This window comes from Rhodococcus wratislaviensis, from assembly GCF_041228765.1.
In the GTDB taxonomy this organism is placed as follows: domain Bacteria; phylum Actinomycetota; class Actinomycetes; order Mycobacteriales; family Mycobacteriaceae; genus Rhodococcus_F; species Rhodococcus_F wratislaviensis.
Genome location: NZ_CP150488.1, coordinates 7,650,462 through 7,708,132, shown reverse-complemented (window position 1 = coordinate 7,708,132; position 57,671 = coordinate 7,650,462). Strand labels below are relative to the sequence as shown.

Here is a 57,671-nt window from a genome sequence, read left to right as displayed (position 1 = left end):
CCTTCTCCAGTGCGATGCCCATGTGGGCGCACTTGTGCTTGACGCCCTGGAACTGGCCGATCGGGCGCCCGAACTGCACCCGTGTCTTCGCGTATTCGGATGCGGTGGACACGCACCACGACATCACGCCGATCGCCTCGGCACCGAGGACGACGGTGGCGAGGGACCGGACACGCTGCTCGCCGAGCCCGTCGAGGATCCGGTCGGAGCCCACCTGAACGGCGTCGGCGGTGATCCGTGCCGAACCGCGGAGCACGTCGATGCTGTCCTGCACCGTGACGGTGACATCCGCGGAATCGACGACGGCCCAGCGGACGTCGTCGCCGGTGGTGATCGGGAGAAGCAGGAGGTCGGCGTGTTCGCCGCCGAGGACGGCGTCGGCGACCCCGGTGACACGGTATCCGCCCTCGTGCGCCGACGCGTCGAGTGGGCGGCCCAACGCGACTGCGGCGGTGTGTGATCCGTCGAGGAGTCCCGGCATCAGCTCGATGCCGACCTTGGAATCCGCGGCCGCCACGAGCGCGGCGGACAGCGCTGTCGGGACGAACGGGCCAGGAGCGGCCGTCCGCCCCAGGGCTTCGAGAGCCACCGCCACCGTGAGGAGCCCGGCGCCGTGACCGCCCTTGTCCTCGGGGATGTGCAGTCCCAGCAGGTCCTGACCGACGAGTGCATCCCAGAACGGCGGGAACTTGTCCTCGCTCGTGGACTCGACCGCGGACCGGACGCGATCCGCGGTGATGGTGCGTTCGGCGAATGCGCGGACCGAGTCGGCGAGGGCCCGGTGTTCCTCGGTGAGCCCGAGCCCGAGCTCGTACGTGTTCTTGGCCATGTCGGGGCCCTTCAGCCGAGCCGGTCGGCGAGGTCGGCGACGGTCCATGGGCCGTCGCTCTCGATGGTCGTGACGTCGTGCCAGCCGGCGAGCTCGGAGATGGCCCCGCCCTGCACGGCGAACACCTTGCCGGTGATCTTGCAGTTCGCGTCGGCGAGACGCGCGACGAGCGGAGAGATGTTGGCGGGGCTGAACGCGTCGAACTCGCCCTCCGGCACCTCCTCGGCGAACAGCGCGCCCATGCCCGGGGTGGCCAGCGTGAGCCGGGTGCGGGCGATCGGGGCGATCGCGTTGACCCGGACGCCATAGCGTTCGAGTTCGTCCGCGGCGACCAGGGTGAGTGCGGCGATGCCCGCCTTCGCGGCGCCGTAGTTGCCCTGGCCCGCGTTGGGCATGAACGTGCCCGACGCGGACGCGGTGTTGATCACGGACGCGTTCACGGTCGCGCCCGCTTTGGTCTGCGCCTTCCAGTACGCCGCCGCGTGGTGCAGGGTGGCGGCGTGTCCCTTGAGATGCACGGCGATGACGGCGTCCCACTGGCTTTCGGTCATGCCCGCGATGAAGGCGTCCCGCAGGATGCCCGCGTTGTTGACGAGGACGTCGAGTCGGCCGAACTCGCGCACCGCTTGGTCGACGAGTCCTTCGGCGCCGTCCCAGGATGCGACGTTGTCGGTGTTCGCGACTGCCCTGCCGCCCGCGGCGACGATCTCGTCGACGACCTGCTGCGCTGGGCCCGCGTCCTCGCCGGTGCCGTCGTTCGCGCCGCCGAGGTCGTTGACGACCACGGCAGCGCCCTCGCGGGCGAAGAGCAGTGCGTGCTCCCGGCCGATTCCGCGTCCGGCGCCGGTGACGATGGCCACCCGTCCGTCGAGTGTTCCCATGTGCGTGCTCCTAGGTTTCGGTGTCCGCGATGACGGCGAGGCCGTCCTTGATGACGAGTGCGTCGCCGACGGTGGTCTCGTAGGCGTACGGCGTTGCCGCGCCCGTGGGCTCGGCGACCTGCCGGAACTGCGTGCCGATGTCCTGGCCGGGCAGCACGGGTTTCGCGAACCGCACGGCGAGCCGGCGGAGCCGTTCGACCCTGCCGTCGGCGAGTTCGGTGAGCGCCGCCCACGAGGTGAACGCCATGGTGCACAGGCCGTGGTTGATGATTCCGGGAAGTCCGGACATCCGGGCGATCTCGTCGTCCAGGTGGATCGGCATCGGATCACCGGAGGCGGGGGAGTACCGGAACGTCTGGTCCTCGTCGATGTGCTGGGTGATCGACGCGACCGGGGCCTGTCCCCGTAGGGACTCGTCGAACCGGTGCGCGGGTGCCTGCTCGCCGAGTCCGGCTCCCGCGTCGACCTTGCGGAAGAACGCGGTCATCCACTGCTCGTTGACCAGTTCACCGGTGTCCGTGGTGGTTTCGACGTAGACGACGACGGTGGAGCCGTTCTCCCGGCCCTCGAATCCGATCGGCTTCGCGCGGACCACGAGGGTGTCGCCGGGGCGGATCGGACGGTGGAAGTGGAAATCCTGCTCCCCGTGCACGAGCTTCATGAGCAGTTCGACCGGGGCGACGGACAGTGCCGCCGGTGCCATCGACGTGAACGCGGGGACCACGGCGAACACCGGGGGCGCGACCTCGCCGGCGAGATGGCGTTCGATGGGATCGTTGGTGGCCGCGGCGTAGTCGGCGATGCGCTCGGCGGTGACCTCGAACCGCTGCGGATCCGTCCACTGGCCGACGCCGCTCGTATCGAATTCGACTGTGGGGGTGGTCATGCGGATCAGCCCACCATGTCGGCGAACCCGGCCAGGGAGGCCTCCAGATCCGCCTTGGCGTTCTTGGCGACGGCCTTGCCGATGGGGCCGACGATCATCGTGCCGGTGAAACTCGCATCGATGATCGCCGTGGATCCGGCGCCGTCCGGCTCGACCTTCAGCGTGAATTCGACGGTGACCCCGGCCATGCCGGTGCCGGAGATCTTCACCATCTCGGGGACCTGCACCTCGGTGACGGTCCACTCGATCTTGTTGGCCATACCCATCACGGAGACGACCTCGGTGAACTTCGATCCGAGTGCCACCTGGGCGGGGATCTCGCTCTTCCAGGACTGGTGGATGGTGAGCCACTCTTCCCAGCGGGACAGGTCGGAGAGCGCGTCCCACGCCTTGTCGGGGGAGGCGGGCAGGGACGCTGCGACGGAAACGGAAGCCATGGTGTACTCCTGGTGTTTCGAGGTGAAAAGAATGGTGAGAAAGGAGGATCAGAGCGCGCGGTAGGCGGTGACGACGACGGCGCCACCGAGGCCGATGTTGTGCTGGAGGGCGACCGCGGCGCCGTCGACCTGCCGCTTGTCGGCCGTGCCGCGTAGTTGCCAGGTGAGTTCGCTGCACTGGGCGAGTCCGGTGGCGCCGAGCGGGTGGCCCTTGGAGATGAGACCACCGGACGGGTTGACCACCCAGCGGCCGCCGTACGTGGTGTCGTCGTTGTCGACGAGTTTGCCGCCCTCGCCCTCGCCGCACAGCCCGAGCGCCTCGTAGGTCAGCAGTTCGTTGGTGGAGAAGCAGTCGTGGAGCTCGATGACGTCGATGTCGTCCGGTCCGATGCCCGCCTGTTCGTACACGCGGGCCGCGGCCGTGCGGGTCATGTCCGCGCCGACCAGGCTGATCGCGCTCCGGTCCTCGAACGTGCTCGGGAGGTCGGTGACCATGGACTGGCCGACGATCTCCACGGCCTGCCCGGCGAGGTCGTGCTTGTCGACGAACTCCTCGCTCACGACGACGACGGCACCGGAGCCGTCCGAGGTGGGGGAGCACTGCAGTTTGGTGAGGGGCCCGTAGATCGGCTTCGAGCCGAGGATCTCGTCGAGCGTGTACTCGTCCTGGAACTGGGCGTACGGGTTGTTCTGTGAGTGGCGGTGGTTCTTCACGCCGATCTTGGCGAACTGTTCCGCCGTGGTCCCGAAGCGTTCCATGTGTTCCTTGCCTGCGGCGCCGAACATGTACGGGGCAGGCGGCATCGCGAACTCCTGGAGTTCGGCGAGCGCGAGGAGATGGCGCATCATCGGCTGTTCCCGGTCGTCGTACGTGGACCCGAGCGAACCGGCCTGCATCTTCTCGAAGCCCAGCGCGAGTGCGCAGTCCACCTGACCGCTCCGGACCGCCTGCGTGGCGAGGAAGAGCGCGGTCGACCCCGTCGAACAGTTGTTGTTGACGTTCACGATGGGAATGCCGGTGAGGCCGAGTTCGTACACCGCCCGCTGTCCCGACGTGGACTCGCCGTACACGTATCCGACGTACGCCTGCTCCACGAGCGCGTACTCGATCCCGGCGTCCTCGAGTGCCCTGCCGCCTGCCTCGCGCGCCATGTCGGGGTAGTCCCACTCGCGTGCACCCGGCTTCTCGAACTTCGTCATCCCGACGCCGACGACGAACACCCTGTTACCCATTGCGGCTCCCTGAGTCCGGAGAAATATGTGTGTGACACCCTGTCTCACCAAAGTATGTGAGACAGACTGTCCAGTCAACAGTCGGATGGGTAACGTGTGCGTGATGCCGGACAAAGTGGAAACCGCCGCGTCGCCCCAGGGCGACGGCCGCGCCACGCGCTGGGAGGACCACAAGGCGGAACGCCGAAGCCGGATTCTCGAAGCCGCGATGGACGCCATCAACGAGGGCGGTCCCGACGTGGGCGTCCAGCAGATCGCGAACCGCGCCGACGTGCCGCGGTCGGTGGTCTACCGGATCTTCACCGATCGCGGCGACCTCGACGAGCAGTTGCGCGGTCGCATCATCGAACGGCTGATGGCGGACCTCGCCCCCACGTTGACACCGGAGGGGACCGTGGGCGAGGCGATCGCGCGCGCGGTCGAGACATACCTGAGGTGGATCGTGGAATATCCACGGCTCCACCAATTCCTCGGCACCGGATCGCCGAGCAGGCGCACCACCGGCTCGCGTGTGGTGACGGGAACGAAGACCGCGATCGCACTCCAGCTGTCGGGGTTGATCGCGACGGTCCTCGACACGGTGGCCGGCAATTCGGATCTGGCCGAGTCGCTGGCCTTCGGTTTGGTGGGGCTCGTGGATGCCAGCGTCAACCGGTGGCTGAGCAACCCGCAGCCGGCGCTCGGCAGCGACGAGCTGGCCGAGTTCCTCGAGGTGTCGATCTGGCAAGTGCTGCACGGCAATCTGGCGCGGATCGGCGTCACCATCGACCCGTCGACCCCGGTGTCGGAACTGCAGTAGTCCGCCGGGCGTGGCCAGCTACCATGGCTTTCATGCCCTCCCGGCGAGGTTCACCGGCCGCTTCCGAGCAGGCCTGGGTGTCGGACACAGCGGTCGGCGACGCCGTCGCGCGCTTCGCCAGTGCCTGGGAGTCCTCGTCGTCCGCGCCCGATCTGGTCGCGTATCTGCCCACCTCACCCGCGCTCCGCCGCGTCACGCTCGTCGAACTGGTCAAGGTCGACCTGGAGAACCGCTGGCTGCGCGGCGACCACCCGAAGCGGCTCGCCCAATACTGTGAGGAGCTGCCCGAACTGCGGCGGTGGCCGTTGCCGCCGGACCTGCTGTACGAGGAATTCCACATCCGGCGGCGCAGCGGGGAATCGGTCGAGGCGAGCGAATACACCCAGAACTTTCCGGGCCAGGCCGGTCAGCTCGACGAACTACTCGGCACCGGCGAGTACCAGAGCACCTCGCTCCACCACGGCGAGAAGACCCCGACGGTGTATGCGGGGAGCGTAGCCACCCTCGACGATCTCGAGGTGGGCCAGCGGATCGACGACTTCGACCTCATGACCGGTCTCGGCCGGGGCGCGTTCGCGCGGGTGTTCCTCGCCCGGCAGCGGTCGCTGCAGAGACTGGTCGCGGTGAAGATCTCACAGGACCGCGGCACCGAGCCGCAGACCCTGGCCCAGTTCGACCACGACTACATCGTCCGGGTCTTCGATCAACGACTCCTCGCGGGCCGCGACCTGCGACTGCTGTACATGCAGTACGTGCCGGGGGGAACCCTGCTCGACGTGGTCGGCCGGGTACGTGAGACGCCGCCGGACTCGCGCAGCGGCGCCGTGCTGCTGGATGCGATCGACCGGGCCCTGGTGGGCAGGGGCGAGATCCGGCCCAGCGAATCCGCCGTTCGTCAGGAGATCGCGACGCTGACCTGGCCCGAGACGGTGGCCTGGCTCGGCCGCCGGCTGGCGCAGGCGCTCGATTACGCCGGCAGGCACGGCGTGCTCCACCGCGACGTCAAACCGGCGAACGTGCTGCTGACGGCCGAGGGCGTCCCGAAGCTCGCCGACTTCAACATCAGTTTCAGCGGGAACATCGCGGGTGCCAGCCCGGTGGCGTACTTCGGCGGCTCGCTGGCCTACATGTCGCCGGAACAGCTCGAGGCGATCCACCCGGACCGGCCGGGCGCACCCGGCGATCTCGACACCCGCAGCGATCTGTATTCGCTCGCGGTCGTCCTGTGGGAGTTGCTGACCGGCAGAAGACCTTTCGACGACAGCGACGCCGAACTGCACTCCCACCCGCCCGGCGACCGCACCACACTCGACGCCATGCTCGCGCGGCGGCGCGGACCGGACGAACCGGCAGCCGACTCGCTGCCCGCCGACTGCCCGAACGCGCTGCGGCGAGTGCTGCTCACATCGCTGGCGCCGGCACCGAAGGATCGGTTCTCCTCCGGTGCCGAACTCGCCCAGCAACTCGACGTCTGCCTCGACGCGCACGCCCGCGATCTGGTCGATCCGCCGCCGGGAAGCTGGCGGCTGCGGATGCGGCGGTGGACGCACCCGATCATGTTCCTGGCCATCGCAGTTCCCAATCTGCTGGCGATCCTCTACAGCTACCAGCACAACAGCACCCTGATCATCAGCAAGCTGCCGCCCGCCGCGCAGGAGAACTTCGAGCGGATCACCCGGATCGACTACACGGTCGCGTTCCTCATCGGAGCCGTGGGCACGCTGTCGATGGTGCTCTACCTGACGATGGTGGCCGGCGGGCTGCGCCGAAGGCGGGTCTACACCGGCGCCCAGCTCGCCCGGGCGCGCCGGGACACCCTGCTGCTCGGCCAGCGGTGTGCACTGCTCTGCCTCGGTCTCTGGGTGGTCAGCGGCCTCGTCGTGCCGATCACGCTGGAGGTGAGCGGCAGTGAGGTTCCGTGGAACACGGTCGTCCACTTCACTGCATCACAGCTCGTGTGCGGAGCGATCGCGGTGGTCTACCCGTTCTTCTTCGTGAACTTCTACGCCGTCCGCTGCCTCTACCCGGTGTTTCTGCGGCACGGCGAGATCAGTGCCTCGGACGCCCGGATGCTGCGACGGCTCGGGCGGCGCAGCACGCTCTTCCTCGCCGCGGCGGCCGCCGTGCCACTGCTCGGGATCGCGGGGGCCACGTTCATTCCCCCGGAAGACCTGCCCCGGGTGATCGTCGCGCTCCGCGTCCTGTGCGTCGGCAGCGTCGTCGCGTTCGTCGGGGCCTACTGGATGTTCCGGATGCTGTCCGAGGACCTGCAGGCGCTGCACCGCGTCGTGTCCGGTGCGCCGCGGCACGAGTGATCAGGCCGACCCCGTGAACGTCAGCCACAGCAGCGACACGTTGAGCACGACGATCAGCGACGCCGCCACCCAGGCGGCGACCGTGGTGGCCGTCGCGTTGCGGTGGACGCCCATCAGGTCGCGACTCGACGTCATCCGCACGAGTGGGATCACCGCGAACGGGATGCACAGGCTGAGAACCACCTGACTGAGGACGAGCGCGAACGTGGGATCCACCCCGACCGCCAGCACGACCAGCGCCGGGATCAGGGTGACCACCCGGCGCAGCAGCAGCGGGATGCGCATCGACAGCAGGCCGTACATGATCTCGGAGCCGGCGGCGCAGCCGATCGACGTGGACGCCAGGCCGGAAGCCAGCAGTCCGACGGCGAAGATGACGGCGACGGTGGGGCCGAGCGAACTCTGGATGGCGGCGTGCGCCCCGTCGATCGAATCGGTGCCGGGGATGCCGCGCAGGGCCGAGGCGGCGAGCAGCAACATGCCGATGTTCACCGCGCCCGCCACGATCAGCGCACCGACCACGTCCCACTTCGTCACCCGTAGCAGTCGCGCGAGGCGGGGTCCTTCCAGGTCGTTCCCGTGCCGGTCGCGGGCGAGGGCGGAGTGCAGGTAGATCGCGTGCGGCATCACGGTGGCGCCGAGCATGCTCGCGGCGAGCAGCACCGTCTCGGTGCCCTCGAAACGCGGCACGAGTCCGGCGAGCGCGTCCGTGCCCGACACGTCGGTGAACGCGAGTCCGGTGAGGAACCCGACGGTGATGATCGTCAGGAGTCCCATCACGACGAACTCGAACGTCCGCTGACCGCGGCGGCTCTGGATCGACAGGATGCCCATCGACACGACGCCCGTGATCAGGCCTCCGACGAAGAGTGGAACGCCGAACAGGAGATTGAGTGCGATCGCGCCGCCGATCACCTCGGCGAGGTCGGTGGCGATCGCCATCGCCTCCGCCTGCAGCCAGAACGCGCGGCGGTTCCCGGTCCGCAGGCGGGTCCCCAGCATCTCGGGCAGTGATTTGCCGGTGACCAGCCCGAGTTTCGCGGACAGGTACTGCACCAGCACGGCCATGGCATTGGCGAGCACAAGGACCCAGACGAGCAGGTACCCGTACTTCGCGCCCGCGGTGAGGTTGGCGGCCACGTTTCCGGGGTCGACGTACGCGATGGCCGCCACGAAAGCGGGCCCGAGGAGCGCGACCGTTCGAAGGCTGCCCTTGCGGGGTGTGCGGCGCGGGAGGAGAGGGCGGGGTGCCTCGATGCTCACGGAGCTCCTGGTCGTGGTCTGTCGATCTACCTGCTGATTCGTATCTCCGCACTATAGATTTAGGTATGGCGAACTTTCAAGCGTGAGGTGCGGATCGGCTCGGAATTGCCACCCCGGCGCTATATTGACTAGAACGTGTTCTACTCGCGGAGGAAGGGAGTCCCGATGGGTCAGGTTCTCGACAGAATCGAAGGCGTCGCCGAGGAGATTCGCGGGCAGGCCGTCCGGTCGGAGGCGGACTGCCGGCTCACCGACACCGCCGCAGGCCTCCTGCGCGACTCCGGGGCGATCCGATTGCTGCAGCCCAAGCTCTACGGCGGCTACGAGGTCCACCCCCGCGAGTTCGCCGAGACCGTCATGGGAGTCGCCGCACTCGACGGTGCGAGCGGATGGGTCACCGGGATCGTCGGCGTGCACCCGTGGGAACTGGCGTTCGCCGACCCACAGGTGCAGGAGGAGATCTGGGGCGAGGACAACGACACGTGGATGGCGTCCCCGTATGCGCCCATGGGTGTCGCGACACCGGTCGACGGCGGGTACGTCCTGAAGGGGCGGTGGTCGTTCTCGTCCGGAACCGACCACTGTCAGTGGGCCTTCCTCGGGGCGATGGTCGGTGACGGCGAGGGTGGCATCGCGATGCCACCCTCGTCTCTGCACGTGATTCTGCCGCGCACCGACTATGAGATCGTCGAGGACACGTGGGACGTCATCGGACTACGCGGAACCGGAAGCAAGGACCTGATCGTCGACGGTGCGTTCGTCCCGGGCTACCGGACGTTGAGCGCGGCGAAGGTGATGGACGGGCGTGCGCAGAAGGAGGCGGGCAGGCCGGAGCCGTTGTTCAACATGCCGTATTCGTGCATGTTCCCGCTCGGCATCACCGCCGCCGTCATCGGCATCACCGAGGGCGCGCTGGCCTGTCACATCGCGGTGCAGAAGGACCGCGTCGCCATCACGGGGCAGAAGATCAAGGAGGATCCCTACGTGCTCAGCGCGATCGGGGAGTCCGCCGCCGAGATCAATGCGTCGCGGGTCTCCCTCATCGAGACCGCAGACCGGTTCTACGACAAGGTCGACGCGGGCAAGGAGATCACGTTCGAGGAGCGTGCGATCGGACGCCGCACCCAGATCGCCGCGGCCTGGCGCGCGGTGCGTGCCGTGGACGAGATCTTCGCGCGCGCCGGCGGCGGCGCGTTGCACTACAAGACTCCGATGCAGCGCTTCTGGCGGGACGCGCACGCCGGTCTGGCCCACGCGGTCCACGTGCCCGGACCGACCAATCATGCGAGCGCGCTCACCCAACTCGGCGGTGAACCGCAGGGGATGATGCGCGCCATGATCTGAAAGCGCCGGGAGGCCGAGGCGCGCGCCTCGGCCTCCCGGCATCGGATCAGAGTGCGGCTGCGGCGAATCCGGTCTCGAGGTCGGCGAGGATGTCGTCGATACCCTCGATGCCGACGGCGAGCCGGACCAGTCCGGGAGTCACACCGGCGGCGAGCTGCTCCTCCGGGGTGAGCTGCGAGTGCGTCGTCGACGCCGGGTGGATCACCAGCGAGCGCACGTCGCCGATGTTCGCGACGTGGCTGTGCAGGGTGAGCGCGTTGACGAACTTCTTGCCGGCATCGACACCGCCGGCCAGTTCGAACGTCACGATCGCACCCGGACCCTTCGGGGTGAGCTGCTGTGCGCGCTCGTGCCACTGCGAGGACGGCAGACCCGCGTACGCCACGGACGTCACCTCCGGGCGCGCCTCGAGGAACTCGGCCACCTTCTGGGCGTTGGCGACGTGCCGCTCCACGCGCAGGCTGAGGGTCTCGATGCCCTGCGCGATGAGGAACGCGTTGAAGGGGGCGACCGCGGAACCGAGGTCGCGCAGCAACTGCACGCGCGCCTTCAGCGCGTAGGCCGGAGCGCCGAGGTCCGCGAAGACGACACCGTGGTAGCTCGGGTCCGGGGTGGTGAAATTGCTGTGGCGCCCCTGGGTCCAGTCGAACGTGCCGCCGTCGACGATGACCCCGGCGATTGCCGTGCCGTGACCGCCGAGGTACTTGGTGGCCGAGTGCACCACGATGTCCGCGCCGTGCTTCAACGGCTGCAGCAGGTACGGTGTGGCCACCGTGTTGTCGACGATCAGCGGGATCCCGTTGTCGTGGCCGACCTTCGAGATTCCGGGGATGTCCAGGATGTGATTCTTCGGGTTGGCGATCGTCTCACCGTAGAACGCCTTCGTGTTCGGGCGGACGGCGCTGCGCCACTGCTCGAGGTCGTCGGGGTCCTCGACGAACGAGACCTCGATGCCGAGCTTGGGCAGCGTGTAGTGGAAAAGGTTGTAGGTGCCGCCGTACAGGTACGGGCTGGAGACGATGTGGTCGCCCACCTCCGCGAGGTTCAGCACCGCAAAGGTTTCCGCCGCCTGCCCGGACGACAGCAGCAGCGCGGCGACGCCGCCTTCGAGGGCGGCGATGCGCTGCTCGACCGCGTCCTGTGTGGGGTTCATGATGCGGGTGTAGATGTTGCCCGGCTCGGCCAGACCGAACAGCGCGGCAGCGTGATCGGTGCTGTCGAACGTGTACGAGGTGGTCTGGTAGATCGGCAGCGCCCGCGCCTTGGTGGTTGCGTCGGACGTCTGCCCGGCGTGGATCTGCTTGGTCTCGAACGACCAGTTGACGGTGGGATCGATGTTCTCGGTCACGAGTGGTGTGCTCCAGATTCGGTGAGGTGGATGTGGTGAATCAGTTGTCGCCGGTGCGTGTTTCGACCACGGTGTGGACCGGGGTCTGATTGCGGGTCAGGTCGAGGACGGGGCAGTGCGCATCCACTGCTTCCTGCAGTTCGAGGTAGCGCTCCCGCGGTTCCGGGCCGGTCAGCGTCACGACGACGCGCACTTCACCGAACCCGGCACGGACAGCGTCGTCGAAGCCGAAGAACCCGCGCACGTCGAGGTCGCCCTCGGCGCTCGCCGAGATGTCGTCGACACGGACACCGAGCTTCTCGGCCCAGAAGCGGTACGTGACCACCTGGCAGGAGAGCAGTGAGGCGAGGTAGTACTCCACGGGATTGGCGGCCGAGTTGTCTCCGCCGAGCGCCGGCGGCTCGTCCACCTCGACGCTGTACTTGCCGAGCGTGACGGTGCTCGCGACGGCGTCGTGCGCCTGCGCGGAGGCACGGAAGACGACGTGAGCGTTCGCGGAATCCTGGGAAACGGCGTCGCGGGTGGCGCCGATGACGGACGTGAGGTGCGACACGGATGCAGTGGTCATGACAGTGCGAATCCTTCGAAAACGAGGGTGTGCGGGAAGAACCCGGCGTGGAGAACGTCACGCCGGGACGGGTCCGATCAGGAGATCGGACACCTCGAGGTACACACCAGTGCGAAATCGACATGGCGACGCCGCGTCAGCAGCTCACCTGAGTCGATCACGCCGGATTCGGTCACGGATCAGACTGTAACCGCACGACACGCATTCCGACCAGTCCCATAGGAAATTCCGCTCACGGAGTGGGCAGCGCTCGGCACAGGGCGTCGAGCGTGGCCGGGAAACGCGCGGACGACGGTGTGCTGTAGCCGACGACGAGTCCGTCGGGCCGGTCGGCGGGAGCGCCCGGATGACGGAACGTGCGCAGACCCGCCACTGCGAGACCGAGTGCCGCGGCGCGGTCGACGGTGGCCGCCTCGGTCCCGTCGGGAAGTTCGAGCACGGCGTGCAAACCGGCCGCGATGCCGGTGACGTGCACGTGTGGTGCGCGGGCGGCGAGGGTGTCGACGAGGGTGTCGCGGCGGCGGCGGTAGAGGGTGCGCATCCTGCGGACGTGCCGGTCGAATGAGCCCCGCTCGATGAAGTCTGCCAGGGTGAGCTGGTCCGTCGCGCTGACCCATCTCTCGTATCCGCCCTTGACTGCCAGGACACCGTCGATCAGGCGTTCCGGCAGCACCATCCATCCCACGCGGATCGCGGGGGAGAGGGTCTTGCTCACCGTGCCCAGATACGCCACCTCGTCCGGGGCCAGACCCTGCAGGGCGCCGACGGGTTGGCGATCGTACCGGAACTCCCCGTCGTAATCGTCCTCGATCACGGTCGCCCCCGTCGCGCGTGCCCATTCCACGAAAGCCGTTCTCCTGCTGGGATGGAGCGGCCCGCCGGTGGGGAATTGATGAGCCGGGGTCAATAGCGCCGCCGACAGCGGCCTGACTGTCGTATCCGGGGGCTGCGCTCCGTGGGCGTCGAGCTGCAGGGGGATGGTGGAGACCCCGGCGTCGCCGAGAAGTTCGCGATGCAGATGCAGCCCGTAGCCCTCGACGGCGATCGGCCCCCTCCCGGCGCGGGCGAGCAACCACAGTCCGTGCCCCGAGCTCGCACTCACCACGATGTGGTCGGGATCGGTGCGCACTCCACGTGCGCGAGAAAGGTATTCGGCGAGGGCGTGTCGGAGTTCGGGGCGTCCCCGCGGATCACCCGGTCCGAAGGCGTCGTTGGGTGCCGCGGTGAGCGCCCGGCGGGCCGACGCCATCCAGGCGGCCCGCGGAAATTCCCCGACATCGGGCGAACCGGGCATCAGGCTCAACGGCGGTCGGGGTGCGGCCGCGGAGCGGGTGCGCGGACGCCGGGCGGGCTCGCCTGCCCGCTCGGCGACCCGGGTCCCCGATCCCTGCCGGGCGGTGAGCCAGCCCTCGGCCACCAGTTCGGAGTACGCCTCGGCGACGGTGTTGCGGGCGATACCGAGGTCGAGGGCCAGCGTGCGGGACGGCGGGAGTGTGGTGCCTGAGACGAGCCGGCCCGATCGAATCGACTCGCGCAGCGCGGAAACCAGGTTCGCGCGCACCCTCGGTGCCCGCCCGCCGCCGGACGCGGTCAGGTCGAGGTGGAGGTCACGGCCCAGACCTGAATTGGCCCACGTTTCCATGTACGAATTGAACCATGCAGATGGGCTACTCCGCGCCTACGGTTCTCGTATGACCACAACAGAGCGCAAGACCCGAGTCGATCTCGCACGCAAGGCCCCCGCCGTCTACAAGGCGATGATCGCCCTCGACGCCGCGGCACGGCAGGGCCTCGATCCGGAGCTGGTCGAACTCGTGCTCACCCGTTGCTCCCAGATCAACCACTGTGCCTGGTGCATCGACATGCACACCGCCGATGCCCGCACGATCGGCATCAGCGAACAGAAGCTGTACCTACTGGGCGCGTGGGAGGAGGCGCACGGGCTGTACACCGACAAGGAGCGTGCGGCGTTCGCGCTCGCCGAGGCAATCACCGTGCTGACCGACGGCTTCGTCCCCGACTCGGTGTACGAGGAGGCGGAGGAGCACTTCGAGGAGACGGAACTGGCGCAGCTCATCTCGCTGGTGCTCACGATCAACGCGTGGAATCGCATCGCCGTGACCACGCGGAAGACCCCGCGGGTGCGCTGATCCCGGGTACCGACCTGCCACATCGCGCCCGCTGCACTGCCGCCCGCTCAGAAGTTTCCGCGGGCGGCCTGTTCGCGTTCGATGGCTTCGAAGAGGGCTTTGAAGTTGCCGATGCCGAAGCCGAGGGAGCCGTGGCGTTCGATGAGTTCGAAGAACACGGTGGGGCGGTCGACGAGGGGTTTGGTGAAGATCTGCAGCAGGTAGCCGTCCTCGTCGCGGTCGACGAGGATGCCGCGTTTCTGCAGTTCGGCGATGGGGGCGCGGACGTTGCCGATCCGGGCCCGCAGTTCGGGGTCCTCGTAGTAGGAGTCGGGGGTGGCCAGGAATTCGACGCCCTCGGCGGTGAGCTGGTCGACGGCGGTGAGGATGTCGTTGGTGGCCAGGGCCAGGTGCTGGGCGCCGGGGCCCTGGTAGAAGTCGAGGTATTCGTCGATCTGCGACCGCTTCTTCGCGATGGCGGGTTCGTTGAGGGGGAACTTGACCCGGTGGTTGCCGTTGGAGACGACCTTGCTCATGAGCGCGGAGTAGTCGGTGGCGATGTCCTCGCCGACGAACTCGGCCATGTTCGTAAAGCCCATGACCCGGTTGTAGAAGTCGACCCAGTGGTCCATCTTGCCGAGTTCGACGTTGCCGACGACGTGGTCGAGGGCCTGGAACAGGCGCTTGGGGGCCCCGTCGCGTTTGGTGTGGCCGGAGGTGCGGGCGGTGTAGCCGGGCAGGTAGGGGCCGGTGTAGTTGGTGCGGTCGACGAGGGTGTGGCGGGTGTCGCCGTAGGTGGCGATCGCGGCGAGGCGGACGGTGCCGTGCTCGTCGGTCACCTCGTGCGGTTCGTCGAGGACGGTGGCGCCCTGGGCGCGGGCGTGGGCGATGCACTTGTCGACGTCGGGGACGGCGAGGGCGATGTCGACGACGCCGTCGCCGTGGGTGCGGTGGTGCTCGATCAGCGGGCTGGCCGGGTCGACGGCACCCTGGATGACGAAGCGGACGGCCCCGGATTCGAGGACGAAACTGTGGTGGTCGCGGTTGCCGGTGGTGGGTCCGGAGTAGGCGACGAGGGTCATTCCGAACGCGGACTGGAAGTAGTGGGCGGTCTGGGTGGCGTTGCCGACCACCCAGACGACGGCGTCCCAGCCGCTGACCGGGAACGGGTCGCGGGTGCCGTCGTATTCGACCAGCCCGACCAGCTGCTCGAGCTGGCCGAGGTCGAGACCTGCCAGGCGTTCCTTGTCGGTGAGAGTCTGCTCGATCGTCATGATGGTGCCTTTCCTTGCAAGGGTTTTCGGATACCGGGAATGGGAGTGCGACTGTGCACCGGGGGAGTGGCGAATGCCTGACACAGAGGTAACCGGGCCCCGATCCGGTCGTCAACCGACACCCGGACAACTAGCCGCATCGACGGATGCGGGCGGGCACGCACCGGCTTTCCTATACAATCTGAATACTTCAATGGGGCAATAGAAATGGACTGCGATGGTTGCGCGGAGTGAGATCGGCGTCGGAGTGCTCGCCCGCGCGGTGGCGATCCTCGATGTCGTCGAGTCGAGCCCGATGGGCGCGAGCGACCTCGCCCGTGAACTCGACCTGTCCCTCTCGACCACGTACCGGCTGGCAACCGACATGGTCAAGCACGGCCTCCTGCGCAAGGATCAGGAAGGCCGTTTCTATCTGGGTCAGCGATTCGTCACCACGGCGTTGAGCGACCTCGCGATTCCCGCGCTACGCGAATTGAGTGAAAAGACAGGGGAATCCGCGCAGTTGTGGGTTCGCCGAGGCGAATCCCGTCTCTGCGCCGCGAGCGTCGATTCCCAGCACGAACTGCGGGTGGCACTGCCCGTCGGAACGTTGGTCCCGCTACCGCAGGGGTCGAGCGGCCACGTGTTGTCCGGAGACTGGGAGGCCGACCCCGAAGCCGTGAAATCAGGTTGGTGGGTGTCGGTTTCGGAACGGACACCGGGGTCCGCGTCCATCAGTGCGCCGGTCCGCCGGCACGGCGAGATCGTGGCCGCCGTGTGCGTGTCGGGTCCCGAAGGGCGGATGGGGAAGAACCTGGGTGCGTCGATGGGCCGCGCAGTCGTCGCTGCCGCGCGGCAGATCGAGAAATCCGTTCCGGGCGACTGAGTCGCTCAGGCGATGTCGAACGTGGTGACGTCCGCCGACCGATGTTGCTGCGCCAGTTGACGGTAGACCGCGGCGTTGGCGGCGTTGTGGGCCACCTCGTCGTCGGTCAGTTCGCGACGCACCTTCGCGGGCACGCCTGCGACGAGTGAGCGCGGCGGAATTCGCGTGCCCTCGAGGACCAGCGCGCCCGCCGCGACCAGCGACTGCTCGCCGATCACCGCACCGTTGAGGACGGTGGCCCCCATGCCCACGAGGGCGCCGTCGCCCACGGTGCAGCCGTGGAGGACGGCGTTGTGCCCCACACTGACGTCCCTGCCCACGACGACGGGGAATCCCGGGTCGACGTGAACGGCCACCCCGTCCTGGATGTTGCTGCCCTCGCCGAGGGTGATGGAATCGCAATCGGCACGCAGCACCGCGCCGTACCAGACGCTGGTTTCCGCGCCGAGAGTCGCGGCGCCGATCACCGCGGCCGTCGGCGCGACCCAGGTGCTCTTCTCCGCGCGCGGCGAACGTCCATCGATCGCAACGACGTGTGGTTCTCTCACCGTGTTCTCCTCCTGTCGAGCAGTGAATTCCTGCTGCATTGCGCAGCGTCCCGTCGTCCATTGTCGTGTGGCGCGGACTCCGGGCATTGCCAATTGTGACTGCTGCCACTACCGTCATTCTTATCAAACGGGAATCTAACTGCCAAATAATGAGAATTTGCAGGTTAGGAGCCCAGTCGTCATCCGGTTCAGATCGACGAGGGAGAACTCTCACATGCAGGTCCCAGAGAACGGCCCACTGCACGGCATCCGTGTGCTGGAACTCGGCAACTTCATCGCAGCCCCCATGGCGAGCCGCATCTTCGCCGACTTCGGCGCCGAGGTGGTCAAGATCGAGCGACCGGGCGTCGGCGACGAACTGCGGGGCTGGCGTCGCCGCCGTGGCGCGACATCGATGATGTTCCGCACCATCGCGCGCAACAAGCGGTCCGTCACCCTCGACCTCCGGACCGACGAGGGCCGCGCGATCATTCTCGACCTCGCCGCGAAGTCGGATGTCGTCATCGAGAACTTCCGTCCCGGAACGCTCGAGCGGTGGGGAATCGGGCCCGACCAGCTGACGGCCGCCAACCCCGACATCGTGCTGGTCCGGATCTCCGGCTACGGGCAGACGGGCCCGTACCGGGAGCGCACCGGATTCGGCGGCGTCGCCGAGGCCTTCGGCGGACTGCGGCACGTCACCGGCTATCCGGACCGTCAATCGGTCCGGGCGGCCGCCCCCATCGCCGACACGCTCGCCGGACTGCACGGCGCGATCGGCGCCCTGATGATGTTGCTGGCCAAGGCAAGGCAGGGTGATCACTCGACCCCGCGCGTCGCGGACGTGGCCCTGTACGAATCGGTGTTCATGGCGATGGAATCCCTCGTCCCCGACTACGACGCGTACGGCATGGTCCGCGAACGGACCGCGGGCAACCTGCCCGGCGTGGTACCCAGCGGCGTCTATCCGTGCGACGGCGGATCCGTCATGATCGCCGGCAACTCGAGTGGCGTGTTCGGCCGGTTGATGCAGGCCGTGGGGCGTGGCGATCTGGCCGACGATCCCGAACTCGCCGACGGGGATCAGCGATTCCGGCGGGAAGCCGAACTCGACGAGGCCATCTCGTCGTGGACGTCGGTGCGTCGCCCCCGCGACGTCGTCGCCGAACTCGGCGCCGCCGGTGTGCCCGTGGGCGAGGTGTACGACGCGGTGCAGATCGCCGCCGACGAGCACTACAACGCCCGCGGCATGCTGCAGAGCCTGAAGGTGTCCGTCGACGGGGAGCCCGAAGAGGTGCGCTTCCCCGGAGTGGTCCCGCAGCTCGACGGCGAACCCACGCAGATCCGCTGGGCCGGCCCCGAGCTGGGTGAGCACACCGACGAGATCCTCGGCGGATTGCTGAATCTGTCGGGTGATCAGCTCGACGACTACCGCGCCCGCAACGTCATCTGAATCGGAGGAAAGTGAAATGTCAGTCACCATAACGGATGTCGTGCTGCGAGACGGACTGCAGGACGAGGATGTGGTCGTCTCGACCGACCACAAGATCGCCGTCGCGGACGCACTCGTCGCCGCCGGTATGAAGCACATCGAAGCGGCATCGTTCGTCTCGCCCACGCGTGTGCCGCAGATGGCGGACGCCGACGACGTCATCGCCCGGCTGCCCCGCACCGACCCGTCGGTCACGTACAGCGCTCTGGCACTCAACCCGCGTGGAGTGCACCGTGCGATCGCGACCGGTATCGACGAGATCCAGGTCGTGACGTCGGCCAGTGCCGGGCACAGCACGGCGAACACGGGCCGGAACCCGGACGAGGCGCTGCACGGACTTGCCGAGGCATTGCAGAAATACCCCGGCCGGAGTTTCCTCGGAGGTGTGTCGACCGCGTTCGTCTGTCCGTTCGAGGGCATCATCGCCCCCGCCGCGCTGGTGAGGGTGGCGAGCGCGATGGCCGCGATGGGTGTGCGCCGGCTCGGGCTGGCCGACACGCTCGGGACGGCCACCACCGAGCAGGTGCTCGCTTCGGCCGGGGCGGTACGCGACGCCCTGCCCGACATCGAATTGAGCCTGCACCTCCACAATGCGCACGGTCAGGCCCTCGGCACCGTGATCGCCGCGCACCGGCAACTCGGGATCACACACTTCGACAGCGCCATCGGCGGGTACGGTGGCTGCCCGTTCGCGCCGGGCGCCCACGGCAACCTCGCCACCGAGGAACTGGTCGCGCACCTGCACGCGCACGACATCGACACGGGTATCGATCAGCAGGCCCTCGGCCTCGCCGTCGACACCGTGAAACACGCTCTGGCCCAAGCTCGGCCCCTCACCGCAGTGTGATCTGCGAACTCACCCCGAAAGGCCGACCATGGTCTACGCAATCTCCATCGTCGCTCTGATCGCGATCTTCACAGTGGCGACCCTCACCCCGATCAACATGGGCATCCTCGCGTTCGCCGGAGCGTTCGTCATCGGCGGCTGGGTGTCCGGGATCCCGGTCGAGGACATCATCGACGCCTTCCCCGGCAGCACGTTCATCATCGTCGGCGGCATCACGCTGCTGTTCGCCATAGCCAAGGCGAACGGGACCATCGACCTCGTCATCGAGGCCTCCCTCCGACTCGTGCGCGGCAGGCGGTGGGCGATCCTGTGGATGATGTTCCTGCTGTCCGGACTGCTGATGGCCCTCGGGTCCGTCCTCGCGGTCGGGATGCTCGCCCCCATCGCGATGCCTCTCGCGGCCAAGAACAAGATCAACCCGTTCCTGATGGGCATGGTCATCAGTCACGGCGCCCTGGCCTGCGCGTTCTCACCCATCAATCTGTACGGCGCATTCATCAACGGACTGATGGACTCGACCGGCGTCGGAGCGAATCCCCTGGTCCTGTTCGCTCTGCCGTTCGTCCTCAACCTGGCCATCGCGATCGTGCTGTTCCTGATCTACGGCCTCGACCTGATCGGTCGCCGCACTCCGCGTCCCGTCGCGGAGACATCCGACGGCGGAGGATTCGGCGGCTCCTCATCCTCACGTGGGCCGTCCGGTGGCGTGACTGCGGGCAACGGCCCGGGCGGGAACACCGCGACCCTCACCGATCGCGAGGTCATCGAGGAGGCGCTGATCCACGAAGGCGTGAAGCCGGTGAAGATGAACCGGTACCGGTTCGCGACGCTCGCCGGCATCGGCTTCCTCGTCGTCGGGTCGGTCGCGTTCGGAATCGACGTCGGCGTCAGTTCGATCTGCATCAGTGCGGTGCTGCTCCTGATGGCGCCCAAGTCGCACCCCAAGGTCATCGACAACGTGGCATGGCCTGCCGTGGTGCTCGTGTGCGGGATGCTCACCTACATGGCGGTCATGACACAGAACGGCACGCTCGACTTCCTCGGCGATGCGGCGTCGGCTCTCGGATCGCCGTTGCTGACCGCGTTGATCCTCTGCTACGCGGTCGCGATCATCTCCGCGTTCGGATCGTCGATCGGTACCCTCGGCATCGCGTTGCCCCTCGCCGCGCCGATGCTCGCGATGGGAGAGGTGGGCGCCGTGGGATTCGTCGCGGCCCTGGCATTCTCCGCGACGGTGGTCGACGTCAGCCCGTTCTCGACGAACGGTGTGATGGTGCTCGCCAACGCACAGGTCGAGGACAAGGGCCGCTTCCAGCGCAAGATGCTCGCCTACTGCGGTCTGATCGTGCTGTCGGCCCCGATGTTCGTCTGGGCGCTGGTCGTCGTGCCCACGTCCGTGTAGGCCGGCCCGGTCGTGCCGGTCACCGTTTCCCGCGGTGACCGGCACGTCTCACGGTGCAAGGGTGGGCACGGTGAACTTTGTGTACTTTAAGCTTCATGTAATGGACTGTTGTCCAATAGTTTTCGATTCAACTGTGCGAAAAGCAGTGCCACAGTGACACATGCCACAAGATCCCGTCCGTTTCGGGCGTTTCGTCGTTCTCCGCCCGTAAGGTGTCGACATGTCGATCCTCGAGAACGAGAAAGCACCCCCATCCGGTGCACCCGCCCCCGGACCGACCCTCGGCGAAAGGTTACGAGATAACGCGCGATACGACCTACCCGCGTCGCTCGTCGTATTCCTCGTCGCACTACCACTGTCGCTCGGTATCGCGATCGCGTCCGACGCCCCGATCATGGCGGGGCTCATCGCGGCGATCGTCGGCGGTGTGGTGGCGGGTTCCATCGGAGGTTCACCGCTCCAGGTCAGTGGTCCTGCCGCCGGATTGACCGTGGTGGTAGCAGAATTGGTCGCCACGTTCGGCTGGAAGGCCACGTGCGCGATCACCGTCGCGGCCGGATTCCTTCAAATCATCTTCGGGCTCAGTAGAATTGCCCGTGCGGCCCTGGCCATCGCGCCGGTCGTGGTCCACGCCATGCTGGCGGGTATCGGAATCACGATCGCCCTCCAGCAGATTCACGTCCTACTCGGTGGTAGCTCGCACAGCTCGACCGTCGAGAACATCACCCAGCTCCCCGGGCAGCTGACGTCCGCCCGGTACAGCGACGTCCTCGTGGGATCGGTGGTCATCGCCGTCCTGCTGTTCTGGAAGAAGATCCCCGGCAAGCTGCAGGTGCTCCCCGGCCCGCTGGTCGCCGTCGTCGCCGCCACCGTTCTCTCCCTTGTCTTCCCGCTCGACATCGATCGAATCGCGTTGGACGGCTCCCTGTTCGACGCCGTGGCACTGCCTTCGATGCCGGAGGGCCCGTGGCTCGCAGTGGCCACCGGTGTACTCACGGTCGCGCTGATCGCGAGCGTCGAGAGCCTGCTGTCCGCGGTCGCCGTCGACAAGATGCACGGCGGCACGCGTTCGGAGTTCAACCGTGAACTCGTCGGTCAGGGCTCGGCCAACATGATCTCGGGTCTCATCGGCGGCCTGCCGGTCACCGGTGTGATCGTGCGCAGTTCCACCAACGTGGCCGCCGGGGCGCGCACCCGGGCATCCGCCGTGCTGCACGGCGTGTGGATCCTCGTCTTCGCCGCGCTGCTCACCGGACTCGTCGAGCAGATCCCGATGGCCGCGCTGGCCGGCCTCCTCATCGTGATCGGCATCCAGCTCGTCAAGATGGCTCATCTGCGGACGGCCCGGCGCACCGGCGACCTGTGGGTGTACGGCGTGACCGTGGCCGGCGTGGTCTTCCTGAACCTGCTCGAGGGCGTGATCATCGGTCTCGCACTCGCGGTGGTCCTGCTGCTGTGGCGGGTCATCCACCCCAAGATGCGGGCCGAACCTGTCGGCTCCGAGGATTCCGGACGGTGGCGCGTGACCGTCGAGGGGTCGTGCAGCTTCCTGTCCATGCCGGCATTGACCGGGCTCCTCGCGAAGGTGCCCGAGGGCGCGCACGTCACCGTGGAACTGGCGGTCGACTTCCTCGACCACGCCATGTTCGAGGCGATCGACGACTGGAAGCGTCACCACGAGCGGAACGGCGGAACGGTCGTGATCGATGCGCTCGGTCCCGTCGACATGGACGCCGTCGGCGCATCGCCGCCCAGGCGTGGCATCGGAGTGGTGAGCCCCCGCGGGTTCGCCCCGTGGAAGAGCTGGCAGCCGCGACACACCGACACCGAGGAGTCCACCAGCACACCGGCGGCGCTCCGACCGGTCCTCGCGGGAGTGTCGGAGTACCACCGGCGGAACGCGGCTCAGCTGCAGCCGCACCTCGACGACCTCCGGGACGGGCAGCGCCCCGACTCGTTGTTCCTCACCTGCTCCGATTCACGCATCGTGCCGAACGTGATCACCAGCAGTGGGCCGGGCGACCTGTTCACGGTGCGCAACGTGGGCAACCTCGTCCCGACCGGGAAGCAGGACGTGTCCGTCGAGGCGGGACTTGCCTTCGCCCTCGACGAACTCGAGGTCAGCTCGGTGATCGTGTGCGGCCACTCCGGCTGTGGCGCGATGAAGGCCGTGCTCGCAAGTGCGCCGCCCGAGAACGACGGGTCCGATCGCGACGCCGTCGAACAGTGGCTGACGTTCGCGCAGCCGAGCCGGAACGCGTTCCTCAGCGGTCATCCGGTGGCGCGAGCAGCGGCCGAGCTCGGATTCGACGAGGTCGACCAGCTGGGCATGGTGAACGTGGCGGTCCAGGTACAAACCCTCGGGCGCCATCCCCTCGTCGGCGCGGCGGCGGCCGAGGGCCGAGTCCGCGTCGCGGGAATGTTCTTCGACATTCCGTCCGCGCGCGTACTCGAGATCACCTCGACCGGTGTGTCCTACCTGGACCACGTCCCCACATGATTCAGAGGAGATGGACCCTCTTGTAGAGGCGCTTGGACGGGCCGCCGACGAGGCCGACGCCATCGAGGAACTGCATCAACTTGGAACCGGACGTACGGACGGTGTCCTTGTAGTGCTGGTTGTTCTTGGCCTCGGCGGCGGCCCGCTCCGGGTCGAGTCCGGCATTCGCATACACGTCCTTGCGGATCATGCTCTTCATCACGAAATACACGACCACCGCGGTGTTGAGGCGCTCGAACTGCAGGCGTGCCCAGCTGGCGCCCTCGATGCGGCGTCCGACCTCTTCGCGAGCGAAGCGGATGTGGCGGGCCTCCTCGAGGACGTGGATCTTGCTCACCGTTCGGGTGACGGGCTGCACGCGCTCGTCCTTCATGAAGTCGCGCTGCATCATGTCGAGGATTTCCTCGGCGGCCATCACGCTGGCGTACGCGTTGGCGCCGCGGAAGAAGCCGCCCCAGATGCGTCCGAGCTTGTGGATCGCGGGGTGCGGGCCGTAGCTCGGCATGTTCAGGCGTTCACCGGCGCGGGCGAACATCACCGAGTGGCGGCATTCGTCGGCCACCTCGGTGAGCGCGAACTGGACGTGGCGCGAGTGCTTGTCGCGGCCGTACACGTCGCGCAGCAGCATCTGCATGAGCAGGATCTCGAACCACAGTCCGACGCTGGAGACGCTGGCGGCCTCGTGCTTGGTGAGTTCGATCTTCTGCTCTTCGGTCATCTCGTCCCACAGGGCGGTGCCGTAGAGCGTGCTCCACTCGGGGGTCAGACCGAACTTGTCGTCGGGGATCGGTGCTTCCCAGTCGACCTCGACCATCGGGTCGTAGGACTTGCGTGCCGACGACGCCAGCAAGCGCTGGGCGGTCTCTTCGCGGTCGGAGACGACTATCGATGCGGTCATCACTACCCCTTGATCTGTGACTAGGCGGTCAACTAACTGTGACATTCAGTAACTGATACTGAACGATACAATGACGGCGGTCACAAGGGCAATGTTCGCTCAGTCGACGTCGGCCAGTTCTTTCGGCGATTCGGTCGTCGGCGCGGAGCCCTTCCGTCCGGGAGCCCACACCGCGAGCAGCAGCGACGCGGCGAACAACACGCAGGCCAGCACGATGGATGCCTCGTCGAAACCCTTCAGGAACGAGTCCCGCGCGAACGTCGCCAGCTGCTCGCCCTGGGGGCCGGCAACTTCGGCGACCTGCAGTGCCGCCGCCAGGGAACTGGACACCGGCTCCTTCGCGGCCTCCGGAACGGCGTCGACCGCCGGCTGCACGTGGGTGCCGTACCCCGCGGCCAGGACGCTGCCCGCCAAGGCGACCCCGATGGCCGAACCGATCTCGCGCGCCGTGTCGTTGACGGCCGACGCGACACCCTGCTTCGCGTCCGGGGTGTTCTGCACGATGGCCGCTGTCGCGGGTGCCGTGCACAGTCCGATACCGAAGGCGGCCACGATGAGCGGGCCGCACACTTCCGCGTAGCTCGAATGCGCATCGAGCCGCACCAGGAGGAGGATGCCGAGGCCGAGCAGTGCGGAACCGGACGCGAGCAGCGGCCGGAGCCCGACGTGCGGGATGAGCATCGGCATAACCGCGGACATCGCCACGACCGGCACGGCGATGGGGGCGAGCGCGAGCGCAGACTGCAGAGGGGAGTAGTTCAGCACCAGCTGCAGGTACTGGACGACGAGGAAGAAGAGGCCGAGAGACGCCAGGAACTGCAGTAGGAGCGACATCGACCCGGAGCCGAAGGCGCGGTTGGCGAACAGCCAGACGTCGAGCAGTGGGCGTTTTCTGCGCAGTTCCACGAGGGCGAACGCGGCCGCGGCGGCGAGGCCACCGACGAGCAGTCCGAGCACGACGGGATCCAGCCAGCCGCGCTGCGGCGCCTCGATGGTTCCCAGGACGAACAAGCCGACCGCGGCGGCGATCAGCGCGGTGCCGGGCAGGTCCAGTGGTGGGCGTTCGGTCTCCCGGGAGGAGGAGATGGTGAAGCCCGTGACGAAGATCAGGGCGGACACCACGGCGAGGCTGATGAAGATGGCGTGCCACGACCACTTCTCGAGCAGGAGTCCGGAGACGAGCAGGCCGGCGATTGCGCCGGACCCCGCGACGCCCGACCAGATGCCCACGGCCCGGCCTCGGTGTGCGGGCGGAAAACCGGCCGTGAGCAGTGACAATGTTGCGGGCATCACGAGGGCGGCGCCGACGCCCGCTATCGCCCGGGAACCGATGATCCACTCGGGGCTGTCGTTCAGGATCGGAATGGCGGAGCCGAGGCCGAAGATCAACAGCCCGACCATGAGCAGCCCTCGCCGGCCGTACCGGTCGCCGAGCGCGCCCGCCGGAAGCAGCAGGGCGGCCAGGGTGAGGGTGTAGCCGTCGACGATCCACGTCAGCTGGCTCTGGGTCGCGCCCGTGTCGCGCGCGAGGTCGGGGAGCGCGGTGTTCAGTGCCGCCATCGCCGCGACGACGAGTGCGACCGCGCAGCACGCGACCGTCAGCATCCAGATCTGCCGAAGGGTCCAGCCGGTGGTGTTGCTCTGTTCGGTGTCCTGCGGTGGTGCGGAGTCCCGAGAGCGCACGATGAAGTCCCTCCGTGAAAGTAACGAGACTGTCAGTATCGTTGGTAGACTGGCGGTTCACAAGAGGTCGGGCAGTGGCAGGAACGGGCGGTGCAGATGACCGAGCAGGATCCCCGCAGGCAGCGCTCCCGCGCGAGACTTCTCGACGCCGCGACAACTCTTCTCGCGAAGGGCGGCACCGACGCCGTCACGATCGACGCTGTCACCAAGCTGGCGAACGTGGCTCGGGCCACGCTCTACCGGCACTTCGACAACGGCACCGAACTGGTCGCCGCGGCCTTCGGGAGGCTGATCCCACCCGCGCCGACAGTGCCCGCCGACGGCGACCTCCGCGACCGGCTGGTCGAGTTGATGGTCAGTCAGGCGAAGCTCATCGAGAGTGCACCCATGCACGTGACGGCCATGTGCTGGCTGGGCATGGGCCCTGCGTTGGACGACTACTCGAGCGCGGCCGCCGTCGAATCGGACAAACCGGAACTGCGGACGCTGCGGCAGACCATCGTCGAGCAGTACCGGGCGGCGTTCGACCAGGTCTTCGGAACACCCGAGGCAGCCGAACGACTCGGCGCATTCGACTACGACCTCGCCCTCGCGCAACTGATCGGACCACTCGTCTTCACCCGGCTCGCGACCCTGACCCCGCTGGGACGGGTCGCGTGTGAGCAGATCGTCGACGACTTCCTCGCCGCACGCGCCGCCCAGGTCGCCGCCGGTCCCGCCGAGCCGGCACTCCTCGAGATACCGCCTGCTCAGGCATTGTGACGTCGACAGCTCCGGACGTCGTCATTACCGTGGCACGTGCGCGCGGCACCGGATGCCGCGCGTATCGAATGAATGGTGTGGGAAGGTTTCTCGATGATCACTGATGCACTCAACTGGCTCCTCGGTGCTTGGGGCGGCGTCGCCGCCGGCAGCAGCGGATACTCCATCCCGCCCGGAACCCTTCCCTTCGGAAGCTGACGGTCGCTAGGCGTCCCGGTCTCGGCGCAACACGAACTGTTCGAGTCTTCGTATCCCTCGAACGCGTCGTGGACGTAGCTGCTTGAGGTAGTAACCGGGAGCGTCGGCGAGTTCGTGGGCGAGCGCCTCGTCGATCAGCACCGTGCCGGGACGCGCCGAACCGGTGAGTCGCGCCGCGGTGTTGACGACGGAGCCGTAGAGGTCGCCGAAGCGGACGAGCACCGGACCCATCGCGAGACCTACCCGCAGTTCGGGGTCCGTCTCGTCCGGCAGAACCTGCTCCCGCAGCTGCAGGGCGATCTCCGCCGCATCGGCCGGCGACTCGACGGCGAACATGACCTCGTCGCCGACCGTCTTCACCACCCATCCCTGATGCCGGCCGATGACCGACGTCGACGCCGACTCGAATCGTTCCAGAAGGTCGCTCAGTTCCCGGGCGCCGAGCTGACGGGTCAGCGACGTGTACCCGACGATGTCCGCGAAGCCGACGACCAGTTTCCGGCTCGCGACCTCCTCTCCGGGGTTCCCCACGTTGCGACCGGTGGTCGAGGCGATGTGCCTGCGCCACACGTACGCCTGCAGAGACTCGACCGCCGGAAGGATCTCGGCGGTGAGTTCGCGCACCTGCTCCCGGATGGCCTGCTCGTCGCTGCCCGCGGACCCCGCGAGCTGATCGACGATGTGGGTGCTGATCAATGAAACCTGCCATTCGGCGAGCCGCGACATCGACTGGCCGAGAGCACGAGCCGCCGCCACTTCGCGTTCCGGTGAGATGATCCCCTGGTCGACGAGCGACGCGATGGTGCGCAACGCGGCGGCGTCCCCCTCGGTGAACATGACGCCGTCCGGATCGGTGTCGACCGCGAAACCCATCGACACCCACAGGCGGTCCGCCCGTTCGAGGGACACCCCCGCGAAGTCGGCGATCTCGGCCCGCGTGTAGCGGCGGGGCCCGCCCAGAAGCGACTCCTCGAGATCGGCCTGGACGTCGCGGAGCAGGCTCGGTGAGATCTCCGTCGTCGTTGCGGTCTCGTCGCCGTTCTCCGGTGCTTCCGACGTCACGTCGTTCCTCTCGATACGTTCGATCCGCACGCATGGTCGCGGTGCGTCCAGTCCCTCAATCTGCCACTGTCCGAGCCCGTCCGATGCGGAACCGTCGGTGGGGTGTGCGAGAGTTGCGGTGCTCACGAGCGTAACCAGGAGACAGACCAGAAAGGACAGCGCATGCCGCCCCGTAGACGTTCCGGTGCTGCCGCACCGGATCACCTGACCGCGGAGAATCTCGAGACCCTCGCTGCCGCGATCGCGGAAGGCAAGCGGGCCACCGTGTATCTGCGCGAGGCGATGCCCAGCCTCGGACTCGAGGCCGGAGCCTCGGCGAAAGTTATCTCCGTGCAAGGCAATACGGTCTTGATCCGCCCCAAAGGTGTCGACGACGAGCTCCCCTTCGAAGCAGAGGAGCTTCTGATGAGACGAACTCCCGCCCCCAAGCCCGCGCCCGCCGCCCCCGCGGCGCCGGCCGTGCACCAGGAAATCGAACCCGGTCCGCCCCCCGCCCCCAAGACTGCAGCCCCCAAGACACCCGCCGCCAAGACCGTCGCGACGCCTCAGCCCGCCGCCGCGGTCCCGAAACCGGCCGCGGCACCGGCCAAACGCACCAGCAAGAAGGTGCCCGCGGGAGTCAGCGTCACCATCCACGCCGGCGCCGACAACGACTGGAGCGTCACCGTCGCGCACGGAGCCAAGCGCCCCGGCAAGGCCGTCCCCGTCTCGCCGGACGCCGTCGAGCGCGCCGTCCGGGAACTCGGGGAGGAGACGGCGATCGAGGCCGTCGAGTCGATCATCGTGGCGGCACGCAACCTCGCGGCGGCCCGGGTGGACGAGCTGAGCCGGCAACTCGAGGACGCCCGCAAAGCACTGGAGGCGCTCGGCGCCGTCGAGTAGTACCCGGGCGGGTCACGGTCGCTACATCGGCATTCCCCCACGCAGGTCCTGCGCGGGTGGGATTCTTATGGGGAGACACGCGGCCGTCGGGGCTCATCCGGGAAGGTTCGAAAAATGTTGAAACGATTCGCGGCGGTTGTTGCGGCGACAGCGGGAATTCTGGGATTCGTTGCGGCGGGGTCCGCGACAGCAGCTCCGGCCGCCGTCTTGGGGGGCGGTTCGGGGATCGTGGTGAACGACGAACTCGTCTGCTCACTCACCACCATCGGACACGACAACGCGGGCCGGCTCGTCGGCCTGACGGCGGGCCACTGCGGTGAAGCGGGCTCATACGTGGTGCCCGAGGCCAGTCAGGACAGCGGCATCGTCGGCGAGTTCGTCATCTCCAATCCTGCGCTCGACTACGCGGTGATCCAGTTCGACCCGGCGAAGGTCGTTCCGGTCAACAGGGTCGGCGGCGTCACCATCACCCACATCGGCGCACCGGCAGCCTTCCCGCAGGTGGCGTGCAAGGAAGGCCGTACCACGGGAAACACCTGCGGCATCGTCTACGGCGACCTCATGCAGACGGGGGAGACGTGGACCCAGGCCTGCGTGATCGAGGGTGACTCGGGCGCGCCGATGGTCGTCGGCACCACCCTGGTGGCCATGGTCAACGCCTACCTCGCGGCACCGTGCATCGGCCCGGAGATCGGCACCAACCTCAACTCGATCATCGCCGACATGAACGCGAGCGGCGGTCCCGGCGCCGGGTTCCGGCCCATCTAGGCCCTCCGGGCCCGTGCGTGGTTAACGAGTCTCTGGACTCGTCAACCACGCACGGGCGCGAAGCGCCTACCCGCAGACGGCGCCGCCCGAGGCGGAACCGACGAGCTTCGTGTACTTGGCCAGGACCCCGCGGGTGTAGCGAGGGGGCAGAGGCTCCCACCCGTTCTTGCGGCCGGCGAGTTCCTCTTCGTCGACGAGCAGTTCCAGCGTGCCCGTGCCGACGTCCAAGCGGATCTGGTCGCCGTCGCGGACGAACGCGATGGGTCCGCCGTCGACGGCCTCCGGCGCCACATGGCCGACGCACAGGCCGGTGGTGCCGCCGGAGAATCGGCCATCGGTGAGCAGGAGTACGTCCTTGCCCAGCCCGGCGCCCTTGATCGCGCCGGTGATCGCGAGCATCTCGCGCATGCCGGGACCGCCCTTGGGGCCCTCGTAGCGGATGACGACAACGTCACCATTGGTGATCGTGCCGTCCTCGAGGGCATCCATCGCGGCGCGTTCCCGTTCGAAGACGCGGGCGGTGCCGGTGAAGACGTCGGAATCGAACCCCGCCGACTTGACCACCGCGCCGCCCGGGGCGAGGGAACCCTTGAGGATCGTGATTCCGCCGGTCGGGTGGATGGGCGAGCTCATCGCGCGGAGCACCTTGCCGTCCGGGTCGGGAGGGGCGATGGCCGACAAGTTCTCGGCCATGGTCTTCCCGGTGACGGTGAGGCAGTCGCCGTGCAGCATCCCGGCGTCGAGGAGGGCCTTCATGATGACGGGTACGCCGCCGATGTGGTCGACGTCCTTCATCACGTGCTTGCCGAACGGTTTGACGTCCGCGAGGTGCGGGACGCGGGCGCCGACGCGGGAGAAGTCGTCGAGGGTCAGTTCCACATCGGCTTCGCTCGCGATGGCCAGCAGATGCAGGACGGCGTTGGTGGAACCACCGAACGCCATGACCACGGCGATGGCGTTCTCGAACGCCTCCTTGGTGAGGATGTCCCTGGCGGTGATGCCGCGGCGGAGCAGTTCGACGACGGCTTCACCGCTGCGCCTCGCGAATCCGTCGCGTCGACGGTCGGTAGCGGGCGGGGACGCGCTGCCGGGCAGCGACATGCCGAGCGCCTCGGCGGCGCTGGCCATCGTGTTCGCGGTGTACATTCCGCCGCACGCGCCCTCGCCGGGACAGATGGCTCGCTCGATGGCGTCGACGTCCTCACGGCTCATCAGTCCGCGCGAACAGGCGCCGACCGCCTCGAATGCGTCGATGATGGTGACGTCGCGTTCGGTGCCGTCCGACATTTTTGCGATACCCGGCAGGATCGAACCGGCGTAGAGGAACACGCTCGCGAGGTCGAGGCGGGCCGCGGCCATCAGCATGCCGGGCAGCGACTTGTCGCAACCGGCGAGCAGCACCGACCCGTCGAGGCGTTCGGCCTGCATCACCGTTTCCACACTGTCGGCGATCACCTCACGGGAGACGAGGGAGAAGTGCATGCCCTCGTGTCCCATCGAGATGCCGTCGGATACGGAGATGGTGCCGAACTCGAGGGGATATCCGCCGGCGGCGTGCACGCCGTCCTTGACGGCCTTCGCGAGCCGGTCGAGCGACAGGTTGCAGGGGGTGATCTCGTTCCAGGACGACGCCACGCCGATCTGGGATTTCCCCCAGTCGTCGTCGCCCATGCCCACCGCACGGAGCATTCCGCGCGCTGCGGTCTTCTCCAGTCCGTCGGTGACGTCGCGGCTGCGGGGTTTGGGATCCGGGGTACTCATGTATCCCAGCGTAGGCGGGACCCTCGGTGGCGGTTGGTTAAATGCGTTGCCGGGGATCGCGACCGGTCAGGGCGATCAGGCGATCCTGAAGCGGCGCGTCGTCGGGAACGTCGACGGGGTCGGCGAACAGCCCGCTCTCGGAGAGCATCTCGCGTTGGCCGTCGAGATCCGACCAGACGCCGGCGACGAGCTGCGGGTCGAGTGTGTCGTCGGATCCGGTGGCCTTGGCGAGGTCCCATGCGTGGATGGTGACGTCGGCGATCTGCTGCCGCAGGTACGGCTCGAGCGGCACCGTGCCGTAGGACAGGTGCACCTGCGTGTGCGGGTCGGTCGACGACCACGCGTGGATGGCCGCGTCCGAATACCGCTCCCATTCCGACCGCATGTCGCCGTGCAGGGGCTCGATGTCCGGGGTCGCTTCGCCGACCGTCTTCCCGGCGAGCAGTGGGGGAACCCACTGCTGTTCCTCGATGACGTGCCGCACCAGCTGGGTGACGTCCCATTCGTGGTCCGGGGTCGGCGCGGACCAGTCGGTGATCGCGGCGACCCGTGCACCGAACTCGCGGTGGGCGATGCGGGCGAGTTCGAACCAGTCGAATGCCATGTCTTCAGGGTAGAGGCAGCCGGGTCACGATCAGCGCGATTCCAAACGATGCACCTGTCGGGGTGCTCGGGAAGGATGGGGCGCATGACCAACATCCCCACCGTGCAGTTGTCCGAAGGCCTCACCGTCAGCGCGCAGGGCTACGGCGCCATGTCCGTCGCCCCCGTGTACGGCCCCGTCGATGCCGCGGAGGCGCTCGCGACCCTCCACCACGCCATCGACATCGGAGTGACGTTCATCGACACGGCCAACGTGTACGGCGACGGCGCGAGTGAGGTCGCAGTGGGCACGGTGCTGAAGGAACGCCGCGACGAGGTGCAGCTGGCCACCAAGTTCGGTCTCGTCGGCAACATCGCGAACGGCAGGCGCAGCATCAACGGCAAGCCCGAGTACGTGGCGCAGGCCCTCGACGAATCGCTGACCCGGCTCGGTGTCGACGCCGTCGATCTGTACTACCTGCACCGCGTCGACCCCGAGGTGCCCATCGAGGACACCATCGGCGCGATCGCGGAACAGGTGAAGGCCGGAAAGGTCCGCAACATCGGACTGTCGGAGGCGACCGGCGACGAGTTGCGTCGCGCGTCGCGCGTGCACCCCATCGCCGCGATCCAGAGCGAGTGGAGCATCTGGAGTCGCGACGTCGAGAAGCACGTGGTTCCCGCGGCAGCGGAGCTGGGCATCGGCTTCGTCCCGTACTCCCCGGTGGGCCGGGGCTTCCTCACCGGAACGTACGACCCGGCCACGCTGGGCGACAAGGATCTGCGCCGCCGGTTCCCGCGTTTCGGGGACGAAGCGCTGCCCGCGAACCTGAAGGTGCTCGACGTCGTCCGCGAGGTCGCCGCCGAACTCGACGCGACGCCCGCCCAGGTGTCGCTGGCGTGGCTGGACGCGAAGGGCCGCGAGTTCGGATTGCCGTCCGTGTCGATTCCCGGCACCCGGTTCGCGGCGCGCGTCACGGAGAACGCCGGCGCGCTCGCGCTCACGCTGACCGAGGGGCAGATCGCGCGTCTGGACCTGCTCGCGGATCTCACCGTCGGTGAGCGCACGGCCGATCCGACCTGGGTGTCGCTGGGCCGCGAGTGACTTCACCCGGCGGGTAATACCTGCTGGGGGGTAGTTTGATCTGCGATGAGCAGAGTGTGGTTGGTGTGGGGCGTCGGGGTTGTCGCTTATATCGTCGCCGTCCTGCATCGAACCTCGTTCGGTGTGTCGGGCCTCGCGGCGACGGAACGATTTTCGATCAGTCCGAGTGTGTTGTCGGGTTTCGTCGTACTCCAGATCGTGGTGTACGCGGGGATGCAGATCCCTGCCGGTGTGCTCCTCGACCGGTACGGGTCGCGGATCATGATTTCCGCGGGCGCCCTCATCATGGCGTCGGCGCAGATGCTCCTCGCGCTCACCGAATCGCTGCCGCTGGCGGTCGCCGCGCGCGTTCTCGTCGGCGTCGGCGACGCGATGACCTTCATCTCCGTGCTGCGCCTGGTACCGCAGTGGTTCGCGCCGCGGCGGGTCCCGCTCGTGTCGCAGTTGACCGGCATCTTCGGTCAGATCGGTCAGATCCTGTCGGCGTTGCCGTTGATGCTGTTGCTGAACGGGCCGGGCTGGAGTTTCGCGTACGGCAGCGCGGCGTCGCTCGGGTTGCTGTCCTTCGTGCTGGCCGTCTCCGTCATCCGCAATGCCCCTCCCGGTCTGGAGGTGGTGGCCGCGCCCGCCGGACTGCGGGAGGTGGGCAAGCAGATCCGCGCCGTGTGGGGTCGTCCCGGCACCCGGCTCGGGTTCTTCACCCACATGGGCACGCAGTTCTCGATGACCACATTCGCCCTGCTGTGGGGTGTGCCGTACCTGAGGTCGGCGCAGGGGTTGTCGCCGGCGGAGGCCGGTTCGCTGCTGACCCTGTCGGTGATCTCGGCGATCGTGGCCGGCCCGATCATCGGCATCCTCAGCGGCCGCTTCCCGATGCGCCGCTCCTATCTGGTGCTGGCGATCATGATCAGCAACGCGGCGATCTGGACCGTCGTCCTGTCGCTGCCCGGTCCGGCGCCGATCTGGTTGCTGATCGTGCTCGTGATGGTGATCTCGGTGGGCGGCCCCGGTTCGATGATCGGCTTCGACTACGCCCGCATGTTCAACCCCAGTACCAGCATGGGAACGGCGCAGGGGATGGTCAACATCGGCGGCTTCCTGGCGTCGTTGCTGGTCATCCAGGCGATGGGTCTGATCCTCGACGCGATGGGCGGGTATTCGTTCGACGCGTTCCGGGTGGCCTGGCTCGTGCAGTACCCGGTCTGGATCGTGGCGATCACGGGTGTTCTGGTGACGCGTGGGAAGACGCGGAGGCAGATGGGGTTGGTGCTGCGGCCCATCCGTCAGGTGTGGCGGGAGCGGGGCGGTCGCTGAAAGGGCTAGTTACACTCTTACATGATGTGTAACACTATAACGCATGAGCAATGAGCGATCGGCAGATCACGCCGTCCTGACGGCACCCCCGATGCAGTGGGACGCCTGGGGCGCGCCGGAAAAGCACAAGGTCCTCTCGGACGGCATCAAGGGACTGCTGCAGCAGGCCCTCGGCGTCACGATCAGGGAGCCGTCCGACCGAGCGGCCGACGACGTCGTCCTGGCTCCGAGCGCACTGTCCGACCAGCAGGTCGCCGCGCTCGCGGGCATCGTCGGAGAGCAGTTCTGCAGCACCGCGCACTCCGACCGGCTGCTGCGTTCCGGCGGCAAGAGCACGCTCGACCTGCTGCGTCGCCGCAGCACCGAACCACAGAACGCGCCCGACGCCGTGATCACTCCCGGTACGGACGACGAGGTCGCCGACGTGCTCCGGTACTGCGCCGGCAACGGCATCGCCGTGGTGCCGTTCGGCGGCGGAACGAGCGTGGTCGGCGGACTCGACCCCGTGCGCGACCGATTCGACGCCGTCGTCTCGCTGGACCTGCGCCGGTTCGACGCGCTGATCGACCTCGACACCGACTCCGGCATCGCGACGCTCGGGGCGGGCGTGACGGGTCCGCGCGCCGAGGAACTGCTCGGCGCGCACGGCTTCTCGCTCGGGCACTTCCCGCAGAGTTTCATGTTCGCGACAATCGGCGGCTTCGCGGCCACCCGGTCGTCGGGGCAGGCGTCCGCGGGGTACGGGCGGTTCGAGGACATGGTGCAGGGACTGCGGGTGGTGACCCCCACCGGGACTCTCGACACGGGGCGCGCCCCGGCCTCCGCGGCGGGTCCGGAGCTCGGCGAACTGTTCGTCGGGTCGGAGGGAACGCTCGGCGTCATCACCCGGGTGCGGGTGCGGGTGCACGCGGTCCCCGGCACCACCGTCCGGGAAGGGTGGAGTTTCCCCGACTTCGAGACCGGCGCGGCCGCCCTGCGTGCGCTGCGGCAGGAAGGTGCGGTCCCGACCGTGCTGCGACTGTCCGACGAGGCGGAGACTGCGGTGAACCTCGCGACCACCGACAAGATCGGGGAGGAGACCGTCACCGGCGGCTGCCTGGCGATCACGACGTTCGAGGGCACCGCCGAGCACACCGCGGAGCGGACGGCGGAGGCTCGCGCCGTGCTGGTGGCACACGGCGGCACGTCCCTGGGGGAGGGGCCCGGAAACGGTTGGGAGCACGGCCGTTTCGACGCACCGTACCTGCGCGACTCGCTGCTCGACGCGGGAGCGCTGTGCGAGACACTGGAAACCGCGACCACCTGGGGCAACCTCGCTGCGCTCCGCACGGCCGTGACCGCCGCACTGACGGAATCGCTGTCCGGGCAGGGCACCCCGCCGCTCGTCCTCTGCCATATCTCACACACGTACCCGACCGGCGCCTCGCTGTATTTCACCGTCGTGTCCGCGCAAGCGGAAGACCCGATCGAACAGTGGCAGAAGGCCAAGACCGCCGCCGGTGATGCGATCGTCGCCGCCGGCGGAACCATCACGCACCACCATGCGGTCGGAGTCGACCACCGGCCGTGGATGCGGGACGAGATCGGCGACCTGGGCGTCGCGATTCTGCGGGCGGTCAAGGATACGGTCGATCCGGCGGGAATCCTCAACCCCGGCAAGCTGATTCCGTGAGCACGCAGCAGGTGATCGAGAAGGTCACCGTCCTCGTCAACCCGCTCGCCGGGCACGGGCACGCACCCGTCGCGGGACGGAAGGGGGTGGCGCGTCTGCGGGAGCGCGGGGTCGCCGTCACCGAGATCATCGGGACGGACGCCGATCACGCGCGCATGCTGGCCCGCCGGGCGATCGACGACGGCACCGACGCGCTCGTCGTCGTCGGCGGGGACGGCGCCATCAGCATCGGGTTGCAGGCGGCCGCGCAGTCCGGGACCCCGGTCGGGCTGATCCCGGCCGGCACCGGCAACGACCATGCGCGCGAATTCGGTATCCCCGTCGGCGATCCCGTCGCCGCGGCCGACGTCATCGCCGACGGGGAGGTACAGGAGTCCGACCTCGCCAGGATCACGCTCACGGACGGCGCGGTGGTGTGGGCGGGCACGATCGTCGCGAGCGGATTCGACTCGCTCGTCACGGACCGCGCCAACCGGATGTCCTGGCCGAAAGGCCCGATGCGGTACAACCTCGCGATGCTCGCGGAACTGACGCAGCTCCGCCCGCTGCACTACACCATCGAACTGGACGAGGAGTCGTTCCAGGTGGACGCCACCCTCGTGGCGGTGGGCAACGGACGCTCCTACGGCGGCGGCATGCAGATCTGTCCGGGCGCCGACAAGACCGACGGCCTGCTCGACGTCACGGTCGTCGACTACGGGCGCCGGTCGCGGCTGGTCCGGCTGTTCCCCCGGGTCTACAAGGGCACTCACGTGGATCTCCCCGACGTGCAGACCTACCGCTCGCGGAGGGTGCGGTTGCAGTGCGACGGCATCACGGCCTACGCGGACGGCGACCGGGTCGGTCCGCTGCCGGTCACCATCGAGGCGGTGCCGGCCGCCCTGCGCATCCTCAGTCACACCCCGGCCTGAGCGGTCAGAGCCCCCGCAACCGGTCGATCTCGCGGCGTTCGCGTTTGGTGGGCCTGCCCGCGCCGCGATCGCGCTGCGGTATCGACGCGAGGACTTCGCGTGGTGGGGGCGGTGGAGTGTTGTCGGCATAGCACTCGACCGCCACCACCGCGCCTACTCGTTTGGTGATGGGCCGGACGACCTCGACGATGCGTTCGACACCCGCCGCGCGGATGCGGACCTCGTCACCGGCCTTGACCGGCTGCGCGGGTTTGGCGGTGGTGCCGTTGACCCGCACGTGCCCCGACCTGCAGGCGGCCGCCGCCGCGGAGCGCGTCTTGAACAGCCGGATCGCCCAGGTCCAGCTGTCGACCCGGACGCTCGCGGGGTCGGTACCGGAAATCGCCACCCGACCAGGATACGAAAGCGCGCGCCGAGGCGGCCTGCGGGCGCGTCACTCGTGCGGCGGAGCGGGACTCGACCGGGCGAGGGTCGGTTGCACGGCCGGACCGGTGACGTCGCAATGTGGTTTGCAGGCAACCGAATCCGGGACGGGACCAAGCGGGGTGGGAGCGGGCGGGGCGGGCGCCCGGATCAGGGCTGCGGCGATGGTCGCCCCGACCAGGAGCAGTGCGATGCAGATGTACATCGCGATGCGGAAGCCGTGCGAGAAGCTGTCGGGGTCGATCATGCTTTCGGCGTCGATGCCGGCGATCCCGGGGAGTGCGGCCACCGCCAGCAGCTGGCTGGTGCGCGCGACGGCGTTGTTCACTCCGGAGGCGATGCCGGACTGCTCCACCGGGACCGACCCGAGCACGGCGGCGGTCAGCGGCGCGACCATGGCGGACAGTCCCAGGCCGAAGACGACGACGCCGGGCAGTACGACCGTCCAATAGTTCGCACCCGGCCCGATCCGTGTCATCAACAGCAGGCCGACCGCGGCCAGTGCGGGCCCGACGGTCATCGGCAGTCGGGGGCCGTGGGTCTGGGCGTAGCCGCCGGCGCGGGAGGAGAAGGCGAGCATCGCCAGCGTGATCGGGATGGTGGCGACCCCGGCTTCGATCGGCGAGTATCCGGCCACCAACTGCAACTGCAGGACCAGCAGGAAGAAGACGCCTCCGAGTGCGGCGTACACGGCGAGCGTCACCAGGTTCGCCGCCACGAACATGCGCGACGCGAACAGGCTCGGCGGCACCAGCGCGTTCGGTGAGCGCCGTTCCACCACGACGAACGCGATCAGCGCGACGGCTCCGACCACCCCGGCGATCAGGTTCATCTCGATCAGACCGTAGGTGAGCGCGCCGAGACCGATCACTGCGCACACCGACCCGAGCACGTCGAGGTGATCGGACGGATGCGGGTCCCGGCTCTCGGGGACGTGCCGCATCGACGCCCACACGACGACGACGGCGAGCGGAAGATTGATCAGGAACACCGACCGCCAGCCGGCCACTTCCACCAGCCAGCCGCCCAGTAGCGGTCCGATCGCCCCGGCCACCCCGCCGAGTCCCGACCACAGTCCGATCGCGGCACCCCGGTCGTCCTCGTGGATGGACGCCGAGATCAATGCGAGGCTGCCGGGGGTCAGCATCGCGGCGCCGACACCCTGCAGGATCCGCGCGATCACGAGCATCGTGATGTCGGGTGCGATGCCGCACAGGAGTGACGCCACCGCGAACCAGACCGTCCCCCAGACGAAGACGCGGCGTCTGCCCCAACGGTCCCCGAGTGCCCCGCCCAGCAGGATCAGCGACGCCAGGGCGAGGGTGTAGCCGCTCAGTACCCACTGCATTCCCGCGACATCCGACCCGAGGTCCTCGCCGATGTGCGGCAGGGCGATGTTCACCACCGTGCCGTCCAGTAGCGCGAGGCTCGAGCCGAGAACGGTGGCGGTGACCACCCACCGCCCCTGGCGGGTGCTCAGGCGTAGAACTGTCTCGGTCATCTCCCCATGGTGCGCCGCGGTCCGGGCCGGTGCGGTGCCCGTTGCGATTTCTCGCGCCGGCTTCGGCATACTCGAGCACGTGTACATCGAAGTCGACGACCTGTCCCGCGCGGCCGTGCACGGACTGCTGGCCGAGCACCTGGCGGACATGCGTGCGACGTCGCCGCCCGAAAGCGTGCACGCCCTCGACCTGCCCGGTTTGCAGGACCCGTCGGTCACCGTGTGGACGCTGTGGGACGAGGAGGCCGTGCTGGGCACCGTGGCTCTGCGTGAGCTCTCGCCGGCCGAAGGCGAGATCAAATCGATGCGGACGGCCACCGAGGCGCGCGGGCGGGGAGTAGCCATCCGGCTCCTCGCGCACCTGGTCGACGAGGCGCGGGCACGCGGGTACGTCCGGCTCAACCTCGAGACCGGCACCGAGGACTTCTTCGCCCCGGCCAGGCGTCTGTACTCCGAGTACGGCTTCACCGAATGCCCCCCGTTCGGGGACTACGGCAACGATCCGAACAGCATCTTCTTCACACTCGCCCTGTGACGGCCCTGTCCGTGCGACACTTTCCGCCACGCACCTCGATATACGGAGAACTCATGGACATCATGCGCAAGGTCGCGGTCGGGGCCGTCGCGGTGGCCGGCCTGTCTTTCTTCGCCGCGGGGACGGCCGCAGCAGACCCGGTGCCGGCACCCATGCCGCCGCCGCTACCCGCGCCGATGCCGGTCCCGTTGCCTGCCGGGACATACCTCGGCACCACCAACGTTCTCGGTGGCGACCTGATCTGGAAGGGCAAGACGTTCGGACCCGGGTGGGTCATGGACAACTTCGGGGTGTTCTTCCCGTACATCTTCGGCATGACCACTCCGGAAGCGAGCGGTTCCCTCGTCACCGACTACAGCCCCTCCGGGTTGCCTTTCCTGACCGACCGGATCACCCCGAGGCCCGACGGGACCTACGAGGGCACCGTCTACATCAACGGCAACCCCGTGGCGGGGTACGCCCTCCACAAGTAGGCAACCGGCAACGGTCTACACCTTCGACGGGGCGAGCGGTTCGGGGGTGATCGAATTCGGCGCCGCGGGGGTGGCGCGGCGGGTGGGGATGGCCAGCGTGATGGCCGCGGCGGCGAGTGCGACACCGCAACCGATCAACAGGCCTGTTCGGAAGCCGCCCTCGGTGGGCAGGGTGTGGCCGGCGACCTGGACGCTCATCTGGGCCAGGACCACTCCGACGACGGCCGCGGACACCGCGGTACCGACCGAGCGCATCAGGGAATTGACGCTGTTGGCGGACGCGGTGGCGGATTGCGGCACGGCGCTCATCACCAGTGCGGGCATCGCGCCGTAGGCCAGTCCGACTCCCGAGCCGCAGATGCAGGTCACCACGACCAGGCCCCACGTCGACCCCATCAGGAACATCGACGACCCGTAGCCGAGCGCGATGACGAGGCTTCCGACGAGCAGCGTGACCTTCGGTCCGCGGGTGGACGACAAGCGGGCCCCGAAGGGGGACACTGCCATCATCATCAGGCCCGAGGGGGCCATCCACAGGCCCATGGCCAGCATCGACTGTCCCAGGCCGTATCCCGTCGACGTCGGCAACTGCAGGAGCTGCGGAACGATCAGGGACTGGGCGTACATGGCGAAGCCGACCACGACGGACGCGGCGTTGGTCAGCAGCACCTGACGGCCGGCGATCACCCGCAGATCGACCAGTGGTTCGGGAGTGCGGAGTTCCCACCAGCCCCAGGCCGTCAACGCGATGACCGTGGTCGCGAACAGGCCGAGGGTGGTACTGCTCGTCCAGCCCCAGTCGGCGCCCTTGGATACGGCCAGCAGGAGGGACACCAGTCCGACTCCCAGTCCGACTGCCCCGATGGGATCGAAGCGGGCCGCGGGTCCGTGGACGGGCGTGGCAGGCACGAAGAACCAGAGCAGCACGGCGATCAGCGCGCTGAGCCCGGCGGCGCCCCAGAACAGCGCGCGCCAGCTCGAATTCTCGGCGACCGTTGCGGCGAGCGGCAGACCGAGGGCACCGCCGATGCCCATCGACGAGCTCATCAAGGCGATGGAGGAGTGCAGGCGCTCGGGTGGCAGCAGGTCCCGCAGTGCGCTGATTCCCAGCGGAATCATGCCCACGCCGATGCCCTGCAGCCCTCGGCCGATCACCATCGGGGCCAGGGACGTCGCGAGTGCACAGACCACCGAGCCGAGGACGAGCGGCACGGTGCAGATCAACATCATTCGCCGCTTGCCGTAAAGGTCGCCGAGACGTCCGGTGACCGGTGTCGCCACGGCGCCGGCGAGCAGCGTCGCGGTGATCACCCAGGACGCGTTGGAGGCGGTCGTGTCGAGCAGTCGGGGGAGGTCGCCGATCAGCGGCACCACGAGGGTCTGCATGAGTGCGGCGACGATGCCGGTGAATGCCAGCACGGCGACGAGGCCGCCCGGGCGGACGGCGGGCGTCGGACTGTCCACACGAATCTCCTCAACTCTGCGAAACACAATTTGTGCACCATACACAGCGTATGCATGGTGCACAACATGTGTATCGTGCAATGAGCTCAGGAGGGACGTTGTCCGAGGTAGGCGGCGGCGCCACCGCACGCGACCACGGCAGCCACGGACAGTCCGGTCGATGTCCACGCCCACGAGTCCGGCCCCAGCGTGCTCTCGGATCCGACGAGCGGCGCGTACGCCGTCCACCCGTAGTCGGCGATCAGCGGGACCGCCAGCGCGGCCGGGGCCGCCAGCGACGTCGCGGAGACCGGTTCGCTCGACGGCAGACTCGACGCGACCGCGTACGAGGCCGCGAGCGGCAGGAGGAGCCACGTCGCACCGAAATGCACGGTGTCCCACGGTGGGTTCTCGAACAACGCCGACGCGGCCACGACTGCGAGCGCCGCGATGCCGGACACCGGCTGAGGGAAGCGCCTGCCGAGCACGGCACCCGTCAGCACGAGCGCCGCGGCCACCAGCAGCCACGGCCAGGAGTCCGGGAACGCCGCCACGCCGATGTCCCCCGCGGCGACGAACGCCATCGCGGCGAGCAACACGATCCCGGTGCGGCCCTCCAGCCACAGCGAGGCGGCGATCACCACCGCGACGAGGACGAGTCCGAACATCCACCGGCCCTGCATCGCACCGTCGGCGCCCACGTTCCAGACACGACGGACGAACCACCAGTACAGCACCAGCCCGATCAGCGGCAGAACGATCCCGACGACGAGGGCGCGCCCGCTCACTGCGACCTCCGTCCGCTCACCGAGGTCGCCGAACGCGAGTGTGACGGCCAGAACCACGGCCGTGAGCGCGAGGAGGGTCAGCGTCACCGGCTCGAACAGGGGTTCCGGAAGGTAGTCCGCGTAACGCCGGGGAGCCGACGTCCAGAAGTGGTCGATCGGGCCGGCGAGGAGGAATCCGGTGAGAACCCCCGCCGCGAGTGCGGTCTGCAACCACGCCCGGTCGGCGGTGGCGCACAGTCCGACGAGTCCGCCGAGCAGAAGGCCCGCACCGACTCCGCCGAGATACACCTCGAAGTCCCACGGCCCCGTCGCCGGAGCGACACCCAGCAGCGCGAGACCGGCGAACGACAGCGTCGACAGGATCCGGCGGGCACGCACCAGCGCTGCCACCAGGACGCCGACGATCGCGGCGAGGGAGGCGCCTGCGGCCGGACCGGCATACAACGCGTCCAGGCGGTCGCCGCCGACCACGAACGCGAAATCACTGGACGTGGTGGACGTCAACGCAATTCCCGCGACGAACCCGCCCAGCAGCAGGAAGACGTGCGAGATCCTGAATGTCATCTCCTGAGCATCGCGTACGGGCACCGGCCTTGAAGTGACCGACGCGCAGGAGAAGGCTGGAGGTCGTCGCTGTGCTCTCGGCAGAGAAGGGGTGGTCCGCTTGGTCATCGACAACGACGTCTACAACCGCGTGGGGGAGTCGTGGTGGGAGGAAGAGAACCCACTCAACCTGCTGCACGGAAGCCTGACGCCGGGACGATTCGCCTACTTCCGCAAGGTGCTCGGCGAGACGGTCGGTCATGATCATCGCGGACTCCGCGCCCTCGACGTCGGGTCGGGCGGCGGGTTCCTCGCGGAGGAGTTCACCCGCATCGGGTTCCGGGTGACGGGCATCGATCCGTCCCCGGTGTCGGTGGACACCGCGCGGCGTCACGCAGCCGGCTCGGCACTCGACATCGAGTACCGCATCGGGTCGGGCGAGCAACTGCCGGTGCCGGATGCCGCGTTCGACGTCGTCTACTGCTGCGACGTCCTCGAGCACGTGTCGGATCTCGACGGTGTGATCGCCGAGACGTCCCGCGCGCTGAAACCCGGTGGCCTCTACCTGTTCGACACCATCAACCGCACGTTCGCCAGCAAGCTCGTCGCGATCAAGATCATGCAGGAGTGGCGGATGACCCGGATGTTCGACACTCCCATCCACGACTGGTCGATGTGTATCCGTCCCGCGGAACTGGCTCCGATCATGGAGCGGCACGGGCTGCGGCTCGGCGAGTTCGTCGGGCTCGGCCCGCGGTCGAAGAATCCTCTCCGGCTCCTCGACCTCGCGCGGGCCGGCGGAACACGGCTCAGTTACGGGGAGTTGAGCCGCCGACTCGACTTCGGGCAGATCAGGAGCACGGCCATCTCCTACATGGGATTTGCGGTCAAGAACGGCGAAAGCCCGCCGCGACAGCGCGACGGGCTTCCGGAGGGGCGTGATCAGCTGTAGTCGTAGAAGCCCTTGCCGCTCTTCTTGCCGAGGTGTCCGGCGTCCACCTTGCGCTTGAGCAGCGTCGGGGGAGCGTAGTGCGGCTCCGCGAACTCCGCGTACAGCGACTCCGCCGCGGCGAGGGTGATGTCGAGGCCGACGGTGTCGATCAGCGTCAGCGGGCCCATCGGGTAGCCGCAGCCGCCCTTCATGGCCTCGTCGATGTCCTCGGCGGTGGCGTAACCCGACTCCAGCATCCGGACCGCCGACGTGAGGTACGGGATGAGCAGCGCGTTCACGATGAAACCCGCACGGTCACCGGCCCGCACCGTCTTCTTGCGCAGCGTGTTCTTCGCGTAGTCGGTGACCGCGAGGACGGTCTCCTCCGACGTGACCAGGCTGACCACGATCTCCACCAGCGGCATCACCGGCACCGGGTTGAAGAAGTGGACACCGACGACCTGCCCGGGACGCTGCGTGGCGTTGGCCATCTTGATCAGCGGGATGGACGACGTGTTGGACGCCAGGATGCCCGACGGCTTCACGATCTTGTCGAGCTTCTGGAAGATGTCGACCTTGAGGGACTCGATCTCCGGTGCCGCCTCGATCACGAGGTCGCGGTCCGCGAAGTCCTCGATGTCGAGGGTGACCCGCACGCGGGCGAGCGCGGCGTCCGCGGCGTCCTGGTCGAGTTTGCCCGCCTTGACCCCGCGGGCCAGGGACTTCTCGATCCGGGCCTGCGCGGCCTCGGCGAATTCCGGCTTGGTCTCGAGGATGAGAACCGAGCTGCCGGCCTTGATGCATACCTCGGCGATGCCGGCACCCATGGTGCCGCCGCCGATCACGCCTACTAGTTCCACAAATTCTCCTCACGTAGCCGTGCGTGGTTAGCGAGTCCAGAGACTCGCTAACCACGCACGGGCGGCGTAGCCGCCTACTTCAACAGTGCACGCGACATCACGACGCGCTGGATCTGGTTGGTGCCTTCGTAGATCTGTGTGATCTTCGCATCACGCATCATCCGCTCGACAGGGAAGTCGGTGGTGTAGCCGGCGCCGCCGAACAGCTGGACGGCGTCGGTGGTGACCTCCATGGCGACGTCGGAGGCGAAGCACTTGGCGGCCGCGGAGATGAAACCGAGGTTCTTCTCGCCGCGCTCGGCGCGAGCCGCGGACGTGTAGACCATGAGGCGCGCGGCCTCGACCTTCATCGCCATGTCGGCGAGCATGAACTGCACGGCCTGGAAGTCGCTGATCGACTTGCCGAACTGCTTGCGATCCTTGGTGTAGGCGAGAGCGGCGTCGAGGGCACCCTGCGCGAGGCCGACTGCCTGCGCGCCGATGGTGGGACGGGTGTGGTCGAGGGTCTGCAGCGCCGTCTTGAAACCGGTGCCGGGCTCGCCGATGATGCGGTCGCCGGGGACCTTGCAGTTCTCGAAGTAGAGCTCCGCGGTGGGCGAACCCTTGATGCCGAGCTTCTTCTCCTTCGGTCCGACGACGAAGCCCTCGTCGTCCTCGTGGACCATGAACGCGGAGATGCCGTTGGCGCCCTTGTCGGCGTCGGTGACGGCCATGACGGTGTACCAGCTGGACTTGCCACCGTTGGTGATCCAGCACTTGGAGCCGTTGAGGATCCAGTCGTCGCCGTCGGCCTTGGCGCGGGTGCGCATGCTGGCGGCGTCCGAACCGGCTTCACGCTCGGACAGTGCGTAGGACGCCATGGCCTCGCCGGACGCGAGCTGCGGCAGGACCTGCTGCTTGAGCTCCTCGGACCCGTTGAGGATGAGGCCCATGGTGCCGAGCTTGTTGACGGCGGGGATCAGGGACGAGGAGCCGCAGACGCGGGCGACCTCTTCGATGACGATGCAGGTGGCGACGGAGTCGGCGCCCTGGCCGTCGTATTCCTCGGGGACGTGGATGGCGTTGAACCCGGAGTTCACGAGGGCGACGCGGGCCTCTTCGGGGAAGCGTGCGTCCTCGTCGACCTCCTTCGCGTAGGGTGCGATCTCCTTCTCGGAGAGCGCGCGGATCGCGGACCGCAGTTCGTCGTGCTCTTCACCGAGCTTGAACAGATCGAAGTCCGGATTTCCGGCCATGGGGCGCTCCTTGCTGAGTCTCGACGGCACCGAGTCTGAATAGGCACTCCGTGCCAAGGTCATTGTCGTTCAGGTGGGCCGCAACGTTCGTGGTCGGCAAACTACTGCCACTACAGTGCAGTCAACCACGGCACTGAGTGCCAGTCAAGGGTGGTTGTCGTCACCCGGCCACTCAGCGCCGGCGCCGGGACAGCTGGGCCTGGATACGCCCGGTGATCTCCTCCACCGGCGTTCCCGGCGGGTACGACACCACCAGCACAGCGTCCTGTTCCTGCGTCGATGCCCCCGGAGCGACGCCGAACGTCCGGCGCACGTCGAGGAGGGCCCGCTCCAGTTCGTCGGCGGTCGCGTCGGGGTCACCCTTGATCATGTTCCGGAGCAGGAAGTTGTGGCACGCGGTGACGGCGGCCGCGAATCCGATGACCTTCAGGACCGGTTCGGTGGGTACGACGCCGCGCAGGTAGTCGACGAACAACCGCTCGTAGCGGAACCCGGTGACGATCTCCCGGTCGCGCAGGGCGGGAACCCGCTGGACCACCTGGTACCGGCGGGCCGACAGCTCCCGATTCTCGCGAAACCGGTCGAAGACCAGGCCCGCCGTCCTGCAGACCGCCGCCCACGGGTCGTCGGAATCCGTGGACAGATAATCGCCTGCCTGCTGCAACAGCGATTCGTGATCGGCGAAGATCACGTCCTCCTTGGAGCGGAACTGCCGGAAGAACGTCCGCCGGGACACGCCCGCGGCCGACGCGATCTGCTCGACGGTCGTCGCCTCGTACCCGTTCTCGGAGAACAGCCGGATGGCCTGCGCCACGACGTGGACGCGGAAATCCGCGGGATCGATGCCGGGTGTGTCGACGCGCTCGGTCATGGGGCCCAGTATCCATTGGCGGCTTTGACCCCGCAGTGCCCTGGACCCGGCGCGCCCTGCGGGCGGATACTCGAAACAGTGCGTCCGTCCTGGTAGGGCGGGGCGAGGTCGAGTTCGAGTGTGCCCTGGACAAAGTGAAGGACCCGTTCCGGGGGCGGGGGAAACGCGCCGCCCCGCGGACCTCCGTGTCCCGGGGGAGGGACTGACCGATTCCGCTCCGGGCGGCGGCGAACCGTTTCCGCTCTCGGCGGCGCAGCGGGCGACGTGGTTCGCACAGCAACTCGAACCGCAGGTCCCGATCTTCATCGCCCAGTACGTCGAGTTCCACGGTGCGCTGGACATCGACCTGCTGCGGCAGGAGACGGTGGAAGCGGCCCGCGAATTCGAATCGCCCTTCCTCAAGGTGTACGACGTCGACGGCAGGCCGCTGCAGTACGTGGACCATCGGACGGACACGTCGATCGCGTACGTCGACTTCCGTGCCGAAGAAAATCCGGTGGTGGCGGCGCACGAATGGATGGAACGTGATTACGTCACGCCGCTCGATCTGAGCGCCGACCGGCTGGTGGAGACGTCGATCCTGCAGATCGGTGACGCACACTTCCTGTGGTACAGCAGGATTCACCACGTCGCTCTCGACGGCTACGGCGCCATGACGATGCTGCGCCGGATCGCGCACCGGTACTCCGCGAAAATCGCGGGCCGCGAACCGGATCCGAACCGTGCGGTGAGCCTGCGGCAGCTGTACGACATCGACAGCCGGTACCGCGAATCCGAGCGTTTCGTGACCGATCGGGAGTACTGGGCGGGGCGGGTGGCCGGGCTCGAGGGCACCACGCTGGCGCTTACGGCGGGGCACGTGTCGGCCACCAGTACGGTGGAGAGCGCGGTCCTCTCGGACGACGTCGTGGCCGTTCTCGATTCCCGCGACAGCCTGTCGGCGGCGACCATCATCGCGGCCGCGGCGTGCTACCTGTCGCGACGCACCGGCAGAACCGATGTGCTGGTGACCATTCCGGTGTCGGCGCGCACCACGGCGGTGCTGCGCAATTCCGGGGGCATGCTCGTCAACGTGGCCCCGATGCCCGTCAGCGTCCGGGCCGACGACACCGTCGCGGAACTGATCGAGAAGGTCCAGCGTGAGCTGGTCGCCGCACTGCGGCACCAGCGGTGCAGCCTCGACGACATCCGCCGCGACGCCGGCGACACCGCGACGACGGCACTGTACGGGCCGATGGTGAACGTCATGTTGTTCCGCCAGGAGGTCGCGCTGGGTCCGCTCCTCGGCGATTTCCACATCGTCACGTCGGGTCCGGTCGAGGACCTGCTGATCAACGTGTATCAGAGCGGCACCCCCACCAGGATCTTCGTGGACTTCCGCGCGAACCCCAGCCGCTACGAGGACGACGAACTGCGGGAGCACCACCGGCAGTTCGTCGAGTTGCTGGAAGAACTCGCCACCGCAGACCCGGCGTCCCGGGTGGGCAGCATCCACGAGATCAGTTCCCGCACCGGTGAACGACTTCTGCGCGAGGCGGCGGAAATCGAGTACTGGCGCCGGCAGCTGGACGGATTGCCCGACCTCCTGCCGCTGCCCACCGACCGTCGGCGGCCCGCGAGGTTGTCGCAGGCGAGCGACCGGGTCACCGTGGTGGTGCCGGGGGAATTGCACCGGCGTGTGGCCGCACTGGCCGATGCCGCCGGGACCAGTGGCCGGATGGTGTTCCTGACGGCGCTGTCGATCCTGCTGGGCAGGGTCACCGGAAGCATCGACATCGCCGTCGGAACGGCGGTGGACGTGGGCGATTGCACCGACACCGTGGTGGTGCGGTCGCGGTACGCGAGCGAGATGTCGTGCCGCGACTACCTGGCGCACGTCCGGGACGTCGCCACCGAGGCGGTGGCGCACACCGGCGTTCCGTTCGACCGCCTGGTGCGGGAACTCGGAGGGTCGGCGTCGGACGCGTACGCACCGATCGTCCAGGTGCTGCTCGACACCCGCGCGCGCGGCTCGGCCGATTCCACCGTGTCCGGTCTCGACCTGCGCGTCTCCGTCACCGAGGCGGCCGACGAGTCGGGCGGACCGGCGGGCGTCACCATCGAGTTCTGTTTCGCCGCCGACCTGTTCGACGCCCTCACGATCCGGGTGGCCGCCGAACGGTACCTCCGAATTCTCGGCGCGATGGCGGCCGATCCGGATGTCCCGGTCGGTGACATCGAGATCCTCTCCGAAGACCAATATTCCGCGCTGACACCGGTACGAGGACGGCCGGGCCGGTCCGAGCGCACCCTGTCCGACGTGTTCGCGGACGCCGCGGCACTGGATCCGGCGGCGACGGCCCTGTCCCGGCAGGGCGAGGAGTTGTCGTACCGCGAACTGGACCGGTGGTCCACGCAGGTCGCGCGGATGCTGATCGACCGCGGGGTGGGACCGGAATCGTTCGTCGCATTGGCGCTGCCGCGTTCGTTCCGGTCGGTGGCGTCCGTGTGGGCCGTCGCGAAGACCGGGGCGGCATTCGTTCCGGTGGACCCGAACTACCCGGCCGATCGGATCGACTACATGCTCGCCGATTCGGGTGTGGTGCTGGGTCTGACGGAGAAGTCGGTGCGCGGCCGCCTGCACGACTCGATTCCGTGGTGCGTGCTGGACGATTCGGACTTCCAGGCCGACTCCGCCGCCCGCTCCGACCGTCCGCTGACCGACTCCGACCGCATTCGGCCGCTGCACCTCGACAATGCTGCGTACCTGATCTACACGTCCGGCTCGACGGGGCAACCGAAGGGCGTCGCCGTCACACACCGCGGGCTGGACAACTTCGCTGCAGACCAGCAGGAGCGGTTCGGTGCCACGAGATCGTCTCGGACGCTGCATTTTTCGACCCCGAGTTTCGACGCGTCCGTCTTCGAGTACCTGCAGGCCTTCGGGGTGGGCGCGACGATGGTGGTGGTGCCGCCGTCCGCGTACGGCGGCGCGGAACTGGCCGACCTGCTGAAGTCGGAACGTGTCACGCACGGCTTCGTCACCACCGCCGCGCTCGGCACGATCCCGCCCGATGCACTGGTCGACTTCCTCGACGTGGTCGTGGGCGGTGAGGCCTGCCCGCCGGAGCTGGTGGCACGGTGGGCGCCGGGTCGCAGGCTGTACAACGCGTACGGTCCCACCGAGACCACCATCATGGCGAACATCAGCGCGCCGATGACCCCCGGCGACCCGATCACGCTGGGCGGGCCGATCCGGGGCGCCGAGGAAGTGGTGCTCGACGCCCGGCTCCGTCCGGTGCCCGTGGGGGTACCGGGTGAGCTGTACATCGCCGGGTGCGGCGTGGCCCGGGGGTATCACCGGCGGCCGGGCCTCACCGCGGCGCGGTTCGTCGCCGACCCGTACGGCCGGGGCCGCATGTACCGCACCGGTGACGTGGTGCGGTGGCGGCCCGACCACACGCTCGAGTACCTGCGGCGCAGCGATTTCCAGGTGAAGGTGCGCGGTTTCCGCATCGAGCTCGGCGAGATCGACGCGATGCTGCAGACACATCCGGACGTGCGGCTGGCCGTCACCATCGGCAGGCCGGGACCGTCCGGGGACACAGTCCTGGTCTCGTACGTCGTCCCGGCTGCGGGCAGGCCGATCGAGACGACGGAACTGCTGCGGCAGGTGCGGAACCGGTTGCCGGCGTACATGGTTCCGTCGGTCATCGTGGTGCTGGACGAGATCCCGTTGAACCCGGTCGGGAAGCTGGACAGGGCGGCGCTGCCGGAACCGCGGTTCCTGTCCGCCGCCGCCGAGTTCAAGGCGCCGACCGACCCGGTCGAGGAGTCGATCGCCGAGGTCTTCACGGAGGTCCTCGGCGTCGACCGGATCAGTGTCGACGACAGCTTCTTCGACCTCGGCGGCAATTCTCTCGTGGCGACGCGGGTGATCGCGCGCGTCAACGCGGCACTCGGATCGGACGTGGGTGTGCGGGCGTTGTTCGAGGCGCCCACCGTCGAACTACTGGCGGCCTACGTTCGCCGTGCCGGCACGGAGCTCGTGGACCGGCCACCCCTGATCGTCGGGGATCGGCCCGAGCGGATTCCGTTGTCGCTGGCGCAGCAACGGATGTGGTTCATCAACCAGTTCGACCCGGCGTCGGTGGCGTACAACATCCCGATGGCCGTGCGCCTCACCGGTCCTCTGGACACGGACACGCTGCGGGCCGCGGTGGGGGACGTGATCGAGCGGCACGAGTCGTTGCGCACCGTGTATCCGGCGTCGCCGGACGGGCCCTACCAGGTGGTCGTCGACACCGCGGACGTCCTCCCCGACCTCACCCCGCACGTCGACGGCGACGAGTCGCTGCACGAGAGGATCGCGACCCTCCTCGCCGGCGGGTTCGACGTGAGCGCGAAGGTCCCGCTGCGCGCGGCGCTGTTGTGGACCGGCCCCGACGAACACGTGCTGGTGATCGTGGTGCATCACATCGCCGCCGACGGGGCGTCGCTCGCGCCGCTGGCCCGCGACCTGATGGTCGCCTACTCGGCGCGCCGGTCCGGGACCGTGCCGAGCTGGGAGCCGCTGCCCGTGCAGTACGCCGACTTCAGCGTGTGGCAGCGTCGCCTTCTCGGCAGTGCCGACGACGCGGACAGCCTGATGTCCCGGCAGCTGCGGTACTGGCGCGATGTGCTGGCCGGACTACCGGAGGTCAGCGCGCTGCCGCTCGACCGGAACCGGCCGGTCACCCGCTCACTCGAGGGCGCGACCGCGGCGTTCTCGATCGACGCGGGCCTGCACCGGCAACTGCTGCTCCTCGCGCGCGAGCACAACGCGACGCTGTTCATGGTGATGCATGCGGCGCTCGCCGTGCTGCTGTCGAGGATGTCCGGATCGGGTGATGTCGCCATCGGTACCCCGATCGCGGGCCGCGGCGAGGCGGCGCTGGACGACCTCGTGGGGATGTTCGTGAACACGCTGGTGCTACGAACCCCGGTGGAGTCGGACGAGGTGTTCGTCGACGTGCTGGCCCGGGCCCGCGACACCGATCTCGGCGCGTTCGGGCACACGGACGTTCCCTTCGAAAGCGTCGTCGACGAGCTCGCTCCCGGCCGGTCCACATCCCACTCGCCGTTGTTCCAGGTGCTGCTCGAATTCCAGAACACCGTGCGCGCCCACCTCGAACTGCCGGGCCTGACCGTCGAAGCGGTGGACGTCGACCCGGGTGTCGCCAAATTCGATCTGCAACTGTCGCTCGCCGAACACCACGACGAAAAGGGCACCGCGGCAGGAATGTCCGCTGCCTTCCTGTATGCGACGGACGTGTTCGACCGGACGTCGGTGGACGGGTTCGGGGAGCGTTTCGTCCGGGTGTTGCGGGCGGTGGTGGACGACCCGGCGGCGGTGGTGGGCGACATTCCGGTTCTCGGTGCGGCCGAGCGCGATCTGGTGCTGGACCGGTGGAACCGCGAGGGTGCCACTGCCGACGCGCAGACCGTGGTCGAGCTGTTCGCGCGGGTGGCCGCGGTTACCCCGGACGCCACCGCGGTGGTGAGCGGCGACGAGACGATGACCTACGGGGAACTGGACGAGCAGGCGAACCGGTTGGCCCGGTTGCTGATCGCCGAGGGTGTGGGAACCGAGTCGCTGGTCGCGGTGATGGTGGATCGCACGCCTGCCCTCGTGGTGACGTTGCTGGCCGTGCTCGCGGCCGGTGGCGGGTACGTGCCCGTCGACACCAGCTATCCCGCCGAGCGGGTGGCGGCGATGTTCGACGACGCGCAGCCCGTCTGCGCCGTGGTCAGCGCCGAATTCTCCGCGCTGGCACCGGCTGGGATTCCGGTGGTGGTGATCGACACTCCTGCGACGTCCGGTGCGGTGGCGGAACTGTCCGGGCTGCCGGTCACCGATTCGGACCGGTTGCGGCCACTGCGGGCCGACGCCATTGCATACGTCATCTTTACGTCGGGATCGACCGGGCGGCCGAAGGGCGTGCAGGTGTCGCATCGGTGCGTCGTCACGCTGCTGGCCAACACCCGGGAACTGTTCGGGTTCGACGCATCCGACGTGTGGACGCTGTTCCACTCGTACGCTTTCGACTTCTCCGTCTGGGAACTGTGGGGTGCACTCGTCCACGGTGGCAGGCTGGTGCTGGTCGACTACTTCACCGCACGGTCGCCGGACACGTTCCTCGAACTGCTGCGCCGGGAACAGGTGACGGTGCTGAACCAGACCCCGACGGCGTTCTACCAGCTGACGGAGGCCGACCGTGCGGCGAGCGCCGTCGAGGACACTGACCAGACACCACTGTCGTTGCGGCACGTGATCTTCGGTGGCGAGGCCCTCGACGTCGGGCAGCTGGAGCGGTGGTACACCCGGCACGACGACCGGGCCCCCGTGCTGGTGAACATGTACGGCATCACCGAGACCACGGTGCACGTCAGCTTCCTCGCCCTCGACCGCGCGCTGGCGGCGTCCGTGCCGGGCTCGGTGATCGGCGGCGGACTCCCCGGCCTGCGCGTCTACGTCCTGGACGGCCGGCTGCATCCGGTGCCGCCCGGGGTGGTGGGCGAGCTGTACGTGTCCGGCGACCAGGTGACCCGCGGCTACATCGGCCGGCAGGGTTTGACCGCGACGCGTTTCGTCGCCGACCCGTTCGACCACCACCGGGCGGGGGCACGCATGTACCGGTCGGGCGACGTCGTGAAGTGGGGTGCGGGCGGACGGCTCGAGTATGTCGGGCGCAGCGACTTCCAGGTGCAGCTGCGCGGTTTCCGGGTGGAACTCGGCGAAGTGGAGGCCGCCCTGGCCGCGTGCGCCGGGGTGGCGCAGTCGGTGGTCGTGGTGCGCGGCGACGACCGGGACGGCGACCGGCTGGTGGGTTACGTCGTCCCGGAGGCGGGTGCGGATGTCGACGCGGCGGCGGTTCTGGGCGCGGTCGGGGAGACCGTACCGTCGTACATGGTGCCGGCCGCGGTGGTGGTGATCGACGCCCTGCCCCTGACGGTCAACGGCAAACTCGACCGGAAAGCGCTGCCGGAAGCAGATTTCGGAACGTCGACAGTGGGATTCGCCGCCCCGCGCAATCCGGTGGAGGAGATCGTCGCCGCCGTGTTCGCCGACCTGCTCGGCGTCGTCCGGGTCGGGGCGAACGACAGCTTCTTCGCGCTCGGCGGGAACTCGCTTTCCGCGACCCGGCTCGTCGCCCGCATCAACGCCGCGGTCGGCAACCGACTGGGCGTGCGTGACGTGTTCGACGCCCCGACCGTCGCCGGGTTGGCCGCCCGCGCCGAGGCCGGGGGCTCCGGCCCGGAATCGCGGCCGGCGCCGACCCCGCGGGATCCGTCGCGGGAGGTCCCCGTCTCGCTCGCACAACAGCGGATGTGGTTCATCAACCAGTTCGACACGGCCAGCGCGGCGTACAACGTGGCGATCGCGCTCCGCCTCGACGGCACGCTCGACGCTCAGGCGCTGCAGGCGGCCGTGACCGACGTCGTCGAGCGCCACGAATCCCTCCGCACCGTGTTCCCCCTCACCGACAGCGGTCCGCGGCAGGTGATCCTCGCGGCGGAGAACGTGGCGCCCGCTCTCACCCCGCACGCCGTCGTGTCGGCGGACCTCGACGCCGAACTTCACCGCTTGCTCTCCGCCGGGTTCGACGTGACGACGGAGGCGCCGGTGCGGGCCCGGCTGTTCGCGTCGACCGAGCGCGAGCACGTGCTCGCCGTGGTCGTGCACCACATCGCGGCGGACGGCTTCTCGATGGTTCCGCTCGCCCGCGACGTCCTGTCGGCGTACACCGCCCGGTGCCGCGGCGCCGCGCCCGACTGGACCCCGCTTCCCGTGCAGTACGCCGACTACACACTGTGGCAACGAGACTGGCTCGGCGGCGAAGACGACGACGGGTCGCCGCTCGGCCGCCAACTCGCCTACTGGACCGCCACGCTGGACGGCCTCCCCGACGTACTGGAACTGCCGACGGACCGGCCCCGCCCGGCCGCGCGCACCCTGGGTGCAGGCCGGGTCGAGTTCGAGCTCGACCCCGATCTCCACCGGAGCGTCGTACAGCTCGCCCGCAGGCACGGATCGACCGTGTTCATGGCCCTGCACGCCGCGCTGGCGATCCTGCTGTCGCGGCTGAGCGCGTCGGACGACATCGCCGTGGGCACACCCATCGCCGGCCGCGGCGAGGCCGAGCTCGACGACCTGGTCGGGATGTTCGTGAACACCCTCGTGCTCCGCACCCCCGTCGACGGTTCCCGTACGTTCGCCGAGCTGCTCGGGCAGGTCCGCGAGGCCGATCTCGGGGCGTTCACGCACGCGGACGTCCCGTTCGAACGCGTCGTGGAGCGCCTGCGTCCCTCCCGGTCGACGGCGTACTCTCCGCTGTTCCAGGTGATGCTCGAATTCCAGAACACCGAGCGCCCCGAGCTGGAGCTGCCGGGCCTGCACGTCGAACCCCTCGACCTCGCGTTCGACACGATCAATTTCGACCTCCAGCTGACCCTGCGGGAGAACGTCGACGCCGACGGGCATCCCGCGGGCATCAGTGCGGCACTCGGGTACGCCACCGACATCTTCGACGCCGACACGGTGGCCGCGTTCGCCGAGCGCCTGGTCCGGATCCTGAGCGCTGTCACCGAGTCGCCGGACGCCCCGGTCGGCGACGTCGACGTCCTCGGCGCCGGCGAGCGGGCCGCACTGACGTCCGCGAGCGGGGGCCCCGGCGTGGCGGCACGGACGCTGCCGCAGTTGCTGAGGGCCGCCACGGCCGCGGACCCGGATGCTGCGGCGTTGTCCTTCGATGGGCGTCCGGTGTCCTACCGGGACCTCGACGAGTGGTCGAACAGGCTTGCCCGCCTCCTGATCGAGCGCGGCGTCGGCCCGGAACACGTGGTGGCGCTGGCATTGCCGCGGTCGATCGAATCCGTGCTGGCCGTCTGGTCGGTGGCCAAGACCGGGGCCGCGTTCCTGCCCGTCGACCCGAACCATCCGGCCGAGCGCATCGAGTACATGCTCGGCGACTCCGGCGCCGTCGCCGGTCTCACCACGGCCGCGCTGCGGTCGGCCCTCCCCGCGTCGATCCCGTGGCTGGTTCCGGGCGAGCCCGGGACCGAGGCCGAGCTGGCGCTGCTCCCGGCGGCGGCGGTGACCGACACCGACCGCACGTCGGCGTTGCACGTGGACCACCCCGCGTACGTCATCTACACGTCGGGATCGACGGGCCGACCGAAGGGCGTCGTGACCACACACCGCGGTCTGGCGAATCTCGCTGCGACGGAGCAGAACACGTTCGGCACGACCGGGGCGTCCCGGACCCTGCACTTCGCGTCGCCGAGCTTCGACGCCTCGGTGCTCGAGCTGATGCTGGCGGTCGGGCCGGGCGCGACGATGGTGATCGCGTCCCCGTCCGTCTACGGCGGCGACGAGCTGGCGGAACTGCTGCTGCGCGAGCGGGTCACGCACTGCTTCGTCACCCCGGCGGCGCTCGCCTCGGTCGATCCCGCCGGCCTCGAGAGCGTGCGGTGCGTCGTGACCGGCGGCGAGGCCTGCCCACCGGAACTGGTGGCCCGCTGGGCGCCGGGCCGGGCCATGTTCGACGCGTACGGTCCGACCGAGTCGACCGTCGTGTCGAGCATCAGCACCCCACTGACGCCGGGCCGACCGGTCACGATCGGCGCGCCGACGCTCGGGTTCACCGAGGCGGTCCTCGATCAGCGGCTGCATCCCGTGCCGGCGGGGGTCGCGGGGGAGCTGTACCTCGCCGGACCCGCGCTCGCGCGCGGCTATCACGGTCGGTATTCGCTCACCGCGGAACGCTTCGTGGCCAACCCCTTCGGGCCTGCGGGCGGCCGGATGTACCGGACCGGCGACCTCGTGCGCTGGACGGCGGACGGACAACTCGACTACCTCGGGCGCACCGACTTCCAGGTGAAGATCCGCGGATTCCGGATCGAGCTGGGTGAGGTCGAGTCGGCGCTCCTCGCACACGGCGACGTGGCGGCGGCGGTCGCCGACGTGCGCCGGGACGGCCACTCCGGCGACCGGCTGATCGGGTACGTGGTCCCCGAACCCGGAGCGGACGTCGATCCGGGTGAGGTGGTGCAGTTCGCAGGCACGCGGCTCGCGTCGTACATGGTGCCCGCGGCCGTCGTGGTGATCGCGGCACTCCCGGTGACGGTCCACGGCAAGCTCGACCGGAAGGCGCTGCCGGAACCGGACTTCGGGGTCGCCGTCACCGACAGTCGTCCGCCACGCACCGAGACGGAGGCGCTGCTCGCCGGCCTGTTCCAGGATGTGCTGGGACTCGAGTCGGTGGGTGTGGACGATTCGTTCTTCGCGCTGGGCGGCGACAGCATCATGTCGATCCAGTTGGTGGCCCGCGCGAAGGCTGCGGGTCTGATCCTCTCCCCGCGGGACGTGTTCGAGCGCAGGACCGTCGCCGGTCTCGCCGAGGTGGCCCACTACGAGCGCGCGGATGCCGTGGTGCTGGAGGAACTGCCCGGCGGTGGCGTCGGCCCGGTTCCGCTGACACCCGTCGTCGCGTGGATGCTGGGGCGCAGCGGCGGCCGGCTGAACCGGTTCTCGCAGGCCGTGCTGGTCACCGCGCCGCCCCGGCTCACCCGTGACGATCTCGCCGCCGCCGTCGACGCCGTGCTGGACCGCCACGACATGCTCCGCGCGCGGCTCGCCGTCGACGAGTCGGGGCAGTGGGCCATGACGGTGCTGCCGACCGGATCGGTGCCTGCCGACGCGCTGATCCATCGCGTGCCCGTCACGTCGTTCGACGCCGGCGACTTCGATGCGGTGGCGAGAGCGGAACTGAATGCGGCGGCGGACCGCCTCGACCCGGCGTCGGCCAGCATGGTGCAGGTGCTCTGGTTCGACGGTCCCGGCGGGCAGGGGCGGTTGCTGCTGGTCGCGCATCATCTCGTGGTCGACGGCGTGTCGTGGCGGATCCTGATCTCGGATCTGGCGGCGGCCCACACTCGCGTCGCCGAGGGCCTGCCCGCCGCGCTGCCTGCCATCGGGACGTCGATGCGGCGGTGGGCGCACGGACTCACCGATGCCGTCGCGGCCCGGCGCACCGAAGCGGGGCGGTGGCAGTCGATCCTCGACGGCCCCGATCCGCTTCTCGGCTTCCGGGCGCTGGATCCGGCCGTCGACGTCGATGCCACGACGGGCCGCGTCACCGTGGACGTACCCGCACACGTCACCGAGGCACTCCTCACCACATTGCCCGCGGCCTTCCACGGCACCGTCGGCGACGGCCTGCTCACGGCGCTCACCCTGGCGACGATTCGGTGGCGGCGCCGTCGTGGGGTCGAGACGGCCGACGTGCTGGTCAACCTCGAGGGTCACGGCCGCGAAGACCACGTCGTGCCCGGCGCCGACCTGTCCCGCATCGTCGGGTGGTTCACCACACTGTTCCCGGCGCGACTCGACCTCGCGGGCGTCGACGTCGATGCCGCCCTCGCCGGCGACGACGCGGCCGGGGCCGCGATCAAAGCGGTCAAGGAACAGCTGCTCGCGATCCCCGATCACGGCATCGGTTACGGGATGC

General features: G+C 68.6%; 43 protein-coding genes (2 of these 43 cut by a window edge). 20 read left to right on the top strand and 23 right to left on the bottom strand.

The features are described from left to right. The 5 genes in view from WKC72_RS35230 to WKC72_RS35210 are tightly spaced (at most 48 nt apart) and all read right to left on the bottom strand, a layout consistent with a single transcriptional unit that may run on beyond the window. Positions 1–829 carry the 5' portion of an acyl-CoA dehydrogenase gene (locus WKC72_RS35230; protein ID WP_370181103.1) on the bottom strand. Its footprint begins 1,385 nt before the window's first position, so only the first 829 of its 2,214 coding nucleotides appear in the window; it begins with the start codon at positions 827–829; its stop codon lies beyond the left edge, outside the window. A gap of 11 nt (positions 830–840) precedes the next feature. Then, entirely contained in the window at positions 841–1,710 is an 870-nt protein-coding gene (locus WKC72_RS35225) for an SDR family oxidoreductase (protein WP_112301102.1), read from the bottom strand. Positions 1,711–1,720: 10 nt separating this feature from the next. Beyond that, positions 1,721–2,596, bottom strand: a complete 876-nt coding sequence (locus WKC72_RS35220) for a MaoC/PaaZ C-terminal domain-containing protein (RefSeq protein WP_370181102.1) — start codon at positions 2,594–2,596, stop codon at positions 1,721–1,723. Positions 2,597–2,601: 5 nt separating this feature from the next. Continuing rightward, complete coding sequence (locus tag WKC72_RS35215; protein WP_370181101.1) at positions 2,602–3,033, bottom strand: SRPBCC family protein; 432 nt, start codon at positions 3,031–3,033, stop codon at positions 2,602–2,604. Between the two features lie 48 nt (positions 3,034–3,081). Continuing rightward, positions 3,082–4,266: a lipid-transfer protein gene (locus WKC72_RS35210; protein ID WP_370181100.1), complete on the bottom strand. Its 1,185-nt coding sequence runs from the start codon at positions 4,264–4,266 to the stop codon at positions 3,082–3,084. A 103-nt stretch (positions 4,267–4,369) separates the two neighbouring features. Between WKC72_RS35210 and WKC72_RS35205 the strand changes: the two genes are divergently transcribed. Further along, positions 4,370–5,065: a TetR/AcrR family transcriptional regulator gene (locus WKC72_RS35205; RefSeq protein WP_370181099.1), complete on the top strand. Its 696-nt coding sequence runs from the start codon at positions 4,370–4,372 to the stop codon at positions 5,063–5,065. A gap of 23 nt (positions 5,066–5,088) precedes the next feature. Next, positions 5,089–7,380, top strand: a complete 2,292-nt coding sequence (locus WKC72_RS35200) for a serine/threonine-protein kinase (protein WP_370181098.1) — start codon at positions 5,089–5,091, stop codon at positions 7,378–7,380. On the opposite strand, the gene WKC72_RS35195 is transcribed toward WKC72_RS35200, so the two are convergent. Beyond that, positions 7,381–8,643 (bottom strand): Nramp family divalent metal transporter, encoded by a 1,263-nt coding sequence (locus WKC72_RS35195; RefSeq protein WP_037240985.1) that lies wholly within the window; start codon positions 8,641–8,643, stop codon positions 7,381–7,383. Between the two features lie 165 nt (positions 8,644–8,808). Between WKC72_RS35195 and WKC72_RS35190 the strand changes: the two genes are divergently transcribed. Continuing rightward, positions 8,809–9,987, top strand: coding sequence for a hydroxylase (locus tag WKC72_RS35190; RefSeq protein ID WP_370181097.1), 1,179 nt, complete (start codon positions 8,809–8,811; stop codon positions 9,985–9,987). Between the two features lie 46 nt (positions 9,988–10,033). Here the strand turns inward: WKC72_RS35190 and WKC72_RS35185 are convergent, their stop codons facing one another. The 3 genes from WKC72_RS35185 to WKC72_RS35175 all read right to left on the bottom strand — a co-directional run bounded on the left by WKC72_RS35185 (position 10,034) and on the right by WKC72_RS35175 (position 13,545). Continuing rightward, entirely contained in the window at positions 10,034–11,335 is a 1,302-nt protein-coding gene (locus WKC72_RS35185; protein WP_370181096.1) for a bifunctional o-acetylhomoserine/o-acetylserine sulfhydrylase, read from the bottom strand. Between the two features lie 40 nt (positions 11,336–11,375). After that, entirely contained in the window at positions 11,376–11,903 is a 528-nt protein-coding gene (locus WKC72_RS35180) for an OsmC family protein (RefSeq protein ID WP_037240989.1), read from the bottom strand. 232 nt (positions 11,904–12,135) lie between these two features. Then, positions 12,136–13,545 carry a PLP-dependent aminotransferase family protein gene (locus WKC72_RS35175; RefSeq protein ID WP_370181095.1) on the bottom strand — a complete coding sequence of 470 codons (1,410 nt, stop codon included), beginning with the start codon at positions 13,543–13,545 and terminating at the stop codon, positions 12,136–12,138. Positions 13,546–13,594: 49 nt separating this feature from the next. On the opposite strand from WKC72_RS35175, the gene WKC72_RS35170 reads away from it, so the two are divergent. After that, the gene (locus WKC72_RS35170) at positions 13,595–14,053 is read left to right on the top strand and encodes a carboxymuconolactone decarboxylase family protein (protein ID WP_370181094.1); all 459 of its coding nucleotides are present in this window, start codon (positions 13,595–13,597) and stop codon (positions 14,051–14,053) included. Positions 14,054–14,100: 47 nt separating this feature from the next. Here WKC72_RS35170 and hppD read toward each other — a convergent pair whose 3' ends face one another. Then, complete coding sequence (gene hppD, locus WKC72_RS35165; protein ID WP_370181093.1) at positions 14,101–15,306, bottom strand: 4-hydroxyphenylpyruvate dioxygenase; 1,206 nt, start codon at positions 15,304–15,306, stop codon at positions 14,101–14,103. A gap of 217 nt (positions 15,307–15,523) precedes the next feature. On the opposite strand from hppD, the gene WKC72_RS35160 reads away from it, so the two are divergent. After that, complete coding sequence (locus WKC72_RS35160; RefSeq protein ID WP_037232712.1) at positions 15,524–16,171, top strand: IclR family transcriptional regulator; 648 nt, start codon at positions 15,524–15,526, stop codon at positions 16,169–16,171. 5 nt (positions 16,172–16,176) lie between these two features. On the opposite strand, the gene WKC72_RS35155 is transcribed toward WKC72_RS35160, so the two are convergent. Further along, positions 16,177–16,719 carry a gamma carbonic anhydrase family protein gene (locus WKC72_RS35155; protein ID WP_181910947.1) on the bottom strand — a complete coding sequence of 181 codons (543 nt, stop codon included), beginning with the start codon at positions 16,717–16,719 and terminating at the stop codon, positions 16,177–16,179. A gap of 214 nt (positions 16,720–16,933) precedes the next feature. Here WKC72_RS35155 and WKC72_RS35150 point away from each other — a divergent pair, with 214 nt between their 5' ends. From WKC72_RS35150 to WKC72_RS35135, 4 genes are all read left to right on the top strand, one after another. Next, positions 16,934–18,151, top strand: a complete 1,218-nt coding sequence (locus WKC72_RS35150) for a CaiB/BaiF CoA-transferase family protein (protein WP_112301095.1) — start codon at positions 16,934–16,936, stop codon at positions 18,149–18,151. A gap of 16 nt (positions 18,152–18,167) precedes the next feature. Then, complete coding sequence (locus WKC72_RS35145; protein WP_112301094.1) at positions 18,168–19,037, top strand: hydroxymethylglutaryl-CoA lyase; 870 nt, start codon at positions 18,168–18,170, stop codon at positions 19,035–19,037. 28 nt (positions 19,038–19,065) lie between these two features. Continuing rightward, complete coding sequence (locus WKC72_RS35140) at positions 19,066–20,439, top strand: SLC13 family permease (protein ID WP_112301093.1); 1,374 nt, start codon at positions 19,066–19,068, stop codon at positions 20,437–20,439. Positions 20,440–20,659: 220 nt separating this feature from the next. Continuing rightward, positions 20,660–22,939, top strand: coding sequence for a bifunctional SulP family inorganic anion transporter/carbonic anhydrase (locus WKC72_RS35135; RefSeq protein ID WP_128639807.1), 2,280 nt, complete (start codon positions 20,660–20,662; stop codon positions 22,937–22,939). Position 22,940: 1 nt separating this feature from the next. Here WKC72_RS35135 and WKC72_RS35130 read toward each other — a convergent pair whose 3' ends face one another. Together WKC72_RS35130 and WKC72_RS35125 are read right to left on the bottom strand one after the other, a co-directional pair. Continuing rightward, positions 22,941–23,837 (bottom strand): diiron oxygenase, encoded by an 897-nt coding sequence (locus WKC72_RS35130; RefSeq protein WP_005255915.1) that lies wholly within the window; start codon positions 23,835–23,837, stop codon positions 22,941–22,943. Positions 23,838–23,936: 99 nt separating this feature from the next. Then, positions 23,937–25,520: an MFS transporter gene (locus WKC72_RS35125; RefSeq protein ID WP_370181092.1), complete on the bottom strand. Its 1,584-nt coding sequence runs from the start codon at positions 25,518–25,520 to the stop codon at positions 23,937–23,939. 90 nt (positions 25,521–25,610) lie between these two features. Here WKC72_RS35125 and WKC72_RS35120 point away from each other — a divergent pair, with 90 nt between their 5' ends. Then, a complete protein-coding gene (locus tag WKC72_RS35120) occupies positions 25,611–26,282 on the top strand; it encodes a TetR/AcrR family transcriptional regulator (RefSeq protein ID WP_037232733.1) in 672 nt (223 codons plus the stop codon). 204 nt (positions 26,283–26,486) lie between these two features. On the opposite strand, the gene WKC72_RS35115 is transcribed toward WKC72_RS35120, so the two are convergent. Further along, on the bottom strand, positions 26,487–27,542 hold the full coding sequence (locus WKC72_RS35115) for an adenylate/guanylate cyclase domain-containing protein (protein WP_052033217.1): 1,056 nt from the start codon (positions 27,540–27,542) through the stop codon (positions 26,487–26,489). Between the two features lie 162 nt (positions 27,543–27,704). Between WKC72_RS35115 and WKC72_RS35110 the strand changes: the two genes are divergently transcribed. Then, on the top strand, positions 27,705–28,424 hold the full coding sequence (locus tag WKC72_RS35110) for a DUF6319 family protein (RefSeq protein WP_128639804.1): 720 nt from the start codon (positions 27,705–27,707) through the stop codon (positions 28,422–28,424). A gap of 114 nt (positions 28,425–28,538) precedes the next feature. Beyond that, positions 28,539–29,192, top strand: coding sequence for a S1 family peptidase (locus WKC72_RS35105; protein WP_370181091.1), 654 nt, complete (start codon positions 28,539–28,541; stop codon positions 29,190–29,192). A gap of 66 nt (positions 29,193–29,258) precedes the next feature. Here the strand turns inward: WKC72_RS35105 and ilvD are convergent, their stop codons facing one another. Both ilvD and WKC72_RS35095 read right to left on the bottom strand, forming a co-directional pair. Next, positions 29,259–30,953, bottom strand: a complete 1,695-nt coding sequence (ilvD, locus tag WKC72_RS35100; RefSeq protein WP_037232741.1) for a dihydroxy-acid dehydratase — start codon at positions 30,951–30,953, stop codon at positions 29,259–29,261. 37 nt (positions 30,954–30,990) lie between these two features. After that, positions 30,991–31,557, bottom strand: a complete 567-nt coding sequence (locus WKC72_RS35095) for a TIGR03086 family metal-binding protein (protein ID WP_112301087.1) — start codon at positions 31,555–31,557, stop codon at positions 30,991–30,993. A gap of 84 nt (positions 31,558–31,641) precedes the next feature. Between WKC72_RS35095 and WKC72_RS35090 the strand changes: the two genes are divergently transcribed. The 4 genes from WKC72_RS35090 to WKC72_RS35075 all read left to right on the top strand — a co-directional run bounded on the left by WKC72_RS35090 (position 31,642) and on the right by WKC72_RS35075 (position 36,537). After that, positions 31,642–32,640, top strand: coding sequence for an aldo/keto reductase (locus tag WKC72_RS35090; RefSeq protein ID WP_370181090.1), 999 nt, complete (start codon positions 31,642–31,644; stop codon positions 32,638–32,640). Between the two features lie 45 nt (positions 32,641–32,685). Further along, positions 32,686–33,954 carry a nitrate/nitrite transporter gene (locus tag WKC72_RS35085; protein ID WP_037197583.1) on the top strand — a complete coding sequence of 423 codons (1,269 nt, stop codon included), beginning with the start codon at positions 32,686–32,688 and terminating at the stop codon, positions 33,952–33,954. A 91-nt stretch (positions 33,955–34,045) separates the two neighbouring features. Then, positions 34,046–35,626, top strand: a complete 1,581-nt coding sequence (locus tag WKC72_RS35080; protein ID WP_370184632.1) for an FAD-binding oxidoreductase — start codon at positions 34,046–34,048, stop codon at positions 35,624–35,626. After that, positions 35,623–36,537, top strand: a complete 915-nt coding sequence (locus WKC72_RS35075; RefSeq protein ID WP_370181089.1) for a diacylglycerol kinase — start codon at positions 35,623–35,625, stop codon at positions 36,535–36,537. Before WKC72_RS35080 ends, WKC72_RS35075 begins: the two co-directional genes overlap by 4 nt. A 4-nt stretch (positions 36,538–36,541) precedes the next feature. Here the strand turns inward: WKC72_RS35075 and WKC72_RS35070 are convergent, their stop codons facing one another. Both WKC72_RS35070 and WKC72_RS35065 read right to left on the bottom strand, forming a co-directional pair. Further along, positions 36,542–36,925 (bottom strand): RNA-binding S4 domain-containing protein, encoded by a 384-nt coding sequence (locus WKC72_RS35070; RefSeq protein WP_037232752.1) that lies wholly within the window; start codon positions 36,923–36,925, stop codon positions 36,542–36,544. Between the two features lie 45 nt (positions 36,926–36,970). After that, the gene (locus WKC72_RS35065) at positions 36,971–38,461 is read right to left on the bottom strand and encodes an MFS transporter (RefSeq protein WP_370181088.1); all 1,491 of its coding nucleotides are present in this window, start codon (positions 38,459–38,461) and stop codon (positions 36,971–36,973) included. Positions 38,462–38,540: 79 nt separating this feature from the next. Between WKC72_RS35065 and WKC72_RS35060 the strand changes: the two genes are divergently transcribed. Both WKC72_RS35060 and WKC72_RS35055 read left to right on the top strand, forming a co-directional pair. Further along, positions 38,541–38,996 (top strand): GNAT family N-acetyltransferase, encoded by a 456-nt coding sequence (locus WKC72_RS35060; protein ID WP_370181087.1) that lies wholly within the window; start codon positions 38,541–38,543, stop codon positions 38,994–38,996. A 53-nt stretch (positions 38,997–39,049) separates the two neighbouring features. Further along, positions 39,050–39,469 (top strand): hypothetical protein, encoded by a 420-nt coding sequence (locus WKC72_RS35055; RefSeq protein WP_005561883.1) that lies wholly within the window; start codon positions 39,050–39,052, stop codon positions 39,467–39,469. A 15-nt stretch (positions 39,470–39,484) separates the two neighbouring features. On the opposite strand, the gene WKC72_RS35050 is transcribed toward WKC72_RS35055, so the two are convergent. Both WKC72_RS35050 and WKC72_RS35045 read right to left on the bottom strand, forming a co-directional pair. After that, the gene (locus WKC72_RS35050) at positions 39,485–40,933 is read right to left on the bottom strand and encodes an MFS transporter (RefSeq protein ID WP_370181086.1); all 1,449 of its coding nucleotides are present in this window, start codon (positions 40,931–40,933) and stop codon (positions 39,485–39,487) included. An 86-nt stretch (positions 40,934–41,019) separates the two neighbouring features. Next, positions 41,020–42,264: a hypothetical protein gene (locus WKC72_RS35045; RefSeq protein WP_370181085.1), complete on the bottom strand. Its 1,245-nt coding sequence runs from the start codon at positions 42,262–42,264 to the stop codon at positions 41,020–41,022. A gap of 91 nt (positions 42,265–42,355) precedes the next feature. Here WKC72_RS35045 and ubiG point away from each other — a divergent pair, with 91 nt between their 5' ends. Next, the gene (gene ubiG, locus WKC72_RS35040; RefSeq protein WP_112301080.1) at positions 42,356–43,195 is read left to right on the top strand and encodes a bifunctional 2-polyprenyl-6-hydroxyphenol methylase/3-demethylubiquinol 3-O-methyltransferase UbiG; all 840 of its coding nucleotides are present in this window, start codon (positions 42,356–42,358) and stop codon (positions 43,193–43,195) included. On the opposite strand, the gene WKC72_RS35035 is transcribed toward ubiG, so the two are convergent. The 3 genes from WKC72_RS35035 to WKC72_RS35025 form a co-directional block, all read right to left on the bottom strand. Next, a complete protein-coding gene (locus tag WKC72_RS35035) occupies positions 43,186–44,034 on the bottom strand; it encodes a 3-hydroxybutyryl-CoA dehydrogenase (protein WP_037232765.1) in 849 nt (282 codons plus the stop codon). The genes ubiG and WKC72_RS35035 overlap by 10 nt on opposite strands. Before the next feature lie 74 nt (positions 44,035–44,108). Then, the gene (locus WKC72_RS35030) at positions 44,109–45,269 is read right to left on the bottom strand and encodes an acyl-CoA dehydrogenase (RefSeq protein WP_037232767.1); all 1,161 of its coding nucleotides are present in this window, start codon (positions 45,267–45,269) and stop codon (positions 44,109–44,111) included. A 172-nt stretch (positions 45,270–45,441) separates the two neighbouring features. Continuing rightward, entirely contained in the window at positions 45,442–46,140 is a 699-nt protein-coding gene (locus tag WKC72_RS35025) for a TetR family transcriptional regulator (protein ID WP_370181084.1), read from the bottom strand. A gap of 118 nt (positions 46,141–46,258) precedes the next feature. Between WKC72_RS35025 and WKC72_RS35020 the strand changes: the two genes are divergently transcribed. Next, on the top strand, positions 46,259–57,671 hold the 5' end (the start) of the coding sequence (locus tag WKC72_RS35020) for a non-ribosomal peptide synthase/polyketide synthase (protein ID WP_370181083.1). The gene runs 15,347 nt beyond the window's last position; 11,413 of the gene's 26,760 nt are visible here — the first part of the coding sequence; the start codon lies at positions 46,259–46,261; its stop codon lies beyond the right edge, outside the window.

Coding starts and splice junctions, on each gene's coding strand:
- WKC72_RS35225 (WP_112301102.1), bottom strand. CDS start 1,710: ATGGGAACACTCGACGGACGGGTGGCCATCGTCACCGGCGCCGGACGC.
- WKC72_RS35220 (WP_370181102.1), bottom strand. CDS start 2,596: ATGACCACCCCCACAGTCGAATTCGATACGAGCGGCGTCGGCCAGTGG.
- WKC72_RS35215 (WP_370181101.1), bottom strand. CDS start 3,033: ATGGCTTCCGTTTCCGTCGCAGCGTCCCTGCCCGCCTCCCCCGACAAG.
- WKC72_RS35210 (WP_370181100.1), bottom strand. CDS start 4,266: ATGGGTAACAGGGTGTTCGTCGTCGGCGTCGGGATGACGAAGTTCGAG.
- WKC72_RS35205 (WP_370181099.1), top strand. CDS start 4,370: ATGCCGGACAAAGTGGAAACCGCCGCGTCGCCCCAGGGCGACGGCCGC.
- WKC72_RS35200 (WP_370181098.1), top strand. CDS start 5,089: ATGGCTTTCATGCCCTCCCGGCGAGGTTCACCGGCCGCTTCCGAGCAG.
- WKC72_RS35190 (WP_370181097.1), top strand. CDS start 8,809: ATGGGTCAGGTTCTCGACAGAATCGAAGGCGTCGCCGAGGAGATTCGC.
- WKC72_RS35180 (WP_037240989.1), bottom strand. CDS start 11,903: ATGACCACTGCATCCGTGTCGCACCTCACGTCCGTCATCGGCGCCACC.
- WKC72_RS35175 (WP_370181095.1), bottom strand. CDS start 13,545: ATGGAAACGTGGGCCAATTCAGGTCTGGGCCGTGACCTCCACCTCGAC.
- WKC72_RS35170 (WP_370181094.1), top strand. CDS start 13,595: ATGACCACAACAGAGCGCAAGACCCGAGTCGATCTCGCACGCAAGGCC.
- hppD (WP_370181093.1), bottom strand. CDS start 15,306: ATGACGATCGAGCAGACTCTCACCGACAAGGAACGCCTGGCAGGTCTC.
- WKC72_RS35160 (WP_037232712.1), top strand. CDS start 15,524: ATGGTTGCGCGGAGTGAGATCGGCGTCGGAGTGCTCGCCCGCGCGGTG.
- WKC72_RS35150 (WP_112301095.1), top strand. CDS start 16,934: ATGCAGGTCCCAGAGAACGGCCCACTGCACGGCATCCGTGTGCTGGAA.
- WKC72_RS35145 (WP_112301094.1), top strand. CDS start 18,168: ATGTCAGTCACCATAACGGATGTCGTGCTGCGAGACGGACTGCAGGAC.
- WKC72_RS35140 (WP_112301093.1), top strand. CDS start 19,066: ATGGTCTACGCAATCTCCATCGTCGCTCTGATCGCGATCTTCACAGTG.
- WKC72_RS35135 (WP_128639807.1), top strand. CDS start 20,660: ATGTCGATCCTCGAGAACGAGAAAGCACCCCCATCCGGTGCACCCGCC.
- WKC72_RS35130 (WP_005255915.1), bottom strand. CDS start 23,837: ATGACCGCATCGATAGTCGTCTCCGACCGCGAAGAGACCGCCCAGCGC.
- WKC72_RS35110 (WP_128639804.1), top strand. CDS start 27,705: ATGCCGCCCCGTAGACGTTCCGGTGCTGCCGCACCGGATCACCTGACC.
- WKC72_RS35105 (WP_370181091.1), top strand. CDS start 28,539: ATGTTGAAACGATTCGCGGCGGTTGTTGCGGCGACAGCGGGAATTCTG.
- ilvD (WP_037232741.1), bottom strand. CDS start 30,953: ATGAGTACCCCGGATCCCAAACCCCGCAGCCGCGACGTCACCGACGGA.
- WKC72_RS35095 (WP_112301087.1), bottom strand. CDS start 31,557: ATGGCATTCGACTGGTTCGAACTCGCCCGCATCGCCCACCGCGAGTTC.
- WKC72_RS35090 (WP_370181090.1), top strand. CDS start 31,642: ATGACCAACATCCCCACCGTGCAGTTGTCCGAAGGCCTCACCGTCAGC.
- WKC72_RS35085 (WP_037197583.1), top strand. CDS start 32,686: ATGAGCAGAGTGTGGTTGGTGTGGGGCGTCGGGGTTGTCGCTTATATC.
- WKC72_RS35080 (WP_370184632.1), top strand. CDS start 34,046: ATGCAGTGGGACGCCTGGGGCGCGCCGGAAAAGCACAAGGTCCTCTCG.
- WKC72_RS35065 (WP_370181088.1), bottom strand. CDS start 38,461: ATGACCGAGACAGTTCTACGCCTGAGCACCCGCCAGGGGCGGTGGGTG.
- WKC72_RS35055 (WP_005561883.1), top strand. CDS start 39,050: ATGGACATCATGCGCAAGGTCGCGGTCGGGGCCGTCGCGGTGGCCGGC.
- WKC72_RS35045 (WP_370181085.1), bottom strand. CDS start 42,264: ATGACATTCAGGATCTCGCACGTCTTCCTGCTGCTGGGCGGGTTCGTC.
- WKC72_RS35030 (WP_037232767.1), bottom strand. CDS start 45,269: ATGGCCGGAAATCCGGACTTCGATCTGTTCAAGCTCGGTGAAGAGCAC.
- WKC72_RS35025 (WP_370181084.1), bottom strand. CDS start 46,140: ATGACCGAGCGCGTCGACACACCCGGCATCGATCCCGCGGATTTCCGC.